This is a genomic window from Variovorax sp. J22P240 (assembly GCF_030316855.1).
Classification (GTDB): Bacteria; Pseudomonadota; Gammaproteobacteria; order Burkholderiales; family Burkholderiaceae_C; genus Variovorax.
Genome location: NZ_JASZYR010000003.1, coordinates 1 through 56,349 on the forward strand (window position 1 = coordinate 1; position 56,349 = coordinate 56,349).

Consider the following 56,349-nt stretch of genomic DNA (forward strand, 5'->3'; position numbering starts at 1 on the left):
CGCGATGGTCAGCAGGCCCAGCACGAGGTTGAGCATGTGCTGGCCCTTGAACTGCACCGGAGCGCCCTGGAACAGGCGGAACTTGTACTTGCCCGAGAGCTTGCCGAAGGCGATCACCGAGCCGCTGAAGGTGATCGCGCCGATGGCCGCCCCCAGGAACAGTTCGAGCCGGTTGCCCGCGGGAATGGCGTAGCGCAGGAAGCCGTCGATGACGGCCGCGCCTTCGGGCGTGTTGACGCCCACGGCGGCGGCCACCGGCGGCGGCGTGATGCCGAAGGCCCAGGGCTCGACCACGGCGGCCACGGCGATGAAGACCGCGGCCAGACCGATCATGCTGTGGAAGAACGCGACCAGTTCGGGCATCTGCGTCATCTCGACGGTCTTGGCGCGATAGGCGCCATAGCCGCCGCCGACCACCAGGCCCAGCAGCACCCAGGCCATGCCCATGGCCTTGCCGCCGGAGAGCTGCACGATCAGCGCCGCGGTGGTCAGGATGGCGATGGCCATGCCGACCATGCCGAAGAGGTTGCCCCGGATCGAGGTGGTCGGATGGGAGAGACCTTTGAGGGCCTGGATGAAGCAGACGGATGCGATGAGGTACAGCAGCGTGACGACATTCATGCTCATGCTGCATTCCCCTTGTCCGCAGCACCGGCCGCAGGCGCCTTCTTGTCCTTCTTTCTGAACATCTCCAGCATCCGCCGGGTGACCAGGAAGCCGCCGAAGACGTTCACTGCCGCGAGCGCCACGGCCAGCACGCCCATGGTCTTGCCCAGGCCCGACTCCGTGAGCGCCGCCGCCAGCATGGCGCCGACGATCACGATCGCCGAGATGGCGTTGGTGACCGCCATCAGCGGCGTGTGCAACGCCGGCGTGACGGTCCACACCACGTGGTAGCCGACGTAGATGGCCAGCACGAAGATGATGAGGTTGATGACGGTGTGTGAAACGGGATCCATGCTGCTTCTCCTCGCGGTTCGCTTATTTCTTGGTGACCTGGCCGTCTTGCGCCATGCGGCAGGCCGCCACGATGTCGTCTTCGAGGTCGATCTTCAGCGCGCCTTCCTTGGTCACGATGAGCTTCAGGAAGTCGAGCACGTTGCGCGCATAGAGCGAGGAGGCGTCCGCCGCGACCAGCGCCGGCAGATTGGTCTCGCCGACGATGGTCACACCGTGCTTCACGACCGTCTTGTCGGCCTCGGACAGCGGGCAGTTGCCTCCGACGCCCTCCGGGCCCTTGCCCGCGGCGATGTCGACGATCACCGAACCCGGCTTCATCGACTTGACCATCTCCTCGGTGATCAGGGTGGGCGCGGCGCGGCCCGGGATCAGCGCGGTGCTGATCACGATGTCGGCCAGCGCCACGCGCTTGGCGACCTCGACCTGCTGGCGCGCCAGCCAGCTCGGCGGCATCGGCTTGGCATAGCCGCCGACGCCAACGGCGGCTTCCTTTTCTTCCTCGGTGTCGTAGGACACTTCGATGAACTTGCCGCCCAGCGATTCGATCTGTTCCTTGACGCTCGGGCGCACGTCCGACGCCTCGATGACCGCGCCCAGCCGCTTGGCCGTGGCGATGGCCTGCAATCCCGCCACGCCGACGCCGAGGATCACGACACGTGCCGCTTTCACGGTGCCGGCAGCCGTCATCAGCATCGGGAAGAAGCGCTGGTACTTGTCGGCCGCGACCATCACGGCCTTGTAGCCGGCGATGTTGGCCTGCGAGGACAGCACGTCCATGCTCTGCGCGCGCGTGGTGCGCGGGGCCGCCTCGAGTGCGAAGGCGGTGAGGCCGGCCGTCGCGAGACGCTGCAAGCCAGCCGCATCGAAGGGATTGAGCATGCCGATGACGACGGTGCCCGGTTTCATGAGCGCGATTTCGTTGTCAAAGGGCGTGCGCACCTTGAGCACGAGGTCGGCGCCGAAGGCCCCGGCCTGGTCGGTGATCTCGGCACCGGCGGCCTCGTAGGCGGCATCGGTGACGCTGGCGGCAACGCCCGCGCCCGCCTGAACGCGGATGACATGACCCTGAGCCACGAGCTTTTTCGCAGTCTCCGGAGTGACGGCGACTCGGGATTCGCCTAGCGCAGTTTCGGCCGGCACGCCTATCAGCATGAACTTCTCCTCAGACAGCGTTGAAATTTCGCGCCGAGCTTACATGAAGACGTTCCCCTCAAGTTGTCCCTGGAGTGCACCTTCGAGCAGGTTGCCTGTGCGTCACCGCAACGCCTGCCGCTACCAAATTCTCAGCAGTATTGGGGTATGCACTCATTGATTGCGTGAACAAGTTGCGATGCCAAAACGGGCATGGATAGGTACACTCCCGGCACGTGACCGATCAAAGACTTCGGCACGCAATAACGAGATACAGGGAATGGAATGCGAATAGCAGCGCTTGACGATGAGGCGGTCCAGCTCGACTTGATCCGCCACACGATGGAGGGCATGGGTCACGAATGCCATGGCTTCAGCGATGGGAAGACGTTGCTGCGCGATCTCCGCCAGCAGACCTACGACCTGCTGATCCTCGACTGGACTCTCCCCGATGTACAGGGTCCCCGCGTGGTGCGATGGATCCGCGAGGATCTCAGCAGCCGGATCCCCATTCTTTTCGTGACCAACCGGCGCGAAGAGAAGGACATGGTCGAGGGGCTGGCGGCCGGCGCTGATGACTTCATGGTCAAGCCGATCCGCGTGGCCGAACTGCAGGCCCGCGTTCACGCATTGCTGCGCCGCTCCTATCCCGCCCAGCATGACGCCGACCTGATCTTCGGCGCCTACCACTTCGTCCCCGCGACCCGCAGCCTGCGGGTCCACGGAACGCTGGCCGAACTGAGCCACCGCGAATACGAGCTGGCCCTGTTCCTCTTCCAGAACCTCGGCCGACTGCTGTCGCGCGAACATTTGCGCGAAGCGGTATGGGGCGTGGGGGCTGAGTCGCCTTCGCGCTCGCTCGACACGCACGTCTCCCGCCTTCGGGTAAAGCTGGATCTGATGCCATCCAACGGGTTTCTGCTGTCGGCGGTCTACGGACTCGGCTACCGGCTGGAGTCCATCGACGCCAACCTGCTCAGCTCGCTCTACAACTCGACGAGCCAGCCGGAATGAGCTCCGGCAGTCCGCGGCGCACTGCGGACACAGCCCCCTCGGACCGCTGGCGCTGGGCGCAACGACGCGGCCCGTGGCTGCTCCTTGCGGTGGCGCTGGTATTGCTGGTCAGTGGCCTCAGCCTGACCCAGCCGATGCCGAGGGCTGACCGGCTGCTGCAGGACAGCGCGCGCGCCGCACTGGCGGCGCCGCCGTCGAACGACATCGTGATCGTGGCCATCGACGAAAAAAGCCTCGACGCGATCGGCCGCTGGCCGTGGCGCCGCGCGCAGCACGCCGAGTTGCTGCGCGCCATTTCCGCCCAGTCGCCGAAATGCATCGGCTTCGACGTACTGTCGGCCGAGCGCGACGCGAGCCATGCGGGCGACGACGCGGTGCTCGCCGACGCCATGCGCGACAGCGGCTGCGTCGTGCTCCCAACCGCCCTGCAAATCCTCGGGCAGCGCTCCCAGCAAGAGTTGCGGCCCTTGCCCGTACTGGCCGAGGCGGCCGCCGGCATCGGGCACGTCCACCTGTCGGTCGACCGGGATGGCCTTGCACGCAGCGCCTATGCCCGCGAAGGCTTTGCGGAAAGCATGCGACCGCACTTCGTGATCGCGCTACGCGACGCCGCGGCCGGAGCGGGCGCTAGCGCCCCCTCGGCACCGCTGCCCGACGCCGAGCCCGCTGCGCCGGCCTCCGACGGAGCGCAGCGCACCTGGTTGCGCCGCGACCTCGAGGCGATCATGTTCACGCGCGGACCCGCGCGCTTCAGGACCGTCTCCTATGTCGATGTGCTTCGCGGCAACGTCGATCCCGACGCGTTCCGCAACCGCTACGTGCTCGTTGGCACGACGGCTCCGGGACTCGGCGACGCCCATGCCAATTCGGCCCCGAACCAGCCCGGCCTCATGCCAGGGGTGGAGATCTTCGCCAACATGCTCCAGGCATTGCTCGCCGGGCAGCACGTGAAATTCGCCGCGCCCTGGCAGAACCTGCTCTTCAATCTCGGGCCACTGCTCGCGGCGCTTTTCGGCGTGCTGTGGCTGAGGCCGCTGGGCGTGACGGCGCTGATCGGCGCCATGCTGGCACTTCAACTCGGCATGCTGGGGCAGCCCTCGGTCAACGTGCTGTTCGCTCCCGCAGCCGGCGTCGCCGGTCTGCTGGCGCTGTACCCGCTCTGGAGCCATATGCGGCTCTCCGCGGCCATCCGCTATCTGCGCCGCGGTACCGATGAGCTGCTGCGCGATGTCGGCCGCCGGCCGACTTCCGCACAGCGTTACGTCGTCGGCGATTTTCTCGACCGCCAGATGGACGCCACCCGAGCCGCCGCGACACGTATGCGCGACGTGCACCGCTTCGTACGCGACGGCATCGACCATCTGCCCGACCCAACCCTGACCCTTAGCACCGAGGGCCGGGTGGTGCTGGCCAACGTCGCGGCGCAACGCTACTGGCAACACGACGCCAGCGAAATACACGGCCAGGATGCCCATGGGCTCCTGGCTGACATCCGCTCGCGCAACAACGGCGCGCGCATGATGCCGAAAGGCGCGCTGCTTGGCGAACTTCGAGCCATCGCGGGCGAGGGCGAAGACTCCATGGGGCGCGCCGTGCTCCTGCGCTGTGTTCCCTTCTTTGACGCAGGTGACGAACACGCTGGGTGGATGGTCTCCCTGGTAGACATCACGAAAATGCGCCGTGCGCAGAGCCAGCGCGACGAGGCGCTCCGCTTCATCTCCCACGATGCGCGCGAGCCCAGCGCGACGATCCTCACCATCATCGAACTCGCACGCGAGCGGCCTGAGACCTTCGCCGACGGATCGCTGCTCGAGCGCATCGAACGTCAGGCGCGCACAGGGCTCGAGTTGGCCGACGGATTCGTGAACCTCGCGCGCGCCGAGGCGGAGCCATTTCGCGCCGAACTGCTCGACCTGGTCGCATTGCTGCAGCAGACCATCGACGACAGCTGGGCACGCGCGCGCCGGCGCCAGGTGCGCATCGTCCTGGTCAAGGCGCTCGACGAAGCGCAGTGCATTGCCGACCGCAACCTGTTGATGCGTGCCCTGGCCAATGTGCTGAGCAACGCGCTCAAGTATTCCCCTTCGGGTGCCGACCTCGAATGCAGCGTGCAGGAAGACGAGCGAAATTGGCGGGTGGCGTTCCGGGACCACGGGCCCGGCATTCCGGTCGAGTTGCAGTCGCAGCTTTTCCAGCCCTTTCACCGCCTGAATCACGAGGCGCATCCCGAAGTCCACGGTGTCGGACTCGGGCTGCTGCTGGTGCGAACGGTCGTCCAGCGTCACGGTGGCTCGGTCGAAATCGACAGCGCGCAGGGTGCCGGCTGTATCGTCACGCTGGTGCTTCCAAAGCCGACGTCCGTCGAGCGCGAGGCACTGGGATCCCACGAGGAATCATGAATATGGCAGAGCGCTGGAAGCCCAACGTCACGGTGGCCGCAGTGATCGAGCAGGACGGGCGCTTCCTGCTCGTCGAGGAAGAAACCCCCGAGGGGCTCCTCCTCAACACACCGGCAGGCCATCTCGACCCCGGCGAATCCCCCGCCGAAGGGTGCGCCCGCGAAACACTGGAAGAAACAGCCCACCGCTTCACGCCCACCGCCCTCATCGGCATCTACATGGCGCGGACGCGGCGCGAAGAAGACATCACCTACCTCCGCTTCGCCTTCACCGGCACGCTGGGCGCACAGGAGCCAGGACGCCTCCTCGACCACGGCATCGTGCGCACACTGTGGATGACCGCAGACGAGATCCGCGCCAGCACCGCGCGCCACCGCAGCCCCCTGCTCCTGCAGTGCGTCGAAGACTATCTGGCAGGCAAACGCCACCCCCTCGACCTGATCCACGTAGACGACTCGGTATAGGAGCCGCCGTCCAAGAAACACCGCGGAACCGGCTCCGCCGGTCCGCTGGTGTTGCCCCCGGCAGGGGGTTAGCGAAGCGACACGGAGTGCGCGAAGCTTGGGGGCGAGCCTATGACCCCGCCCCCGAGGCACACCTCGCCGTCGTACAACACGGCCGACTGCCCCGGCGTCACCGCCCACTGAGGCTCCGCGAACTCCAGCCGGAAAGCGCCATTGGCGCCTTCACGCAGTTCGCACTTGGCATCGGCCTGGCGATAGCGCGACTTCGCGCCATAGGCGCCGGCCACCGGCGCGTCGCCCGCGACCCAACTGGCATCGTCGGCTTCCAGCGTCGGCGACAGCAGCCACGGGTGGTCATGCCCCTGCACCACCCAGAGCGTGTTGTTCGCGACATCCTTGCGCGCTACGAACCATGGCGAATGGTCGCCTGCACCCCGTTGCGCGCCCTTGGCCTTGATGCCGCCAATGCCGAGTCCCTGGCGCTGCCCGAGCGTGTAGAAACTCAGGCCCTGGTGCTCGCCGATCTGGCGGCCGCGCTCGTCGCGAATCGGGCCCGGCTCCTTCGAGATGTAGCGATTGAGGAACTCGCGGAACGGCCGCTCGCCGATGAAGCAGATGCCGGTCGAGTCTTTCTTCTTCGCGTTGGGCAGGCCGATCTCGTCGGCGATGCGGCGCACCTCGGTCTTGTGCAGCTCGCCGACCGGAAACAGGGTCTTCGACAACTGCCGCTGGTTCAAGCGGTGCAGGAAATAACTCTGGTCCTTGGCCGGGTCGAGGCCCTTGAGCAGTTCATGCCGGCCGGTGACGCCGTTGCGGCGGACACGGGCGTAGTGGCCGGTAGCGATCTTCTCCGCGCCGAGCCGCATCGCGTGGTCGAGGAAGGCCTTGAACTTGATCTCTGCGTTGCACAGCACGTCGGGATTGGGCGTGCGCCCGGCCTGGTATTCGCGCAGGAACTCGGCGAACACGCGGTCCTTGTAGTCGGCCGCGAAGTTGACGTGCTCGATCTCGATGCCCAGCACGTCGGCCACGCTGGCCGCGTCGATGAAGTCGATGTTCGACGAGCAGTACTCGCTGTCGTCGTCGTCTTCCCAGTTCTTCATGAAGATGCCGACCACCTCGTGGCCTTGCTGTTTCAGCAGGTGCGCCGTGACCGCGGAGTCGACTCCGCCGCTCAGGCCCACCACGATGCGCTGCTTTTCCATAGGGTCGGGATTGTCCCAGCACCGGCAAGCCGGTGCCCGCATCCGGGAAATCACCGAGAGGCGGACCCGCCCGCACCGCCGGCCGGCTCCCACAATGGACTGCCCAACCGGAGACAAATATGGTTTCTTCTCCCTCCAGCGCCACGCCCTGGACGAAGTCCTATCCGAGCGGCATGCGCTGGGATGCCGAACTCCCCACCCGGCCGGTGCAGCAGATGCTCGACGAGGCCGTGGCGCAATGGCCCGACCGGCCGGCCATCGAGTTCATGGGCCAGGTCATCACCTACCGCGAATTCGGCGACGCCGTCGAGCATGCGGCTGCAGGCCTGAAGGCGCTGGGCGTCCAGCCCGGAGTGCACGTCGGCCTCTTCCTGCCCAACACGCCGCACTACCCGATCGCATTCTTCGCGGTGCTGAAGGCCGGCGGGACGGTGGTGAACTACTCGCCGCTGGATGCCGAGCGGGTGCTGGCCCACAAGATCGAGGACAGCCGAACGGACATCCTCGTCACCCTCGACCTCGCCACGCTCTACCCGCAGATGGCGCGGCTGCTCGGCAACTCGCGCCTGAAGAAGTTGGTCGTGGGCAGCCTCACGGACTATGGCGCGGCCCGGGATGCGGTGCGTGCACACCTGCAGGCCGCGGGCCAGCTCGCCGCCGTTTCGACGGACGATCGGCACATGTCCTTCACCCAACTCCTCGCGAACGACGGCCGCTACCAGCAGCATGACGTCAGCTCCGTCGACGACGAGATCGTGGTGCTGCAATACACCGGCGGCACCACCGGACTGCCGAAGGGCGCGATGCTCACGCACGCCAACCTGTCGTCGGCCTGCGCGCAGTACCTCGAATCGACTGGCGGCGATCCGCCGATCCTCGACCCGGGCAGGGAGCGGGTGCTGGTCGTGCTGCCGCTGTTCCATATCTATTCGCTGAGCGTGAACATGATGCTGGGCATCCGGCTGGGCGCTCACCTGGTGCTCCACACGCGCTTCGATCTCGATGCCGTGATGAACGACCTCGCGGCCAAGAAGATCACGGTGTTCCCCGGCGTGCCGACGATGTTCACCGCCATCATCAACCACCCGAAGGCCAGCGAGACCGACCTGCGCTCGCTGAAGTTCTGCGGCTCGGGCGGCGCGCCATTGCCGGTCGAAGTGGAGAACCGCTTCTTCTCGCTCACCGGCTGCCACCTCAACGAAGGCTGGGGCATGACGGAGACGTCGCCGACCGGCACCTTCACGCCCGCGCGCGGCATCCGCAAGGCCGGCTCCTGCGGCATGCCGCTGCCGGGCATCCGCCTCAAGCTCCTGAGCCTGGACGACCCGTCGAAGGAAGCCGCCATCGGCGAGCCGGGCGAGCTGTGCATCCGGGGCCCCAACGTGATGAAGGGCTACTGGAACAACGAGGCCGCCACGGCGGCTTCGATGACACCCGACGGCTACTTCAAGAGCGGCGACGTCGCGAAGATGGATGCCGACGGCTTCTTCTACATCGTCGACCGCACCAAGGACATGCTGCTGTGCGGCGGCTACAACGTCTACCCGCGCGTGCTGGAGGAGGCGATGTACGAACACCCGAGCATTGCCGAGGTGTGCGTGATCGGCATCCCCGACGAATACCGCGGCCAGTCACCCAAGGCCTTCATCAAGTTGAAGGAAGGCGCGCCGGCCTTCACGCTCGACGAGTTCAAGCTGTTCCTGAAGGACCGTCTGGGCAAGCACGAGATGGTGGGCGCGATCGAGATCCGCGACGAGCTGCCCAAGACCGCCGTGGGCAAGCTGTCGAAGAAGGAATTGGTCGATGAGGAAGAGCGCAGGCGGAGCGAGGCGGCTTCCGCAAGGAGCACGTCATGATTCATCTCAGCGGCATGGACGCATCGTTCCTGCACCTCGAAACCCCCGAGTCACCGATGCACGTCGGCAGCCTGCAGCTGCTCGACCTCCCCGCGGACTACGAAGGCGACTTCGCAGAGGACGCCAAGAAGTACCTGAGCGGCCGCCTGCACCTCGCATCGGTGTTCGTGCGCAAGCTGGCGATGATGCCATTCGACCTCGCCAACCCCGTCTGGGTGGACGATGACGACCTGGATCTCGAGCACCACATCCATCACGTGATCATGCCGAGGCCGGGCACGATGGCGCAGCTCGAACGCCTGGTTGGTCGGCTGCATTCGTCGCTGCTCGACCGCAGCCGACCCTTGTGGGAGATCCACATCATCGAGGGCCTGCAGACGGGCCAGGTGGCGCTCTACAGCAAGATGCACCATGCGGCCATCGACGGCCAGGCCGGCGTCGCCGTGGCGAAGGCACTGTTCGACATCTCGGAGACGCCATCGGTGGTCAAGGCGCCACGCGCCACGCGCCGGCGTGATTCATCCCAACTCGGCATGGCCGAGCTGGCCAGCGCGGCGCTCAGCAACACGGTGCAGCAGTACGTCAAGCTCATCCAGTCGATTCCGACCACCGCGAAGGCCATCTCCAGCGTGCTGATGCCGGTGTCCGAGGCCACCGGCAAGCGGACCTTCGAGTTGCCCAAAGGGGTGAAGACCGCGCCGAAGACGCCGCTCAATGTGTCGATCACCAACCAGCGTTCGTTCGCAGGCCGGTCCGTGCCGCTGGCCGAGATCAAGCAGATGGCGAAGGCCGCCAACGTCAGCCTCAACGACGTCGTGCTGGCGATTTGCGCTGGCGCGCTCAAGCGCTATCTGGCGGACTACGGCTGCAGGCCCGACAAGCCGCTGATGGCGGCGGTGCCGGTGTCGCTGCGCAGCGAGGGCAACACCGACCTCAACAATCAGGTGTCGACGATGCTGGTGAGCCTGGCCACCGATATCTCGGACCCGCTCGAAAGGCTCGCGGCCATCCACGAATCGTCTAGCGAAGGCAAGAAGCTCACAGGCAACGTCAAGGCAGCCATACCGATGGACTTTCCATCGCTGGGCATGCCCACGATCGTGTCGGGGCTTGCATCACTCTATGGGCGCTCGGGCCTGGCCGACAAGCTGCCGCCGATCGCCAACGTGGCGATCTCGAACGTGCCGGGGCCTTCCTTCCCGCTCTACTTCGCGGGGGCCAGGCTGGCGACCTACTTCCCGGTGTCGATCCCTGGGCACGGGCTGGCGCTCAACATGACGGTGCAGAGCTACAACGGCTCGCTCGAATTCGGCCTCACGGCCTGCCGGCGCGCCGTGCCGGACGTGGCGGACCTTGCCGACTACGTCGTGGCGGAACACAAGAAGCTGTTATCGCTGACCCTTCGACACCACAGCGGCGCGCAGCCAGAGGTCGAGGAGCAAAAGACAGCGCCGCCAGTTGCAACAGCCCCCTTGAAGCCGCCAGCGAAGCGCAAGCCCGCGGCTAAGAAGCGGGTTGCACCTGCGAAGACAGCTCCGCCAAGATCTCGTAAGACCGCAAGCGGGCTTGGTGGTCGAACACCTGCGAGGTGATCATCAGTTCGTCCGCACCGGTCCGCTCCACGAATTCCCGGACCTTGGCCTGCACCGTGTCGCGCGAGCCGACGGCCGAACAGGACAGCACCGAGTCCAGCAACGCGTTTTCGGCAGGGCCCACGCGCTCGCGATAGCCTTCGACCGGCGGCGGCAGGCGTCCGGGCCGTCCACTGCGCAGGTTCACGAAGGCCTGCTGCCAGGAGGTCGCACGGAACGCGGCCTCTTCATCCGTCTCGGCGGCGAACACATTGAAGCCGAGCATCACGTAGGGCTTGGCCAGCTGCGCCGAGGGCTTGAAGGTCTCTCGGTAGATCCGGATCGCCTGCATCAACTGCTGCGGCGCGAAGTGCGAGGCAAAGGCATAGGGCAGGCCCAGGTGGGCTGCGAGCTGCGCCCCGAAGGTGCTCGAACCGAGAACCCAAACGGGCACCTCGAGTCCCATGCCCGGCACGGCGCGCACCGGCTGCCGGGGCTCCTTCGACATGAAGTCCATCAGCTCGATGACGTCCTGCGGAAACCGGTCGGCATCGGACTGCAGGTCGCGCCTGAGCGCCTGCGCGGTGCGCTGGTCGGAGCCCGGGGCGCGGCCGAGGCCGAGGTCGATGCGGCCCGGATAGAGCGACTCCAACGTGCCGAACTGTTCGGCGATGACCAGGGGCGAGTGATTGGGCAGCATCACGCCGCCAGCACCGATGCGGATGGTCGACGTGCCGGCACCAATGTAGGCCAGCAGCACGGCCGTGGCCGCGCTCGCGATGCCGGGCATGCCGTGGTGCTCGGCCAGCCAGTAGCGGCGATAGCCCAGCTTCTCGCCATGCTGCGCCAGGCTGAGCGAATTGCGGAAGGATTGCGCGGCGTCGCCGCCTTCAGTGATGGGGGAAAGATCGAGGATCGAAAACGGAGTCATGGCGCTATCTTGGCTCGGATCGCGTCGCTTCAAGCCGCGAAGGGCTATTCGCCCGGCTGCGGGTAGTCTTGGCACATGGCACTGCGTTCTTTCAGGCTCCTGGCGGCTCTCTTCATGCTTGCGTTGGTCGGTTGTGGCTCACTTCCCGGCGACGTCCATCGACCGGTCTCGTACAGCCTGCTGCCCTCACCCGACGAGAGCCCTATCGCGCGGCTTGCGGCGGACCAGTTGCCGGCCGGGGCCCAGTCCGGGTTCAGGCTGCTGCCGCTGGGCTCGTACGCGCTCGACGCACGGCTGGCGCTGATCCGTCACGCCTCGCGCACGCTCGACCTGCAGTACTACATCTGGGACAACGACGAATCGGGCCGCGCGGTCTTCGGCGCCTTGAAGGACGCAGCCGAGCGCGGTGTCCGCGTGCGGCTGCTGCTGGACGACCTGAACACCACGAGCGTCGATAAGCTGCTGCAGGCCCTCTCCAGCGTACCGAACATGGAGATCCGCCTGTTCAACCCCTTCTGTTGTGCGCGCGCGAGCCTGGCGGGACGCATCGCGACGTCGCTGGGCGAACTTCCCCGGCTCGACCGTCGCATGCACAACAAGCTGTTGATCGCTGACGGCGCGCTTGCGATGATCGGCGGCCGCAACATTTCGGACGAATACTTTGCGCGAAACCCGGTCGCCAACTTCATCGACCTCGACGCCATCGCGGCGGGGCGCGTGGTGCCGCAACTGGCCATGCACTTCGATCGCTACTGGAACAGCGACGAGTCCTTTCCCGTGTCGTACTTTTCGAGTTCGCGCGACCCCGGAGTCAATTCCGGCTTGCTGCAGAAGCTGTTGCCGCCGAGCACGGGTCGTATGGAGCTCGAGCTTCCCGAGAAGGATCTCCTCGAGTTGGAACCCGTCAGCAAGGAACTCCAGGCCAACCAACTGACCCTGGTGGCCGGCCTCGCTTACGCCGTGGCCGATCGCCCTTCCAAGCGCTTCCTGCCCCCCGAGGAACTGGAGTCCAGCAGCCTGATGACTGGCGCATTGAGCCAGATGCTCGGTGCCCGCACGGAGCTGGTGGTGACGTCACCCTATCTCGTCCCGGGCAAGCCCGGCATGAGCGTGCTGCAGAGCCTGCAGCAGAAGGGCGTGCGCATGACACTCGTCACCAATTCGCTACCCGCCACCGATTCGGCCTTCGTCTATTTCGGCTATGCGCGCTACCGACCCCGCATTGCGAACGCAGGCGTCGAGATCTACGAGGTCAGCGCGAGCACGCCGCATGGCAACAAGGCCGTGTTCGGCGGCGGCTCCTCGCGCGGCCGCCTGCATGCGAAGCTGGCGGTCATCGACGAGGAAGTCGTGCTGCTGGGATCGCTCAACCTCGACCCGCGCTCCGCGCGCAGGAACACGGAACTGGGCGTTGCCGTCGACAGCCCCGAACTGGCGAAGCAGGCGCTGCGCATCGTCGAGGCCATGAAGGCGGAGGCCTATCGCGTGCGGCCGGAGCCCGAAGGCGGTTCGCTGGCGTGGGTTCCGCCCAACGAGGAAGACGATCAGGCGTTCAATGAAGAGCCGGGCGTGTCCGCATTGAACGCACTGCAAAGGCTCCTGCTGAATCCGCTCGTGCCCGAAGACCTTCTGTGAGACATGCGCGGTTGCAGAGTCAGGCCAGGGCCTTGGCCTTCAGCTTCGCGAACTCGTCCTGACTGATCGTTCCGGCATCCAGCAGGGCCTTGGCGTCGGTAATCTGTTCGGCGGGCGACTTGCCGGCCACCTGACGGATGTACGCATCGGTGTCGGACTTGGCTCGCTGCATGCTGGCGCGCTGCCGCTCGGCCATGCCCCTGCCGCGCGCGACGATATAGACGATGGCGGTCAGCCCCGGAAGAAAGATCAACCCGACGAGCCACAGCACCTTGGATCCGCCGCCCAGATCCGGATCTCGAAACATGTCGACAACGATCTGAAAGAGGACAAAGAGGTATGCCACCATCACGAAGGTCGACAGCATCAGCAGAATCAGATCCCAGAAATTGCTCATTTCACATCCTCTCGTAGTTGTCTTGATTGAACCTACACAGTGAGCGCGCCGGTCGCGAGCGCGTACAGCGCGACGATCGCCGCGATGGCGAATACGGCGAAGACGATCGTCTCGGGAAAGGTGAAGAGTTGCTTTTTCTGCTCGCGCCGGGCCAGAAAATAGAGGAAGGTTCCGGGCGCGTAGAGCACCGCCGACAACAGCAGGTACTTCGCCCCGCCTGCGTACAGCATGCCTGCGGCATAGACGACGGCGATCGCGCCGCGCACCCGATCGACCGAGCGACTTCGCTCATCGGGCGCGTAGGTCTCGCCGGTCCATGCGAGCTTGAAGCCGTACGCCGCGACAAGCAGATATGGAATGAGCGTCATCGAGCTGGTCATCTTCAGCGCCAGCGTGAAGGCGTACTCGGCAAACCAGGTGACGAGCAGGAAGACCTGGATGACTATGTTCGTCAGCCACAGCGCGGCTGCGGGGGTTCCGTTCTTGTTTTCGCCGGCGAGAAAGCTCGGCATCGTCTTGTTCTTGGCCGCCGAGTGCAGGACCTCCGCAGCCAGCAGAGACCAGGAAAGGTAGTTGCCGAGGATCGAGATGAGCAGCCCGATACTGATGAACACCAGGCCCCAGGGTCCGACGATGGACGCCATCACGCCGGCCATCGCCGGGGTGGGGAGCGCCGCGAGATCGGGACGCAGCAGCACGCCGTAGGAGAGCATGGTGACCATGATCAGCAGGCACAGCACACCCAGGAAGCCGAGCACGGTGGCAATGCCCACGTCCTCCCGCTTCTTCGCATAGCGCGAGTAGACGCTGGCCCCTTCGATGCCGACGAACACGAACACCGTGACCAGCATCGTGTTGCGGACCTGGCCGGCGAGGCTCGACAGGGTCTGCTCTTCGCCGCCCCAGAAGTTCATCGCGAAGATGTCCGCCTTGAATCCGGCGATGGCGAAGAAGATGAAGACAGCGATCGGCACGATCTTCGCGACGGTGGCGATGGTGTTCAGCGCAGCCGCCTCCTTCACGCCGCGCAGGATCAGGACGTGCACCGCCCACAGCAGGACCGATGCGGACACGATCGCCACAGCGGTCGTCCCGTCGCCGAAGACCGGGAAGAACTGGCCCAGCGTCGCCTTGATCAGCACGAGGCAGGCGACATCGGCGAGGCAGCAGCCGATCCAGTAGCCCACCGCCGACGCAAAGCCGAGATAGTTGCCGAAACCTTCCTTGGCGTAGGCATAGATGCCCGTGTCGAGATCGGGCCGTCGCCGGGACAGGGTCTGGAACACGAACGCCAGCATCAGCATGCCGGTGCCGGCAATGGCCCAGGCGATCAACGCACCCAGGCCGCCGGTCGAACGCCCGAAGGCCGACGGCACGGCAAAGATGCCTGAACCGATCATCGAGCCGACGACAAGGGCCGTGAGTGCGCCGCGCGAGAGTTGCTGGTCCTGGGGGGTGGTCATGCCGGGTCAGTGGCTTTTGCATCTGTCGCCATAAGGGTCTCCTGTGTCGATGTCCCTTGGACAGGCGCGACTTAGCATCATTGGCGTTCGTCTCTTTGTCAAGCCAGCAACCGAGCGAACCAACGCACGGCCGGCGCAGTTGTCGTTGCTGGATTTTTTGCCTGGCTGCGCAGATGATCGAGTCCCTCGCACCTTGCAAAGGACCTCCCATGGAATCAATCAAGGGTTGCTGCGCGACGGCGCATGCCCAGAACAACGGTCGGCGCGCATGGTTGAAGGCAGGAATGAGTGCAGGCGCCGTCGCACTCGTCGCAGGCACGGGATCCAACGCCCATGCTGCCTCCTGGACCCAGGCCGAGCGGGATGCGCTGACGCCCGACAGAGTGATCGAGATGATGAAGAGGGGGAACGGACGCTTTCGTTCCGGCAAGATGCATGCGCAGGACTTTCTTGCACAGAAGCGAGCCAGTGCCCCGGGCCAGTTTCCTGCAGCGGTCATCCTCAGTTGCATCGACTCTCGCTCACCCGCCGAGATTATTTTCGACATGGGGATCGGGGACACCTTCAACGCGCGCATCGCAGGCAACATCGCCAACAACGACCTGATCGGCAGCCTGGAGTTCGCATGCGCGGCTGCGGGCGCGAAGGTGGTCCTGGTGATGGGACACACCGCCTGCGGCGCGATCAAGGGCGCCATCGACAACGTGCAACTGGGCAACCTGACGGGGCTGCTGGAGACCATCAAGCCAGCGGTCGCGGCAACTTCCTACACGGGCGACCGGTCCAGCAAGAACGATGCGTTCGTCGATGCGGTGGCGCGTACCAACGTGCAGCAGACCATCGACACGATACGCCGCGTCAGCCCCATCCTGGTGGACCTGGAGAAAAAGGGCCGGATCAAGATCGTCGGGTCGATGTACGACCTGCGCAACGGCGCGGTGACCTTTCTGGGCTAGCGATGTTCATCGCGATGCCCGAAAGGGCAAATGTTGCTGCACCTTCGGGCAATCGCCATGCATGCATCCGGTGCCATGATTTTCGAACCTGATGAAAGAGATCGACCCATGACAACGACGACGCAACTTCTTTCCCGCTTCGCGGCCTTCGCACTGGCCCTCTTGCTTGCAGCCTGTGCTTCACCGGGTTCGCAGTCGGGTTCGATGGCTGTGCGGCAAGGCGTGATCGAGCAGATCACTCCGACACAGATCCGAAGCTCGCATCACACGGGCGTCGGGGCGGTCCTCGGCGGCCTCACGGGCGTCGGCCTCGGCAGCCTGATCGGCGGAGGCACTGGGCGCGATGTAGCCATGGTCGTCGGCGCCATCGGCGGCACGATGGCCGGGGCCGAGGTCGCAAGAAGGTATGACCAGCCCGTGGCCGGCCAGGAGATCTTCGTCCGCACGACCAGCGGCGTTCTGGTCGAAGTGACGCAGCCAGCCACGCCGGGCCTTCGCGTGGGGCAGCGCGTCTACATCGAAGGTCAGGGCGACGCCGCTCGCGTCATCCCGCAGGCGCAATGACTTGATCGCGCGCCGGAGCGCATCGGGCACATCAAGACCGCCATGAAGCACGCCAGAATCCGCAAAAGCATCGCGTCCCCGGTGCCATGAGCGGAAACGGGTCCGAGCCATGACCTACCAGCTCGGCGTGGTGCTGGCCCTTCTCGCCGGCGCGATCACGATGTTTGCGATCAACCGGCCACGCACCGACGTGGTCGCGCTCATCATGATGGCCGCATTGCCGTTCACCGGAGTGGTTAGCATGCAGGAGGTACTGGCCGGCTTTGCGGACCCCAACGTCGTGCTGATCGCGTTGTTGTTCGTGATCGGCCAGGGCCTCGTGCGTACCGGCGTGGCGCGGCGCCTGGGCGACCTGCTGGTGGTCCGTGCAGGGCCGAACGAGACACGGCTCATCGCACTGCTGATGGTGATCGTCGCCGGCGTAGGCTCGGTGATGAGCTCGACGGCAGTGGTCGCGATCTTCGTTCCCATCGTGCTGCGCATCGCGAGCAACACCGGCATCGCAGCACGGCGACTGATGATGCCGCTCAGCGTCGCCGCACTGATCAGCGGCACGCTGACGCTGGTCGCGACAACGCCCAACCTGTTGATTCATGGCGAGCTCGTGCGCGAGGGATTCAACGGCTTTCACTTCTTCAGCTTCACGCCTTTCGGTTTGCCGTTGCTGGTGATGGCCATCACCTACATGCTGCTCACGCGACGCTGGCTGGCGGGGCCGGAAGGCCCGGCGATTCCGCCCAGCAGGCGGACCGGGCTCGGCCACTGGATCGAGGAATACGCATTGGCCGGGCGGGAGTATCGCTTTCGGGTCGCCCCGCACTCGCCCGCCGTGGGCCAGATGCTCGACGAGCTCGAACTGGAGGATGTGCCCGGCGTCAACGTGCTCGCGATCGAACGCAGCGTTCGCTTCACCCGCAGCCTGCTGTCGCCGGGCACGCGGCTCGAGGCGGGCGACGTGCTGTTCGTCGACGTATCCAATCCGGCCGCGAACATCGACGACCTGAGCCGTCGGCTCGCGCTGGAAAGAGTTCCGCTGGCCGGTGCCTACTTCTCGGAGCATGCGCAGGACATCGGCATGGCCGAAGTGCTGGTGCCGCCCGGCTCCAATCTGATCGGCAAGACAGTGGTCGAGTCGCGCCTGCGCGCCACCCACGATGTGTCCGTCATCGGACTGAAGCGCGGCAGCGAGCCTGTGGCCGCGGACCGTGTTCTTTCCGTTCCGCTGAAGGCTGGCGACACCCTGCTGGTGGTCGGCATCTGGAAGGCCATCCGCAAGCTCAAGTCGGACATGGATCTCGTCATCTTCAACCTGCCGGCGGAATTCGACGAGATCGCGCCGGCGGCGGCACGCGCGCCTTTCGCGCTGTTCTCGCTTGCGCTGGTCGTGGCCTTCATGGTCACCGGCGTCTTGCCGAACGTGCAGGCCGCGCTCATAGGCTGCCTGCTGATGGGGCTGTTCGGCTGCATGGATCTTTCCACCGCCTACCGCTCCATCTACTGGCAGAGCCTTCTGCTGATCGTCGGCATGCTGCCCTTTTCGCTTGCATTGCAGCGGACCGGCGGGGTCGACCTGGCGGCACAGATGCTGCTGGAACTGGTCGGCGAAGCCAGCCCACGCGCAGTGCTGGCGTCCATCTTCGTGGTCACCTCGGTGCTGGGCATGTTCATTTCCAACACGGCCACGGCCGTGCTGATGGCGCCGGTCGCCCTGGCTGTCGCCAAGCATCTGCAGGCGTCACCCTACCCCTTCGCCATGATGGTGGCACTGGCGGCTTCGGCCGCCTTCATGACGCCGGTGTCGTCGCCCGTCAATACGCTCGTGGTGGGACCGGGCGACTACAGCTTCATGGACTTCGTGCGCATCGGCGTGCCGCTCGTCCTTCTGACGCTGATCGTGAGCGTGCTGCTCGTCCCGTGGCTGCTGCCCCTGTAGCAGCTCGCGCAAATCAGAACGGAATGTCGTCGTCCATGTCGTCGAAACCTGACGACGACTTGGCCGGTGCCTGGCGTGGCGCGGGAGCAGGTGCGCGGGGTGCCGCTGCAGGCGGGCGCGAATAGCCGCCACCTTGCGAGTAGCCGCCGTCATCATCACCGCCCGATGGGCCGCCCTGGCCCTGGCGGCTGCCGAGCATCTGCATCTGGTCGACGCGGATATCGGTCGCGTACTTCTCGACGCCGTCCTTGTCCGTGTACTTCCGCGTGCGGATCTGGCCTTCGACGTAGATCTGCGAACCCTTGCGCAGGTACTGCGCGGCGATTTCGGCGAGGCGGCCGTTGAACACGAGGCGGTGCCACTCGGTGGCCTCGCGCATTTCGCCGCTTTGCTTGTCCTTCCACTTGTCGGTGGTGGCCAGGGTCGCGTTGCACACCTGATCTCCGCTCGGGAACGTGCGTGTTTCCGGATCGCGTCCGAGGTTGCCGACGAGGATGACTTTATTGACCGATGCCATATGCGCTGCCCCTGAAATATCAGAAGTCCAAGAAAACGAAGGATTGAACCAACAAGTCTACCTCGCCGAGCCGGCACGACGTATAGGCATCGTCCACCCCGACTGGATCAGGGAGCCCCGCTCAGCGCTTCGTCTCGATCTCGGGCGGGTCGGCGTCCGCGAGCCAGGCGTCGATCAGCGTATAGGACACGGCCAGCATGACCGGGCCCACGAAGATACCGACCAACCCGAAGCCGAGCAGGCCGCCGATGACGCCGGCAAAGATCAGGAGCAATGGCAGGTCGGCGCCACGCTTGATGAGCATCGGGCGCAGGAAGTTGTCCATGGTGCCGACGATCAGCGTCCACACCCCCAGGAAGATGCCCCAGCCGGTCGAGCCGTGCCAGAAGACCCAGATCGCGGCCGGCGCGAGCACCAGAGTCGGTCCGATCTGGATGATGCACATCATGAACATCACCGCCGTCAGCAGGGCGGCGAATGGCACGCCGGCAATGGCGAGGCCGATGCCGCCCACCACCGCCTGGACGATGGCCGTCACGCCCACGCCCAACGCCACACCGCGGATCGCCTTGCCGGCCAAGACGACTGCACCTTCTCCGCGCGGCCCGCCCAGTCGCCGACCGAAGCGCAGGGCCTCGGCCGCGGCCGATTCACCCTGGGCGTACATCACGCCCGCGATGACCACGGTCAGCAGGAACTGCAGCGTCAGCGCACCCACGACGCCGGCCTGCGAAAAGAGCCAGCCCGTGACTTGCTTCGCATAGGGCGTGACCTTGGCCTCGACGCCGGCCACGCCGGAAGCGACAAGTTCGTCCCAGGCCAGCGTCAGCTTGGGTCCGACGAATGGCAGGCCACCGACCCATGCGGGAAGTTGGGGCGGGCCCTCGCTGATCTGCAGCCTGAACCAGTCGGCGACCTCGTCCGCGTTGGCTGCAATGGTCGAAATGGCCAGCGTCAGCGGCAGCACGAACAGCAGCAGCAGGATCAGCACCATCACCAGCACCGCGAGGCTGCGACGCCGCCACAGCCGGGCCTCGAACCACAGCAGTGCCGGCCAGGTGGCCACCACGACCATGACCGCCCAGATCGTCGCGCCCAGGAAGGGGCGAAGAATCCAGAGGGACGAGCCGATGAGCAGCACGATGCTCAGGACGCCAAAGGTGATCTTGGCAAGATCGGAGCGAGGATCGGTCATGAGGGTCACCAGTTTCTTGGACAACCCGCAGTTTGCTTGAGCCCGGGCTTGCCGTTAAGCCTTCAGTGCCTCGGCCCGGCTGGAAATCGCGCGTTCCAACAGCTCGAAGCGCAACCCGATCGTTGCCTCGACCTGCTCGACGCGTGCGAGCAGCGAGGCATGGCGCTCGGCATTGCGCTCCATGTGGGCGTTCTCCTGCGACTCCAGGAAGTTGCGCAGCTCAGTGAACCGCGAAGCCTCAGCCTTGTCAGCGAGCGTGCGCTGGGCCTGCATTTCCTTCGATTGCCGGCGCGCGTCGAGCAGCATCGAGCTCTGCAGATACACCACGTAGGTCGCAAAGACGACACCCAACAGCACCGTCAGCGCCAGCATGACCAGGCCCAGCGGCGCCGTGACGTGCATGAATCCGACCGACATGACGACCGGCGCGGACAGGGTGCCCCAGTTCAGGGCGGCGAGTGCCGCGATCAGCATCATGACGATGAGCAACACGCCTGTTCTTACTCCCATTGCATTCCTTCTTCAGTTTCTTCCGTCGTAGAGGGCGGGCCCTGTGAACAGTCCAGCGGTCTGACTTTATGAACTCCGCCCCTGCGCGTCCATGAGACGGTTCTGGCACTGCGATCGATCTTTCGAGCAGCCACCATGGAAGGTTCAGGTAACCAGACAATGCGCACGCGAGAAATCTACGAGTTCCACGAGCGTGGAGATGCTCAGTTTTTCAAAGATTCGCGTCTTGTAGCCGCTGATCGTCTTGTTGCTGATGAGCAGCGTCTCGGCGATTTCCTTGTTGCTCAGACCGCGGGCCAGGTATTGCAATACAGTCAATTCACGATCGGAAAGACTCTCGATCAAAGTCCCGGGCTTTCCGTCTCCCAAGCTGGCGTGGTCCTTCAGGACGGAAGTCGCAAAAATGCTGTAGCCGGACAACACGGTGTAGGAGGCCTGGACCACGCGCTCCAGGTCTGCCGTCTTGCTGATGAAGGCGTTGGCGCCGGCTTTCACGGCACGGGCGCCAAAAATCGACTCCTGCTGGCCCGACAGGACGATCAATTTGGTTTGGCGCTGAAGATTTCTCACGCGCTCGATCACGTCGAGCCCGTTCAAACGCGGCAGGTCGACATCCAGAATCACCAGGTCGGGATGGTGTTCGCGGATGGTGGCCAGCGCCGACGGTCCATCGCCCGCCTCGGCGACTACGTTGAATTTGCCGGTGGCCTCCAAGGCTGACCGGACGGCCAGCCGAATGGCCGGATGATCATCGACTAGAACGACTGAGTGCATTTTTATCCCCTGTGCTGAAAAAGAACCGCGCCTTGCGTCCCACAAAGGTGACCGGTTCGATTTCCGAACCTTCTGGCTGGCCCTTTGACATGAGCGTCGCCTCTGTGTGGGTGCAAGACATGGCTCGCAGCGCCGAAGCATAGCGGCGAGCTCGCCTGGCCGACCGTATCGGGAACCCTTTGCAGGTTTTTCCGAGGAAGATTTCAAGAATATTCCTCGATTCGAGAATGAATCTCAGCGTCGCAGCCGGTCCTGCTCTGCGTTGCCGGTGAGCCCGGAGGACACACCGACCCCGACGATTCCTCCCGCGGGCCCCGAGAACGCCGGGGACTTATCATGTCCGGTTGCCCAGGACCGACCGCCCGTGAATTTCCCCTCCGATGACGCCTACCTCGGCGCCGTGCTCGCGCAGCAACGCATCAGCATTCGCGGCGCGCGCACGCACAACCTCAAGAACGTCGATCTCGACATTCCGCGCAACAAGCTGGTGGTGATCACCGGCCTGTCGGGCTCGGGCAAGTCGAGCCTGGCCTTCGACACGCTCTATGCCGAAGGCCAGCGCCGCTACGTCGAGAGCCTCTCGGCCTATGCGCGGCAGTTCCTGCAGCTGATGGACAAGCCGGACGTCGATGTGATCGAGGGCCTGTCGCCCGCGATCAGCATCGAGCAGAAGGCCACCAGCCACAACCCGCGCTCGACCGTGGGCACGGTGACGGAGATCCACGACTACCTGCGGCTGCTCTACGCCCGTGCCGGCACGCCCTACTGCCCCGACCACCACCTGCCCCTGCAAGCGCAGACCGTCAGCCAGATGGTCGACGCCGCCCTCGCGATCCCGAACGAGCCGCGCCTCATGATCCTGGCGCCGGTGGCGCGCGAGAAGAAGGGCGAGTTCCTCGAGCTCTTCGCCGAGATGCAGGCGCAGGGCTACATCCGCTTCCGCGTCGACGGGCAGACCTACGAATACAACGACCTGCCCAAGCTCAAGAAAACCGAGAAGCACGACATCGACGTGGTCATCGACCGCCTGCGCGCACGTCCCGACATGCAGCAGCGGCTGGCCGAGAGCTTCGAGGCGGCGCTGCGGCTGGCCGACGGCCGCGCGATCGCACTCGAGATGGACGCCCCCGCCGGCGAGCCCGAATCGGCGCCCGCGCCGAAGCCGGCACACGAGCACCTCTTCAACGCCAAGTTCGCCTGTCCGATCTGCCACTACTCGCTGGCCGAACTGGAGCCGCGCCTCTTTTCCTTCAACTCGCCCGTGGGCGCATGTCCGAGTTGCGACGGCCTGGGCCATCGCGAGTTCTTCGACCCGGCACGCGTGGTCGCATTTCCGTCGCTGAGCCTCGCGAGCGGCGCCGTCAAGGGATGGGACCGGCGCAACGGCTACTACTTCAGCATGCTGGAGAGCGTGGCGAAGCACTACAAGTTCGACATCGACCAGCCCTTCGAGGAACTGCCTGCCTCCGTCCAGCAGACCGTGCTGCACGGCTCGGCGCAGGAAGAGATCAAGTTCACCTACGTGATGGACAGCGGCCAGCAGGCGGGCAAGAAGCTGGTGCGCAAGCATCCCTTCGAGGGGATCATCCCGAACATGGCGCGGCGCTATCGCGAAACCGACTCGACGATGGTGCGCGAGGACCTCTCGCGCTTTCGCAACATGCAGCCTTGCCCCGACTGCGAAGGCACACGCCTGCGCCGCGAGGCGCGCAACGTGTTCCTGGTCGACGACACCGGCCCTGAGCAGCAGCGCATGGCGATCTACGAGATCAGCCGCGCTACGCTGCGCGAGAGCTTTGCGTACTTCCAGAAGCTGCACCTGCGCGGCGCGAAGGCGGAGATCGCCGACAAGGTCGTGCGCGAGATCGGACTTCGACTCAAGTTCCTGAACGACGTCGGCCTCAACTACCTGAGTCTGGACCGCAGCGCCGAGACCCTGTCCGGCGGCGAGGCGCAGCGAATTCGCCTCGCCTCCCAGATCGGCTCCGGCCTCACGGGCGTGATGTACGTGCTCGACGAGCCCAGCATCGGCCTGCACCAGCGCGACAACGACCGACTCATCGGCACGCTCAAGCATCTGCGCGACATCGGCAATAGCGTGATCGTGGTCGAGCATGACGAGGACATGATCCACGCGGCCGATCACGTGATCGACATGGGCCCCGGCGCCGGTGTGCATGGCGGCCGCGTGATGGCGCAGGGCACCTACGAACACGTCGCCGCCAGTCCCGATTCGCTGACCGGGCAATACCTCTCGGGCGTCAAGAAGATCGCGGTGCCTGCACGCCGCACGCCCTGGCTGCCGGTGGTCGCCAAGCCGGCGTTCAACGAGGGCAAGAAGGCATCGCGCTTTCCGCAGAGTCCCGCCGCGGAACGGCGCGCGGCACGGGAGGCCGCGCACCTGGCGTCGCAGTCGGATCTGCAGGAGATCCGCGTCATCGGCGCATCGGGCAACAACCTCAAGGACGTGAATGTGGCCTTCCCGGTCGGCCTCCTGACCTGCGTGACCGGCGTTTCGGGATCGGGCAAGTCCACGCTGGTCAACGACACGCTCTACGCCGCGGTGGCACGCACGCTCTATCGCGCGCACGAGGAGCCCGCCGCGCATGAGGCGATCGAAGGCATCGAATACTTCGACAAGGTCATCAACGTCGACCAGTCACCGATCGGCCGGACGCCGCGCAGCAACCCCGCGACCTACACCGGACTCTTCACGCCGATCCGCGAACTGATGGCCGAGACCAACACGGCACGCGAGCGCGGCTACGGCCCGGGCCGCTTCAGCTTCAACGTCGCAGGCGGACGCTGCGAAGCCTGTCAGGGCGACGGCGTCGTGAAGGTCGAGATGCACTTCCTGCCCGATGTGTACGTGCCCTGTGAGGTGTGCCACGGCCAGCGCTACAACCGCGAGACGCTGGAGGTGCAATACAAGGGCCGCAACATCGCGCAGATCCTCGACATGACGGTCGAGACCGCGCACGACTTCCTCAAGGCCGTGCCGACCATCGAGCGCAAGCTGCGCACCCTGCTCGACGTCGGCCTCAGCTACATCAAGCTGGGCCAGGCTGCGACCACGCTGTCGGGCGGCGAAGCGCAGCGTGTGAAGCTCGCGCTCGAACTCAGCAAGCGCGACACAGGCCGCACGCTCTACATCCTCGACGAGCCGACCACCGGCCTGCACTTCGCGGACATCGAGCTTCTGCTGAAGGTGCTGCACCAGTTGCGCGATGCGGGCAACACCATCGTGGTGATCGAGCACAACCTCGATGTGATCAAGACCGCCGACTGGCTGATCGACATGGGGCCGGAAGGCGGCGCCGGCGGCGGAACGGTGGTGGGCGTCGGTACGCCCGAGGACATCGCGGCGAACGAGGCGAGCCACACCGGGCGTTACCTGAAGCGGCTGCTGCCGGGCTGAGACGGCGGCGGTGCTTCACCGCCATGACCTGCGAGGTCATCGACGCCGCGCACGTGCTCGACGACATTGGATGCAAGCCGGCGCCAGGGTGGCGCCGGCAGCAACCGGGCCGAACATCCCAGGCCACGAAAGAGCACCATGACCTCAGGTTTCGACATCCTCCCCCTCGCCGTCGCGCTTCTCATCGGCATTGCCGCCGTGGGCTCATGCATTGGCGTCGGCATCGTCGGGTCGAAGCTTCTCGAAGGCACGGCTCGGCAGCCGGAACTCAAGGACACGCTGCAGACGCTGTTCTTCCTGATCGCGGGGGTGACGGACAGCGCCTTCATCATCGCGACCGGCATCGGTCTTTGGTTTGCCACGGCCAATCCCTTCCGCGGGTGAGAAGCGGCGCTCAGGCGGCTCTGAGGAGGCGTTCGTGGTGGGCAACCGGCGCGATGGAGGTCTTTCGAGCCATCCCCTCGCTGCGCAGCGCCTGCCACAGCGCGGCATCACCGGCACGGCGCGCTGCTTCGGTCGCCGTCAGGTGGATGAGACTGCGCTGCGCCTGGCTGCCCCCGAAGCCATGCGTGTCGGGCAGCAGTGGCAAGAGCAACTCCGCGCAGTGTGCGTACCGGCCTTCGCCGAATGCGGTCACTGCCTCGCACAGGCTGCCCGCTTCGCTCCACCATGGCGCGGGCGCCGTCGGCGGCACGGCCTCCACGGCGCGGCGTGCGGCCGCGACCTTTGCGGCGTCGCCATCGCCCACCAACGCTACCAGCGCATGTACGTCATTGAAGACCGACCACCCCCAGACGGCCTGCTCGCGCCAGCGTGAAGCCAGCACAGTCCACCGCGAAGCCACGTCGACGCCGCGCAGACCGAGCCGCCACAGCAGCGCGCTCGCATCGACCAGGTCCATGGCCATCGACGCAGCGCCCGGAGCGATCGCACGGTCATAGAGCGCCAGCGCGGATGCGGGGTCTTCGTTCGACAGATGCATCAGCGCGAGATGCCAGTGGTTGTGCACCGCGAGCGCGTTGTCCTGCTGCCAGTGCGCCGTGCCGGTGGTGAGCCAGCGGATGCCTTCATCCACCCGCCCCTGCATCTCGTACACATGCGCCACCGCATGCACGGCCCAGGTGTCGTGCGCATGGAGGTCCAGCGCGTGCCTGCCCAGCGATTCGGCACGCGTGTACTCGTTGCACTCTTCGAGGCCGAAGGCGTGCATGCCGAGGACGTAGCCATAGCCCGCATCGCCCTCCTTCCACTGGCAGAGTGCGCGGCCGACGCGGTCGCGCAGCATCGTGGTCTGGCCGAGCACAAGATCGCTCATGTGGGTGAGTTGCAGCGCGAAAAGGTCGCGCGGGTGGTCGATCACATGGCGGCCGAGCAAGCGATTGGCGCGGCCCAGGTCGCCATCCGCCCAAAGCTGCAGCGCGGCCTGGAAGGAACGCTCGCGCACGTTCGGCCGAAGGTGGCTGGCGGAAGCAGCCTCCAGGCTCGCGCGCGCCGCGGGCAGCAGTTGCCCATCGAAGGCACTGAGCATGAACCCAGCCATCATCAGGTGCCCCGAGATGAAGTCCGGGTCCGCCTCCAGTGCCGGCTGCAGCACCGTGACGGGGTCGAGCCGCAAGCTGTTGAAGAGGTCGAGCGCCTGCTCGTAGGCGGCCACCGAGGCCAGCTGCTCGGTGGAGAGCGCTTCGCCTCGCGCGTCGTAGTGGTTCATCGCTGCTCCTTGAATCAATGACGGCACAAGCGTAAGTTCGGACCGCGCGATCGCCCGCAGCGATTCCCGCAACAAGCCTGACGATTCCGCCAACTGCCGACGATGTCCGCCGACAACCATCTGCCGCAGATCGCCATCCTGGTCACGCCCGAGAGCGCGGCCTCGGTGGTCTACGGGATGTTCGATTTCTTCAAGAGCGCGGGCCGCGACTGGCCGATGGTGGTCTGCGGCGAACCCGGCCCCGCGCTCCTCGATCCGGTGATCGTCAGCAGGCAGGCCGGTGTGGTGCATGTCGCCAATGGCGTGCCGATCGAAGCGCACTACGGCTTCGACAAGGTCAGCGCGCCCGCGGTGGTCTGCGTGCCGGAACTCCTGATCGCGCCGCACGGTCCGCTCGACGGACTCTTCGACCCCGAGGTGGATTGGGTGCGGCGCTGCCACGCCGGCGGCGCGCTCATCGCCACGGCCTGCTCCGGCGCCATGCTGCTGGGCGAGGCCGGTCTGCTCGACGACGAGGACGCCACCACGCACTGGGCCTTCTGCGATGTGATGCAGCGCCGCTACCCGCGCGCGCGCGTGCGGCCGCAGCGCGCGCTGGTTGCCTCGGGCGAAGGGCAACGCCTGGTGATGGCTGGCGGCGGAAGTTCATGGATGGACCTCGCGCTCTACCTGATCGCGCGCTGCGTCGGCATCGAGGCCGCGATGCAGGTCGCCCGGATCAACCTGATCGACTGGCATCACGTGGGCCAGCAGCCCTTTGCCCGCGTAGCGAGCACACGCCAGGTGGACGACGCGGTGATCGGACGCTGCCAGGCCTGGATTGCCGAACACTATGCCCACCCCGCGCCGGTCGCCGCGATGACGGGGCGCAGCGGACTGGCGGAGCGATCGTTTCAGCGCCGCTTCAAGCTCGCGACCGGCATGACGCCGATGGAATACGTGCAGACGCTGCGCATCGAGGAAGCCAAGCATCTGCTGGAAACCACGGTCGACGGGATCGAGGCCATCGCCGAGGAGGTGGGCTATGACGACGCGGCCTTCTTCGGCCGACTCTTCCGGCGCAGCGTGAACCTCACGCCGGCGCAGTACCGCCGGCGCTTCGGCGGCATGCGCGCGGCGCTGTCAGGCTCCGCCTGAGCCGCTCAGCGCTGCCCGATGCGGGTGTCGCCGAACAGGGCCTTCAACTCGCGCGGCTGAGAACGCCAGTATTGCTGCGGTGCTTCGACCTGCGCACCCAGTTCCGCAGCAGCGCGCCACGGCCAGTGCGGCTCGAACAGGATCGCACGGGCCAGCGCGACCAAATCGGCTTGTCCTGCCGAAACGATGGTCTCTGCCTGTGCAGGCTCGGTGACGAGTCCCACCGCGATGGTCGGCAGGCCCACCGCCGCCTTGACGCGCTCCGCCAGCGGCACCTGGTAGCCCGGCGACAACGGGATCTTCTGCAGCGGCGAAACGCCACCCGAGGACACGTGCATGAAGCTGCAGCCACGCTGCGAGAGCGTCTTCGCGAACTCGATGCTCTGCTCGACATCCCATCCATCAGCGACCCAGTCGGTGGCCGAGATGCGCACACCGACGGGCATGCGCTGCGGCACGGCGGCACGCACCGCATCGAACACTTCCAGCGGAAAGCGCATGCGGTTCTCGGGCGAGCCGCCGTAGCGGTCGTCGCGCTGGTTCGAGATCGGCGAGAGAAACTGATGCAGCAGGTAGCCGTGCGCCGCATGCAGTTCGATCGCGTCGATGCCGAGTGCGTCCGCTCGCTGTGCCGCGCGAACGAAGGCGGCCTTCACGCGGAGAAGTCCTTCGGCATCGAGGGCAACGGGCGGCGGCTCTCCAGGCGCATGCGGGATGGCGGACGGCGCCACGGTCTGCCAGGCGCCTTCGTCCGGCGAGAGGCACTGGCCACCTTCCCACGGTGCATGGCTCGACGCCTTGCGACCCGCATGCCCGAGCTGGATCGCAACCGGGATGCGCGAATAACGACGGATGGCCGCCAGCACGCGCGCCAGCGCGGCCTCGTTGTCGTCGGAGTAGAGGCCGAGATCACCGGGGGTGATGCGCCCCATCTCCTCCACTGCCGTCGCCTCGATGATCAGCAACCCGGCGCCGGAGAGCGCGAGTTGCCCGAGATGGATCATGTGCCAGTCGCCCGCGTTGCCGTTCTCCGCCGAGTACTGGCACATCGGCGCGATGACGATGCGGTTGCGAAGCTGCAGCGGGCCCAAGGCGTAAGGCGAGAAGAGGACACTCATGGGGAGACCCGGTGGGATGGAGCCGTCCGTTATATCGGCGCGGCGCCTCCGGTGCTCGACGAGGGGCTTCCCTCGCGCAGGATCCGCAGCATGCCTTCCTGCGCGGTGGACGCCACGAGCCGACCATCGCGCGTGAAGATGCTGCCACGGCACAACCCGCGGGCGCCGCTCGCGCTCGGCGAATCCAGGCTGTAGAGCAGCCAGTCGTCCATGCGGAAATCGCGATGGAACCACATCGCGTGGTCGAGGCTGGCGGGACGCACCTTGCCGCTCATGAAGCTCAGGCCGTGCGGGAGCATCGCGGCGCGCAGCAGGCCGTGGTCGGAGGCGTAGGCCAGCAGCGCCCGGTGCACGTTGGGATCGTCCGGCAGCGGCGCGATGGCGCGCATCCAGATCGCGCTTTCCGAGGGGCGCGGCTCCGGCGTGAGCAGATCGTCGGGGTCGACGCGGCGGTATTCGATGCCATGCGGCACCAGACCCTTGACGCGCCAGCGCTCGGGCAGGCGCTCGCCGAGGGCGATGCGCTGGTCCAATTCGCTGGGCAGGCCGTCGGGGCCGGCGGCCTCCGGCATCGGAAGCTGATGGTCCATGCCGTCGTCCACCGTCTGGAAGGACGCCGACATCTCGAAGATGATGCGCTCACCCTGCCGCGCCACGACGTGGCGCGTGGTGAAGCTGCGGCCGTCCCGCACGCGATCCACCGCGTATTCGATGGGCGCGTGTTCACCGGGCAGCAGGAAGTAGGCGTGCATCGAGTGCGCCGGGCGGTCCGTGGCGACGGTCTGGCTGGCCGCCATCAGTGCCTGTCCCAGTACCTGGCCGCCGAACACGGCCGGCGTGCCGATGTCCTCGCTCTGGGCCAGGAAGCGGTCATTGCCCAGCGGTTCAAGGCGCATCAGTTCGACGAGTTCGTCGACGAGGCGGGCGGCGGTGGCGGAATCAGTCATCGGGGGAAAACGGTCGCAGGCAGCTGGGAAGAGCCCGCAACGATATCAAAGACACAGCCGCAGCGCTGTCCCGCGGCTGTCACCCGGCCGCCTTCAGCGGTCGAGGTCGGCGCCGTCGGCGGCCAGCTTTTGCTGGAGCCTCGGCACTTCGACAGCCGCGAAACTGCCGCTGCCCAGCGCCGCCGCGGCAGTGCCCGCGGCCTGGCCCATCACGAAGCAGCCACCGCTGGCGCGTGCCGCGGACTGGCCTTCATGCGTCATCGACGCACAGCGCCCGGCCACCAGCAGGTTGTCGACGCCGCGCGGCACCAGCATGCGCCAGGGCAGCTGGTTGTAGGTGCGGTTGTCGTCGCGCGGGAACGCCCATTCGATCTTGCCCGCGGCATGCATTTCCATTGGCCAGGCGTTGATGCCGATGCTGTCGTCGAAACGCGCGGACGAGAGGATGTCCTCGCCCGTCAACGCATAGAGCCCTTCGATGCGCCGCGTCTCGCGAATGCCCACCTGGGGTGCAATCTCGACGATCGCCGATTGCTCGAAGCCCGGCACCTCGGCCTTGAGAAAGCGGAAGTACTCGCCGATCTGCCGGCGGCCTTCGACCTCGCCGTCGCTGAGCTGTCGCGCGTCGACGCCGTTCATTGCGCCGCCCTCTGCATTGCGGATCTGCGTGACATTGGCGCGCCATTCGCGAGGGTCGATCTGCGGCCGCAGGATCGCGCCTTCGCGCGGGAAGCGGTACGCATCCGGGTCACGCTCGCGTGCCTTCGCCATGAGATCGTTGATGGCCTTGAATTCGCCGACGGCCGCCAGCGCGCGTGGCGCATCGACGTGACCGACGCGAAACATCGTCGATGGGAAGAGCCCGCTGCCTTGCCCGTCGCCGACGGCGAAAGGCACGCCCGCGAAGGCCGCGACGTCGGCATCGCCGCTGCCGTCGATGAAAGCGTTGGCGAGGATCGCTTGCCGTCCCGATTTGGTCTCCATCACCACGGCCGCGATGCGGCTGCCGTCCATCACGACGGTCGCGGCCCACGCATGGAACAGCAGGTCCACGCCTGCATCCAGCAGCAACTGGTCGGCCGCGCACTTGTAGATCGAGGTGTCGTAGGACCGCACGCGGATGCGCCCCTGCATGCCATCCTGCGGCTTGTTCAAGCCGCCCATCGCGTCGATGCGCGCAAGCAGGTCGTCGGCGACGCCGTGGACGAGCTGCGTCATCTCGCCGTTGCGCTTGCCATAGAGGCCAGCGAAATTGGTCACGCCGCCGGCCGTGCCCATGCCGCCGAGGAAACCGTAGCGCTCGACCAGCAAGGTCCGCGCGCCATGGCGCGCAGCACTCACGCTGGCCGCGATGCCGGCGGGCCCGCCGCCGACCACGACGACGTCGTACTCGCCGAAGACCGGCAAGCTTCGTTGCGGCTCGATGACTGTTCGCGCGGTCACTGGAGCTTGATGCCGTTCGTAGTGATGATGCGGCTCATGATGGCCGCCTCTTCCTTGACGCGTGCACGCATGCCATCCGGCGACGTACCGACCGCCTGCCAGCCCTGCTCGAACAGCTTCTGGCGCACTTCCGGCGACTTCATGATGACCGCGAGTTCCTTCGAGATGCGGTCCTGCGCGGTCTTCGAGAGGTTCGCGGGGCCGAGCAGCGCCGTCCACACCTCGAGATTGAAATCGCGCACGCCGGCATCCGACAGCGGCGAAACGTCCGGCGCCAGCGTGCTGCGGCCGCTCGTGAGGCCGACAGCCTTCACCTTGCCGGCCTTGATCTGCGGCAACGCGACGCCCGGCGGAATCAGCGCCATCTGGATCTGGTTGCCGATCAGATCGGTCATCACCTGCGGATTGCCTTGATAGGGCACGTGCTCGGCCTTGAGCCCCGGCACCTTGCTCTTGAGCAGTTCCATGCCCAGATGGCCCACCGAGCCGACGCCCACGGAGCCATAGCTCCACTTGTCGCCGCCCTTGCGTGCGGCGTCGAAGAAGGCCGCGCCGGCAGGCAGGCTGCTTTGCGACACCAGCACCAGCGGCGCCGTGGCGATCAGCGACAGGTACGTGAAGTCCTTCCCCGGGTCGTAAGGCAGCTTGGGATACAGCATCTTCGACGAGGTGAGGTTGCCATTGATCACGATGCCGATCGTGTGATCGTCCGTCGCCTTGGCCACCTGGTCGGCCGCGATGTTGCCGGACGCGCCGGGCTTGTTGTCGACCACCACCGGCTGACCGAGGGCCTTGGCGAGCGGCTCGGCGATGGTGCGCGCAGCGATGTCGGGCGTCGATCCGCCGGGGAAGCCGACGATGAGCCGAACGGGTTTGGTGGGCCACGGGGCGCCTTGCGCCGAAGCGGCCAATGGCAACGCGCCCGCGGCCAGGCCGCAGGCAGCAATCAGGAAGGCTCTCTTGGATGCGTGCATAGAAAGTGAAGCGAGGGGAAGGGACATGAGGGAACGAAGGATAAGCCCCTCACGTAACAAGACGTCAGAAAATCATTCGAGGCTGATGTTGCCCCGACGCACCAGCTCCCCGTAGATCTTCGACTTGACCTCGGCGTTGCGCTGGATCTCTTCCGGGGACCAAGCCAGCGGCTCGAATGCAAAGGTGTCGAACCGCGCGCGGATCTCGGGGTCGGCGATGACCTTGGCGACGTCGGCGTTGATCCGGGCCTTGATGGCGGGCGACACGCCCTTGGGCGTCAGCAGCGACACGAAGGAATTGACCTCCAGGCTCGCCGGCCCGCCGGCCTCGGCCATGGTGGGCACGTCCGGCATCTGCGGGATGCGCTTGGGCGCCGCGATGGCGATGTAGCGCAGCTTGCCGGCCTTGTAGATGCCCTGGCTGGACGGAATGCTCGCGAAGCTCCACTGCACCTCGCCCGAACCGACGTTGGCAAACAGCTGCGACACCTCGCGATAGGGCACGTGCTGCATCTGCGTGCCGGTCAACGCTTCGAGCTGTTGCCCGCCGAGATGGCCCGGACTGCCGACGCCCCACGAGCCGTAACTGACCTGACCCGGCTTCTCCTTCGCCGAGGCGATGAGGTCCGCCATGTTCTTCCACTTGGAATCGGTCGGCACCGCCACGAAGAAAGGCGTGCGGAACAGCGACGCCACCGGATCGAAGTGCTGCAGCGTCACGAAATTGCGCGATTTGTACAGGTGCGGCAGTGCCGCGATGTGCTCGCTGTCGAGCTGCAGCAGCGTGTAGCCATCCGGCGCCGCGCGGCGCACTTGCTCGATGGCGATGAAGCCGCCGCCACCCGGCTTGTTGTCCACCAGCACGCGCTGATTCCACAGCCGGCCGAGCTTGTCCGAGATCAGGCGCAGCACCGCATCGGGTCCGCTGCCGGCGGCGAAGGGTGTGACGATGGTGACGGGCTTGCTCGGGAAGTCGGCGGCCGGCGATTGCGCGGAAGCAGTCGCCGCCAGCAGTGCCGCGGCGGTGCCGGCAATCAGCGAGAGGATGGATTTCATGAAGGGTTTGTCTCCGGGTGGTTGAGCAAGGCTGCGAAGTATCAGGCGGCGGCCAGGCGCGCGTCGGCCAGGCACTGTTCGGGGTTCCACGCATAGAGCCACTCGACCGCGTCGTAGAAGCGCTCCGGCGTCCGGCCGGTCCACAGGCTGTTGCGGACCAGCCGCTCGACGCCCTTGGCGTGATAGATACGGCCCATCTCGCGCACCGACAGCACGACCCGCGCGGTGCGGGGAATGCGCGCCGCGGCATACAGGCGGAAGGCGGCCGGCAAGTCGAAGTCGCAGGCCTCGACAGCCTTGCCCAGCGTCACCGCATCCTCCAGCGCCATGCAGGCGCCTTGCGCGAGGTACTGCATCATCGGGTGCGCCGCGTCGCCCAGCAGCGTGGCGGGGCCTTCGCTCCAGTTCGCCACCGGGTCGCGGTCGGCGGTGCTCCAGCGGCGCCACGAAGTGGGCCGGTCCAGCAACTGGCGCGGTCGTGCGTGCACGCCCTCGAAGTACGACAGCACTTCCTTCTTGCTGCCATCACTCACGCCCCACTCTTCGCGATCGCGGCTGTGGAAGGTCACGACCAGGTTGTATTGCTCGCCGTGCCGCAATGGGTAGTGCACGAGATGGCAGTTGGGTCCGGCCCAGACCACGGGCGCGTTCCAGCGCAGGTCCTCGGGCATGTCGGCGGCCGGCACCACGGCACGGTACACGACGTGGCCCGACACGCGCGGCGCGTCGCCGATGAGCTTCGATCGGACCACCGACTTGACCCCATCGCAACCGACGATGGCATCCGCGCTGAAGCGCCGGCCGTCGCGCGTGACGGCGGTCACGCCGCGAACACCGATGTCCAGCGCCTCGACCTGCGCGGAGGTGTGGAAGCGGATCAGCGGATGATCCTTGACCGCCTCGTGGATCGCGCCATGCAGGTCGGCGCGATGGCTCACGGCATAGGGATTGCGAAAGCGCGCGCGGAAAGCCTCGCCAACGGGCACCGAAGCGACCTCGCTGCAATCGACGGCATCCATCATCACGAGCCGGTCGGTGAAAACGGACCCGCGCCGCACCGCGTCGCCGACGCCCAGCGCATCCAGCGCCGCGAAGGCGTTGGGCCCGAGCTGCAAGCCGGCGCCGATCTCGCCGATCGTGGCGCTCTGCTCCAGCAGATCGACCGAGATGCCGAGCCGTGCGAGCGACAGCGCCGCGGCCATGCCGCCGATGCCGCCGCCCACCAACAGGACGGTGGGTTTTGCGTTGGAAGTCGTGCCCATGATGTGTGCCTCCGGTGGAGAAATGTCAGTCGACGCGCACGGAAATGGGCTCCAGCCCGTCGATGCGCACGCTCATCGTCTGGCCGCTCTTCACCGCGCCGACGCCTTCGGGCGTGCCGGTGAAGATCAAATCGCCGGGCTGCAGCGCGAACAGCGTCGACAGGTTGGCAATCACCTCGCTCACCGACCAGATCAGGTTGCGGATGTTGCTCTTCTGACGGACTTCGCCGTCGACTTCCAGAACGATCTCGCCGTCCGTCATTTCGCCCATCGCCATGCGCGGGCGCACCACGCCGACCGGCGCGGAGAAGTCGAAGGCCTTGCCGATCTCCCACGGCCGGCCCTGCTCGCGCATCTTCATTTGCAGGTCGCGGCGGGTCATGTCCAGGCCGACGGCGTAGCCGTAGATGTGGTTCACGGCGTCATCGACGGATATGTCGCGGCCGCCCTTGCCGATCAGCACGACCAGTTCCGCCTCGTAGTGGTAGTTGGCGGTCTGGCCCGGGTAGGGAATGCTCGCGGCCTTGCCCGCGGGCACCGGCACGATCGAGGCGTCGTCGTTCGGCTTGCAGAAGAAGAAGGGCGGTTCGCGATCGGGATCGAAGCCCATTTCACGGGCATGTGCCGCGTAGTTGCGGCCGACGCAGTAGACGCGCCGCACGGGGAACAGGTCGGCCGAGCCGGCCACGGGAAGGCCGACGACGGCCGGAGGGGAAACGACGAAAGACATGAGTACTCCTGCCGCGGCATGCGGCACATCGATCAAGGAAAAGGCCGGGAGACAGGGCCGCAAGCGGCGGCCACCGTTCAACCCTCGTTGAGAAAGGCTTCGCGCAGCACGCCCATGGCCTGTTGCACCGGGCGGTCCGAGAAACTGAACAGAACCGTCTCTTCGCTCGCCGAAAGGCGCAGCGGCGCCCATGACGGGACGACGAAGGTGTCGCGCGGGCCGAAGTCAAAGCGCTGGCCGCCGATTTCCGCGACGCCTCGGCCTTCGACCACGCTGTAGATGGCGCCATCGGTTGCCCGGTGGGTCTTGCCGGCGAAACCGGCGGGAAGAAGTTGGAGGTGGGTCCCGATGGTCGGCATCGGCGAGCCGCCCGTCAGCGGGTTGATGTAGCGCAGCTTGTGGCCGAGCCAGGCGTCGGCCGCCTCCTGTTTCTGCAACAGGGCCAGTGCCTCGCGGCTGCGCGCATAGGGGTAGTTGAAGATCGGCGAGGTCGGCGCGCAGTGGTCGTGCCGCACAGGGACCATGTTGTGGCCGAAGCGCGCCAGACTGTGGCCTTCGGGGCGCGCGACGTGCTGCACCTTGGCGTCGTCGTTCTCGGCGAAGCCGGCGTCGAAGAAGCGCAGCATCGGGATGTCGAGGCCGTCGAGCCACACCACCGGTTCGCTCACGCCCTCGATGCCCTCGTTGCCATGGTCATGCCAGGCCCAGGACGGCGTGATGATGAAGTCGCCCGGATACATGGTGGTGCGCTCGCCTGCCACCGTGGTGTAGGCGCCCTTGCCGTCGACGATGAAGCGCAGCGCGGACTGCACGTGGCGGTGCGAGGGCGCCACTTCCCCCGGCATGATGAGCTGCAGCCCGGCGTAGAGCGACTGCGTGATCGACGATCGGCCCGGGATGGCCGGGTTCTCCAGCACCAGCACGCGGCGCACGGCCTCCTCGGCGGTGATGAGTTCGGCCGACTCCATCAGCAGCGGGCGGATCTCGTCGTAGCGCCACAGCGCGGGCACGCACGGCGTCTGGGGCTCGCGCGGCACCAGGGCGTGCAGCGACTCCCACAGCGGGGTGAGATTCAGCGGGCGAATGCGCTCGTAGTAGGCACGGCGTTCGGCGGCGTCGGTGCGCGCGGCTTGCGGGGCGGTGTTCATTGGGTCTTGTCTCCTGACGGTGGGCCGCCAATAGACAGATTGTTGGACGCCCCCACTATTTATTCAAGACCTGCATCCAATACCTGGAATATCGTTTTTCGATAATGGGGCCTGCTGCATTCCCAGGAAAAGTCCCGATGTCCAAGCTCGATCTCGAATGGCTCGCCGTGTTCGACGAGGTCTACAAGACCGCCAGCGTCTCCAAGGCCGCCGACCGCCTGGGCATGGCGCAGGCGGCGGCCAGCACCATGCTGAACAAGCTGCGCGCCCACTTCGACGACCGGCTGTTCGCCCGCACCGCGCAGGGGATGCAGCCGACGCCCTACGCCCAGCGGCTCGTCGTCCACGTGCGCGAAGTGCTGTCGCAACTCGATCAGGCGCGCGGCAGCCGCGCCGGCTTCGATCCCGGCGAAGCGCGGCGCAACTTCCGCATCTGCATGACCGACATCAGCGAGGTGGTGCTGCTGCCGGGCCTGCTCGACCACCTGCGGCGCGTGGCGCCGGGTGTGCGCATCGAGACCGAGATCATCTCGACCGATAGCGGCCGCCGGCTGGAAGACGGCGAGGTCGACCTGGCGGTGGGCTTCATGCCGCAGCTCGACGCCGGCTTCTACCAGCAGACGCTTTTCATGCAGAACTTCGTCTGCCTGGTGGCGCAGAACCACCCCCGCATCGGCACCCGGCTCACGCGCAAGCGCTTCGAGGCCGAGGCGCATGCGGTGATCTCGTCCTCGGGCACCGGCCACGCCATCGTCGACAAGACGATCACGCGCCTGGGGATCGAGCGCAACGTGGTGGCCCGGCTGTCGAGCTTCCTGAGCGTGGCGCGCATCGTGGCGCACACGGAGTTGATCGTGATCGTCCCGCGCATCCTCGGCGAAGTGCTGGCGACGCAGGAACCGGTGCGGCTCCTGGATACGCCCTTCGTGCTGCCTCCCTACGCGGTCAAGCAGCACTGGCACGAGCGCTTCCACGCGGACGCCGGCAACGCCTGGCTGCGGCGCACGGTGGCGCAACTCTTTGGGCCAAAGACCGCCGCGGCGCTCGCATAATTGGCACGGGCGCCTTCCGATCAACTCAACGCCCAGGCACCTCATGTCCTCTATCACCTTGCGCTTTCTTGCCGAACCCAGCACCGTCAACTTCGGGGGCAAGGTCCACGGCGGCACCGTCATGAAGTGGATCGACGAAGCCGGTTACGCCTGCGCGACCAGCTGGTCCAAGCGCTACTGCGTGACGGTCTTCATCGGCAGCATCCGCTTTCACCGCCCGATCATGATCGGCGACCTGGTCGAGGTCGAGGCCCGGCTGGCCTACACCGGCAACAGCAGCATGAACATCTCCGTCGAAGTGCGCAGCGGCGACATGAAGGGCGGCGAGATGCAAAAGACGACCGAATGCCTGGTCGTCTTCGTCTCGGTCGATTCGCACGGGCGTTCGCTGCCGGTCGATGCCTTCACGCCCGGCACGCCGGGGGAAATGGCGCTGGCCGAGCGGGCGCGCCAGCACCTCGAGGCTTCGCGGGCGGCCGCTGGGACGTAGCAGCGGGGGTCGGGCAGTGGAACACGCCCGATTCGCGCACCGAATCAGGCTTGAGCCGGCACAGGCACGGCGAGCGACTCCGCGAGGCGCGACAGCGAGTTCCAGATCGCCGGCGCGATCTCCAGATGGGTCGCGTTGCGTTCCCTGTGCTGCGCTTCGAATTCGCCGGGATACTGCACGCGATCGAAGCCGGGCGAAGTCGGTGTTTCGTGCAGGTAGTTGAGGAAGCCCTCGACCTCCGCGCTTTTCCATTCCTGCCCGAACTCCAGCCCAGGATCGATCAGCACCGCGAACATGTTGTTGACGGCCATGCCATCGCGCGGGTTGTCGGGCTGGATCGTGCCGCCGCCCGAGAGCACGCCGGCGAGCAATTCCGCGACGACGCCCAGCGCGTAGCCCTTGTGCCCGCCGAAAGGCAGCAATGCGCCGGGCGGGTCGGCGAACATCACGGAGGGATCGGTGGTCGGCAAGCCGTCGGCGTCGATGATGCATCCCTCCGGCAGCGGCTCGCCCTTTTCGGCCGCCACGCGCGTCTTGTTGAAGGCGACGGCGCTGGTCGCGATGTCGACCACCAGCGGAGGACGGCCGTTGGGCATCGGGCCGGCAAAGCACAGCGGGTTGGTGGTCAGGCGCGCCACCTTGCCGCCGTAGGGCGCGACCATCGGGGGGCGGTTGATGACGTTGGTGAAGCTCAGCAACACGAATCCCGCCGCTGCCGCCATTTCTCCGTAGTGGCCCATCCGGCCGAGATGATGGGATCGCCTGAGCGTGAGGATGCAGTGGCCGGTCTGCCGCACGCGCTCGATGCCCGCCTGCATCACGGTCTTGCCTACGTGCTGCCCAAACCCCGAATGACCATCGAACACCAGCAGTCCGCCGCGATCGGAGATGCACTCGGCACGCGAGGCGGCCTGCAGGTGGCCGCGCTGGAGCGAGTTGCGGTAACTGGGCAGGATCGACAGCCCGTGGCTCGTATAGCCGCAGCGGTCCGATTCGACGAGGTGCTCGGCCACATCCGCGGCGATGTCGTCCGGCACACCCTGCGCCGCGAGCAGTTGCGCACCCAGCGAACGGGCGCCTTCCAGCGTGATCTTCATGACGACTCCTTCAGGTCCAGCCGAGCCAGCGCCAATAGGTCACCGCGAACACCAGCATCAGCAGGTATCCGACCACCGTGACGGGAACGCCCACGCGCGCAAACTGCTTGCCATTGAATGTCTCGGTGCCCAGGCACACCATGTTCTGCGGGGCATTGATCGGCAGGATGAAGCCGAAACTGACGGTAAAGCCGAGCAACATCGTCATGCCGACCTTGTTGAAGTCGCCGGGCAGTGTCTGCAGCACGGAAATCAAGATGGGCAGGAGCGCCGCAGTGAGCGCGGTCGCGCTGGCGAAGCCCAGGTGGATCAGGATCAGGAACGCGGCCAGCACGGCGAACACCGCCACCGGCCCCTGCGTGGCCAAGCCGGAGTGCGCAACGACGAAGGCGCCCAGCCACTGGCCGGCTTGCGTCGTGAGCAACGCGGTCCCGAGGCTGATGCCCACGCCGAAGACGATCAGCGTGCCCCAGGGGATGCGCCCCTGGAGCGTCTTCCAGTCCATCACGCCGAGCCGCGGCAGCATGAGCACCACGAGGCCGACGTAAGTGATGGTGGCCGTGTCGATGTCGTGCAGCTTGCCCTCGGTGGACCAGAACAGCAGCAGGGCGATCGACACCGCGGCCAACCGCTTCTGCGGACCGGTCATCGGACCCAGCGCGCTCAGTTCGCGCTGCACCGCTTCCTTGCCGCCGGCGATCGCTTCCGCCTCGGGCGGCAGCAGCCAGCGCACGAGGAAGTACAGCACGATCGACATCACGACGGCCCAGGGCGCGCCGGCGATCAGCCACTGGATCCAGCTGACGCGCTCGCCCAGCAGTTTGTCCATGAAGCCCACGGTCAGGAGGTTCTGCGCGGCGGCGGTCTGTATGCCGACGTTCCAGACGCTGGTGGCCATCGCCACGGTGATCATGATGCCAGCGGCGATGTTCGAGCGGCGATCGACGCCGAAAGCCAGGATGACGCCCATCATGATCGGGACCACGCAGGCGCTGCGTGCTGTCGCGCTCGGCACCACGAGCGACAGGACGATCGTGACCGCGATGCTGCCGATCAGGATGCGCCGCGTGCTGGTGCCGATGGTGGAGAGCGTGACCAGCGCGATGCGCCGGTCGAGCCCGGTGATGGTCATGGCGGCGGCGATGCACAGCGCGGCCCCCACCAGCGCCAGCGCCGTGCTGGAGAACCCGGCAAGCGCCATGCCCAGGGCCGCCCCCGTGCCGTAGGTGGCGGAGGGGTCGCTCACCTTGGGCGCAAGTCCGATCAGCGCGGCGATCAGCGAAGTGATCATGATGGCGCTGGCCTCGTAGCTCACCGCTTCGCTGATCCAGACGATCACTGCGAAGACGAGGATGGCCAGCATGCGATGCCCGGCGACCGGCAGGCCCTCGGGGAGGGGCAGGGCCAGCACCCCGAGCATCGCCGCCGCGGCGATGTAGAGGCCCCACGGAACGGGCTTGCGTGGCGCCTCGACAGCCTTGGCTTGCGGGAGCGCAGGTTCGTTCGTACCAAGGCTCATGGAGTGCCTTCCGTTGGTGCAAGGCATCCAACCTAAGGTCAAATCGCCAGGCCGTCAAATGGCCGTAGGGGCACTGCCTTGCGCCCCCTCCCTCACCGCGGCATCAACTGATAGAAATCAAACCCGTTGCTGCGCCCGCCCAGGCAACCCGCCAGCGTGTCCTCCACTTCCCGCCACAGCGCCAGCCGGTTGCGCCACTTGCGCACGCTGTGGCCCTCGTCCGCGAAAGTCATGTACTGCACGGGCCGGCCGAGGCGCCGCAGCTCGGCCACCACGTCGTCGGAATCCTGGCGCAGCACGCGGACGTCGTTGCTGCCGTGGATGACCAGCAGCGGCGCCGTGATGCGGTCGATCTGCGAGATCGGCGAGTTGGCGAGCATCTCCGCGCGCTCGGCGGGCTTCTCCACGTCGCCGAAGGTCATCGCGAAGTAGTGCCGGTTGCGCCAGAACGGCGGCCAGTTCTCGATCACGCGGGGCCAGTTGGCGACACCCACCACATCGATGCCGCAGCGGTAGTCGTGCCGCTTCTGGATCAACTGCGCCAGCACCGAGAAGCCGCCGAAGCTGGCACCGAAGACGGCCATGCGCTTCGGGTCGGCAATGCCCTGGTCGATGGCCCATTGCGCGGCCTCGGCGATGTCGCTCTGCATGCGCCGGTTGTATTCATGCGCGCCCGCCAGCATGAAGGCGCGGCCGTAGCCGGTCGAACCGCGGTAGTTGACGTGGAGCACCGCGTAGCCGCGATTGGCGAGCATCTGCGTGTTCGTGAAGCCGGCCGCCTGCCAGCGGTCGCGCCCCCATGGGCCGCCATGGATGTCGATGACCAGTGGCGCCGGCCCCTTCACGCCGCGCGGACGCACCACGTAGCCGTGCACCGTGAGCCCGTCCGACGCCTTGAAGGAGAACGGTTCCACAGGCGAGAAGAGGCCGGGGTCGGGCTTGCGCGGAGGGGTCAGACGGCTGAGTTGCTGCGTGTCGCGGTCGAGCAGCATCTCGACGCCTTCGTCCCCGGTCACGGCGCGCAGCACCATCCGCCGCGAATCCTCGGCCACGCTCGAAGGCCGGGTGAGCACGGGCTCGCTGTCGAGCCAGCCACGGCCGCGCGCGGTCTGCACCGCCTGGGCCACGTCGGCGCCGAGCGCGGCATCGAGGTAGACGAAGCGCGGCAGGCCCGGCTCGATGCCGTAGGCGTAGGGAGCGCCCTGCCTCGGCGGGTAGTGCGCTGAGTCGAGATCGACCTCGCCGTCCTCGGCCAGCACGCGCTCGCTGCCGCCGGCCAGGTCGATCTCCACCAGCGCGGCCTTGTCACGGCCGATGTTGGTCATGGCCCAGACCTTGCCGCTGCCCAGGTCGATGCGGTGCGGCCAGAAGAAATCGAAGGCCTTCACGGTCCGCAGCAGGCGCCAGCTGCCGTCGGGATTCTTCAGCTCGATCGCCACGTCGGAACCGTCGGCGCTGCCGAGCTGGCGCGTGCGGCCGGCGAGTTGGTCGTCGGTGCCGATCATCCAGGCCAGCACGCGACCGTCACCCTCGCTGCGCGCAACTTCGCGCACGGTGCGCGTCGCGGCGTCACCCTCGAACAGGTCCATGCTCGCGCGGTCGCGCCGGTTGGTCGTGAAGAAGAAGCGCGTGCTGCCCGCCGCCCCTCGCGCGACGTAAGTCGAACGCACGCCGGGCCAGGGCGTCACCGCCCAGGGCCTGGCGTCCGGCTGTTCGCTGTCGACCACGAAGAGCTGGGTGTTCTCGTCGCCGCTGAAGTCCTTGATGTAGGCAACATGCCGGCTGTCCGCCAGCCATGAATAGGTGGGGCCGGACACGAAGGGGCGTGCGAGGGTGCCGGTCGCGAAGGTCTTGACGCCACGGCCGGCGGTGTCGGCAGCGTCAGCCGTGGGGCGTACCCCGAGCCCGATGTCGGTGCCCACGACCTGCACCCAGAGCAGTTTCTTCGCATCGGGCGACAGCGCATGGCCGTCGACGTAGTCCACGTTCGCGACGAAGCGCCGCAGCGGCACCAGGGGCGGCAATGCGCCCTCCTTCTGCGCCGCGACCAGCGCGGGATCGGTGGGGGCCGTGGCACAGGCGCCAAGCGCCAGCACAGCCGACAAGGCCGCCGCAGCGGCCATCCAACGCGATGCCAAGCGCATGACTGTCTCCCTCTTCAAGTCGGTGTTGTTCCGGAAATTGTGAGGGAGGCAACCTTGGGCAAAGCCAAAGGTTGGCCATGCACAATCGCCGCGTGCACATTCTGCTGATCGAAGACGACCTCGACTTGGGCCGCGCCTTGCAGGCCGCGCTGAAGGTCGACGGGCTCAGCAGCGAATGGCGCCGACGGGCCGCCGACGCTCCACGCGTGCTCGACGGCAGCGTGTTCGATTGCGTGCTGCTCGACCTCTCCTTGCCAGACGGCAGCGGGTTCGACCTGTTGAAGCGCTGGCGGCGCGAGGGGTCGCTGCTGCCAGTGATCGTGATCACCGCACGCTCCGCGGTCGAGGACCGGCTGGCCGGGCTCGATGGCGGCGCCGACGATTTCGTCATCAAGCCCTTTGCCACGGTGGAGCTGATCTCGCGCATCCGCGCCGTGCTGCGCCGGTCCGCGCGGCAGGCCAGCGAAATCTGGAGCCTCGGCGCGCTGGCGATCGAGCCGCGGCGGCACCGGGCCTCGCTCCACGGCGCGCCGCTGGAGCTGTCGCCGCGCGAATTCCGCCTGCTGCTGGAACTGGCACGCGAGCCGGGCGCGGTGGTCGCCAAGGGCGTGCTGGCGAAGAAGCTCGAACCCCTCGGCGAGCCGCTGGACTTTGCCGCGATCGAGGTACATGTGTCGAACCTGCGCCGCAAGATCGGCGGCGAGCGGGTGCACACGGTGCGCGGCGTGGGCTACATGCTCGCGTCATGAAAGAGATGCCGCACCAGCCGATCGACATCGTCCCCTTCGACCCCCATCACGCGACGGCCGCGCAATGGGCGGCGTACCACGCGTACCGGAGGATCCGCGCCGAGGAGGACATCCCCGGTGAGCCGATCCTGGGCGACGCCGATTTCGAGCATCAGCTGCGCCGACGTCGGCCGACGGACGAATCGCGCAGGGTGATCGCGCTGCACGGCGACCGGGTGGTCGGCAACCTGCTGCTCGAATTCCGCCGCGCAGGAACGCCCGACTACGAAAGCTTCGCGCCCTTCGTCTTCGCCGGTGGGGGCGTGATGCAAGCGTACCGCCGACAGGGCATCGCCACTGCCTTGCTCGGCGCGTTGCTGGCCTTCATGCAGGAGCACGGCAAGACCACGGCGACACTCGGTGCCCCTGCCCCTGAAGCCAACGCATTCCTGCAGGCGATGGGTGCCACGGAAAAGCACCGGGCGGTCGAGAATCGCCTCCCGCTCGACGGACTGGACTGGGACGCGCTCGACCGCTGGCAGGCCGACGCGACCTCAGCGTCGGGCGCGCGCCTGCGCTGGGAGATCCACGCCGGGCGAGTACCGCTCGACCGCCTCGAGAGCCTGATGGCGCCGTTCACCGTGCTCATCGGCGACATGCCGTTGGGCGCGCTCGACCTGCCGGCCATCCGCTACGAACTGCCGGCACATAGGAGCTGGTACGAGGAAATGGATCGCAGCGGTGGAGAGCATCTGGTGGTGATGCTGCTCGACGGCGATGAAGTGGCTGCCGTCTGCAATGCCCACTGGGAGAAGCGCTTTCCGGACCGCGTGTTCCAGGCCCTCACTGCCGTGGCGCGCCCCTGGCGTGGCAAGGGTCTCGCCAAGGGCGTGAAGGCTGCGATGCTGAAGCTGGTGCGCGAGCGTCATCCGGAGGTCCGGATGATCGTGACGCACAACGCCGAAGTGAATGCGCCGATGCTGTCGATCAACCACCGGCTCGGCTTCGCGGTCTACCGCCAGACCGTCAGCTACCAGATCGACCGCGAGAGCCTGCGGACGCGGCTCGGCGAGCCGCGCGGGGTCAGGCTGCCGCCAGCACCGTCCCGCTGACTTCCCCCAGGCCGATGCGCACGGCGCCTGCGCGTTCGCAGTAGCCGCGCAGGCTCAGGGTGTCGCCGTCTTCGAGGAAGGTGCGGCGCTCGCCGTTGGGCAGCGTGATCGGGTGCTTGCCGCCCAGGGTGAGTTCGAGCAGCGAGCCGGCTTCGTCGGGTTTCGGGCCCGACAGGGTGCCGGAACCGAGCAGGTCGCCCGGCTGCAGATTGCAGCCGTTCACGGTGTGGTGCGTGACGAGTTGCGCGGCGGTCCAGTAGGCGGCTTGCGTGGTGTTGCCGCGCGTGAGCCGCACGGCGCCCTCGCCGGCTTCGCGCATCTTCGCGGTCTGCAGCCAGACTTCCAACGTGATGTCGAGCGCGCCTGCTTCGCTGTTGGCGGGCGAGTCGAGGTAGGGCAGGGGCCGGGGGTCGCCGGCCGGTCGCTCGAACCCCGCGCGGAAGGGCGCGAGCGCTTCCATCGTCACGATCCAGGGCGACAGCGTGCTCGCGAAGCTCTTCGACAGGAAGGGTCCGAGCGGCTGGTACTCCCAGGCCTGCAAGTCGCGCGCGGACCAGTCATTGAGCAGCGTCACGCCGAACAGGTGCTGTTCGGCGTTGGCGATGGCGATCGGCTCTCCGAGCGCATTGCCCTGGCCGACGACGAAGCCCAGCTCCAGCTCATAGTCGAGCCGCTTGGAAGGGCCGAAGCTCGGCGCCTCCGCATCGGGCGCCTTGGTCTGGCCCTGCGGGCGCTTGAAGCGCTGGCCGCTCACGCGGATCGACGACGCACGGCCGTGATAGCCGATGGGCACCCACTTGTAGTTGGGCATCAGCGGCTGGTCCGGGCGGAACAGCTTGCCGACCGTGGTGGCGTGGTGGATGCCGGTGTAGAAGTCGGTGTAGTCGCCGATGCGGCAGGGCACAGTGAGCTCGACGGCCGACTGCGCGAGCAGGGCCTTGCTCCACGCCGCCTGCTTCGCGCTGCCTTCACGCAGGCCTTCGGAAAGGGCAGCGCGCAGTGCCTGCCGCTCGGTGGCGTCTTGCGCCAGCAGCACGTTCATGTCATCGGTGTCCACGAGCCCCGCGGCCTTCAGGTCGAGCACCTGGTCGCCGATCGCGACACCGATGCGGAAGCCTTCGCTGCTTCGGGCCGGCCGGAAGCGCCCGAACGGCAGGTTCTGGATCGGAAAGTCGCAGCCGGCCTCGTTGGCCGAGGCCACCCAGCTGCGCAGCTTCGGGTCGTGGGTTGCGTTCAATGTGTTCATGGCTTGTATTGATCCTTGAGGCCGGCCCAGCAGTCGGCGTAGTCCTGGTCGAGCGCGGGGCTTTGCATCGCGAACTCGGTGGGAATGAAGCGGTAGCGGCTCTCGAACATGAAGGCCAGCGTGTTGTCGAGCTTCTGCGGCTTGAGGTCGCTGTGGCTCGCTCTCTCGAAGGCTTCCTCGTCGGGGCCGTGCGGCACCATGCAGTTGTGCAGGCTCGCGCCGCCCGGCTTGAAGCCGCCGGGCTTGGCGTCGTACTCGCCGTAGACCAGGCCCATGAACTCGCTCATGAGGTTGCGGTGGTACCAGGGCGGACGGAAGGTGTCCTCCATCACCAGCCAGCGCGGCGGGAAGATCACGAAGTCGCAGTTGGCCGTGCCGGGCGTGTCGCTCGGCGAGGTGAGCACGGTGAAGATCGACGGGTCCGGATGGTCGAAGCTGATCGATCCGATGGTCATGAAGTGCGCCGTGTCGTACTTCACCGGCGAGAGGTTGCCGTGCCATGCGACGACGTTGAAGGGCGATTGCCTCGTCGGCGCGGACCAGAAGCGCCCGCCCGATTTCTTGACCAGTTCGTAGCCGACGCTCGCATCCTCGAAGGCGGCGACCGGGGCCTGGAAATCACGCGCGTTGGCGAGGCCGTTCGAGCCGATCGGGCCCAACTCGGGCAGACGGAACTGCGCGCCGTAGTTCTCGCAGAGGTAGCCGCGCGACAAGCCGTCGGGCAGCGCGACCTTGAACACAACGCCACGCGGCACCAGCGCGATCTCGCCGGGCTTGACTTCGAGCACGCCCATCTCGGTGGTGATGACCAGCCGGCCTTGCTGCGGCACGAAGAGCATCTCGCCATCGGCATTGACGAGGGCGCGGCGCTCCATCGAGCGGCTCGCGAGATAGACGTGCGCGGCGATCCCGGTTTGCGCTTCGGCATCGCCATTGGCGGCCAGCGTGTGGACGCCGTCGATGAAATCGACGTCCGCCTTGTCCAGCGGAATCGGTGCCCAGCGCAGCGGCTCGGGCGGCAGCGCGATCTCGCGGTTCGCGCCCGTCGTCCATTGCGCCTGCGCGTACGGCTTGTAGCGGCCGGACACCACGGAGGGCTGGCGGCGGTACATCCACGTGCGCCGGTTCTCGTGACGCGGCGCGGTGAAGGCGGTGCCCGAGATCAGTTCCGGATACAGGTCGAAGGGCGCGCGCTGCGGGCTGTTGCGGCCCTGCGGCAAGGCGCCGGGGACGGCCTCGGTGGCGTATTCGTTGCCGAAGCCGCTCTGGTAGCGGAGATCGGCGGATGCTTGGGTCATGGTGTCCTCTGCCTTGAAATTCAGCGGGATGGCGCGGAGGCCTCGAAGGCCTGACGCAGAACGGCGGTCGAGCCGATGTGATTGGCCAGCACGAGCACGAGGCGCGCGTTGAAGGCGTGGCTCTCTTCGGTCGACAGGCCCTGGTGTGCTTCGATCAGCGCCTCGTAGAAGTCATCGGGCGCGTCCAGGTTCGGTGTGGTGATCAGTTCCATGGCTCTATGCCTTTGCCATCGCACGGTCACGCGCCGCGCGCACGGCCTGGGGGGTGGGGTTCCGCCAGCGTGCGCACACGTGCTGGTCGGGGCGCAGCAGATAGACGGTGCCGGGTTGCGCGTCGTAACGGTGCGCCGCCAGTTCGCCCTCGCCGGTGGCCGCCACTCGCACGATGTGCAGGGGCAGGTCGGCTTGCGCGAGCACACGCAGGCTTTGTTCCGTCACCTCGCCTTCGCCGAAGACAAGCGCCGTGAAGCGCGTTCTGGCCTCGGAGGGCGACGCGGGACACAGCTCGCGCAGCAGCCAGCCCGTGCCGCCATCGGCGCACACGATCGGCGCATCGGCGGCCGGCGCGCCGGGCACCATCGGCCCGACGAAGGCATCGACGTCGGGCGTGTTCAGCGGCGAGCCGCGCAGGGTGGTCGGAACCGACAAGCGCCCGCTGTTCACCAGCGCGCGCGCAAAGGCATGGCGCTTGGAAAGCTCCAGCACCGCATCGCGGAACAACCGGCTGACCTCGCTCTTGGGCGTGATGAAGTCGGTCGCGCGGGTCGAGTTGCGGATGTTCTCGTCGGCCGCGTATTCACGCTCGCTCGCGTAGCTGTCGAGCAGCGCGTCGGGCGCTTCGCGCTGGAGCACCGCGGCGACCTTCCATGCCAGGTTGTCGGCGTCCTGCACGCCGGAGTTCGCGCCGCGCGCGCCGAAGGGCGAGACGCCGTGCGCGGAGTCGCCCGCGAACAGCACACGCCCGTGGCGGAAATGCTCCATGCGCTGGCAGGCGAAGGTGTAGACGCTGGCCCAGCCGATCTGGAACTGGACCTTCTCGTGGCCGATGCTGTCGAGCAGCGCACGCACGCGCGGGATGATGTTCTCGTGCTTGCGCTCCTCCACCGGGTCGGCATCCCAGCCGAGCTGGAAGTCGACACGCCACATGCCGTCGGCCTGCTTGTGAAGCAGCACACTCTGGCCGGGATGGAAAGGCGGATCGAACCAAAAGCGGCGCTCGGTCGGCAGGTCGGCGTCCATGTTCACGTCGGCGATCAGGAAGCGGTCGCGGAACACGCGGCCCTTGGCCTCCTGTCCGAGCAGCTGACGCAGGTTGGAGCGCGAGCCGTCACAGGCAGCGACGTACTCGCCGGCCAACTGATAGTTGCCTTCCGGCGTTTCGATGGTCAGTAGCGCGTGGTCCGTGGCCTGTTCGACGCCGATGACCTTGTTGTTCCAGCGCAGGTCGATCAGCGGCAGTTCCGCCGCGCGCTCCGACAGATAGCCTTCGACGTAGTACTGCTGCAGGTTGATGAAGGCCGGCCGCTCGTGCCCGGCCTCGGGCAGCAGGTCGAAGCGGTAGACCTGCTCGTCCTTGAAGAACACCTTGCCCACGTGCCACGACACGCCTTTGTCGACCATGCGGTCGGCGCAGCCAAGGCGGTCGAAGACCTCCAGCGTGCGCTTGGCGAAGCAGATGGCGCGCGAGCCGGTCGAGAGCGTGCAGTCGTTGTCGAGCAGCACGACGGGGATCTGCCGCTGCGCGAGGTCGATCGCAAGGGCGAGCCCCACGGGGCCCGCGCCGACGACCACGACGGGATGGCGGGCTGGCGATGCGGCGTCCTGGTCCGCGTGCCGGCGGTAGTCGAAGCGCAGCGACTGGTAGTCGATCGGTGCTTCGGCGGTCGTTGCAGAGGCCCCCATGGCTTCAGCCTTCGAGCGTTTTCCACATTTCGATGTCGCGCTCTGCGGTCCAGATGCGCGGGTCGGCATGGCCCGACGCTTCGTCGTAGGCGCGGCTCACGTCGAAGGGCATGCAGTGGTCGAAGATGACCCACTGGCTGTACTTGGGCTTGAGCCTGGCGTAGGTGTCCTTGTAGACCGCATTCAGGTCGCGGCCCGCCTTCACGCCTTCCTGCACGCTGCTGTAGACATCGGCGATGAAGCTGCGCGTGCCGGCCAAACCCTTGGCCACTTCCTCGGGCGTGGTGAGCGCCGCGCCGCGACCGGGCACCAGCGCCTTGGGCTGCAGGGCGGTGATGTTGTCCAGCGTCTGCGGCCAGTCCTGGAAGTAGGCGTCGCCGGCGTAGGGCGTGGCGTCGAACTCGACGAGGTCGCCCGAGAGCAGCGTGCGCTCCTGCGGCAGCCAGACGACGGTGTCGCCCTTGGTGTGGCCGCGGCCGAGCTGAATCAGCTGCACTTCGAGTTGGCCGAGCCACAGCGTCATCTTGCCGGTGAAGGTCATGGTGGGCCAGGTGAGCCCCGGCGGAACGGTCTCGACGTTCTGGAAGAGGCGCGGGAAGCGGCCGATCTCGCTGGCCTTGTCCTGCTCGCCGCGCTCGACGATGAGGTCGCGCGTGTCCTGGCTTGAAATGATGTGCTCGGGCTTGTAGCCGGCGGCGCCCAGCACGCGCACGGCGTGGTAGTGCGTGAGCACCACGTACTTGATGGGCTTGTCGGTCACTTCGCGGATGCGGCGCACCACGTCGGCCGCCATGGCGGGCGTGGCCTGGGTGTCGGCCACGAGCACGCAGTCGTCGCCGATCACGATGCCGGTGTTGGGGTCGCCCTCGGCCGTGTAGGCCCAGGCATGTTCCGAAATCTGGCTGAAGGTGATCTTCTTTTCTTCCAGGTCGGCCTGACTGGCGAACTTCTTGGTCTCTGACATCGTGGGTCTCCTTGATTTGTCTAAAGTGAACGAATTCGCATGGGACGAATGAACGGAGTGTAATTCGAGGATTGGATAATGTCTAATGTCTTCTGCATGAACGAACGACGAGCAAGGCCATGAACTCAGACAGCGACCGCGCGCAACGCGGCATCCAGAGCATCGAGGTGGGCGGCCAGCTGCTGCGCGCCCTGGTGCACCACGGCCGGCCGATGGCCCTGAAGGACCTGGCGCGCGAGGCCGAGATGTCCCCCGCCAAGGCGCATCCCTACATGGTCAGCTTTGGCCGCCTCGGGCTGATCGAGCAGGACCGCACCAGCGGCCACTATCTGCTTGGACCGCTCGCCTTGCAACTGGGTTTGATCAGCCTGCAGCAAGCCAATCCCGTGCACATCGCGACGCCGCTGATCGCCGAACTGGCGCAGCAGATCGGCCAGACGGTGGCCATCGCCGTCTGGGGCGACCGCGGCGCGACCATCGTGCGCATCGCCGAATCGCCGGCGCCGCTGCACGTGAACATGCGGCACGGCACGGTGTTCTCGCTGACCAATACCGCGTCCGGCCGGCTCTTCGGCGCCTATCTGGATGCTTCCGTGGTGAGGCGGTTGCTGGATGAAGAGCGGCAGCGCGAGCAGAAAGGCGCCGCCGCCATCGCGCTGCAACGGGGCATGCCGCCCGTGCAGCCGCTACCAGGCTGGAAGGCCTTCGAGGCGCAATTGCACGAGGTGCGCTCCCATGGGCTGAGCCGCTCCGAGGGCGAGATCCTGCCGGGCGTGAGCGCGATGTCGGCGCCCGCCTTCGATCACACGGGCGCCATCGTGCTGGCCATCACCGCGATCGGACCGGCCGCCATCTTCGACACGCGATGGGACGGCGACATCGCGAGCGCCCTCAAGGCTTGTGCGGACCAGGTGTCGGAGCGGCTGGGGGCCGTCCCTTCAAGGCCTTGAGCCGCTCGATGCTCTCGGCCGGCCAGTAGTCGGACCGGCTGTAGTACTCCTCCACCACCGGCGTGCCGGGGGGCAGCACCACCCACGGCTGCTTCGTCGTCGTGAAGATGTGAATATCGGGCGGCAGCGCGTCGGGCGTGTCCAGCGTGCCGACGCGCACGAACTTCACCGCTTCGCCGGCGCCCGCATAGTGGCTCCAGAGCGCGATATGGCAACGAGGGCAGCGCGCGATCTTCTGGCCCTTCCCGCTCAGCGACGGCGTATTCACCAATTCGATCTCGCCTTGCAGCAGTTCGACGCGGTCGCTCTCGATCATCGCGTTGAGCGCGAACGACGCGCCCGTTTCGCGCTGGCACCAGCGGCAATGGCAGCAGTTCACGAAGAGCGGTTCCGTCGCCATCCGATAGCGCACCGCGCGGCAGGTGCACCCTCCTTCGAGCGGGAACATCAGCGAGACCGTCCGTCGAAGTGCTTCACCGGCACCGCATCGAGATCGATGCCTTCGAGGCAGCGGATATTGACGGCGATGGTCGGTACGCCCTTCGGATCGGTGGCCTCGGCAAAAGGGTGGATGCCGCAGGTCTTGCAGAAGCGATGGTGGATGGCGTGCTTGTTGAAGAGATAGGCCCCCACGTTGTCGTCCTCGGGCGTGAGCAGCGTGAACTGCGTGCGTGGCACGAACCACAGCAGCGAGCCCTTTCTCTGGCACATGGAGCAGTTGCAGGCCAGCGCGCCCTGGATTTCGCCCTCGACCTCGAAAGCGATCTTGCCGCAGTGGCAGCTACCCTTGTATTTCATCGCAGGTCTCCTTTCATGCGCGATGGGCCGAAGCCAGGAGTCGAAGTCCCAATGACACCATGACGGCGCCGGCCACCCTGTCGGCCCACGCCTTGTACCGAAGATAGGTTTTCTGCGGCCCCTTGGCGGACAGGGCCAGCGCCACCAGCGCGTACCAGCTGGTTTCGAGCACGAAGACCACCGCCACGATGCCCAGCCCGAACGCCAGCGATGGCGAAGCCGGCATGAAGGCCGCGAACACGCTGGCGTAGACGATGGCCGTCTTGGGATTGCTCAGCTGCGTGGCCAGGCCAAGGAGGAACGAGCGGCCCGCATGGCGACGCGCGCCGGCCTCGCCGCTCTCTCCGGACTGCGACGACGCCATCGACAGCGGCTGGCGCGCGCCGAGCCAGATCCGTACGCCGAGGTAGGCCAGGTAGAGCCCCCCGGCGACTTTGAGGACGATGAAGAGCGTGGGGACGGCCAGCAGCAGCGCCTGCAATCCGGCCAGCGCCGCGAGCGCGAAACATGCGCCACCCGCACCCATGCCGAAGGCCGCGGCGACGCCTTCCAGGCGCGAAAGCGACACTGCCGTGCGCGCGACCATCACGAAGCTCGGGCCGGGGCTCACTACGCCGACGGCCAGCGCGCCGGCGATACCCAGCAAAGGGAGTAACTGGTTCAATTTCGTCTCCTAGCCCTGGACCGGGGCTCGGAGATTACTCCAACGGCCTCAGGCCATGAAACCGACGTTCTTGGGATAGTCGATGCCGTTGGCGTTGCCGCCGAAGTTCTTGAGGTTCGGCAGGATGCCCGGCAAGTCGGCCTCCGGCACGCCGAACCACCTGGCGAGCGTGGCGCCGTACTGGTCCACCGAGGTCGTCGGGATCAGCCGGCCCTGGCCCACATGGCCTTCGTAGCCGGCGAGCTTCGCGTCGTTGTTGATGCTGACCACCTGCGGCGTGCCGTAGAACTGCTTGCCGTTGACCGCGCCGCCGACGACGAAGTGGTGGCTGCCCCAGCCGTGGTCGGAGCCATTGCCGTTGCTGGCCAGCGTGCGGCCGAAGTCCGATGCCGTGAAGGCAGTGACCTTGTCGGCAATGCCCAGCGCGGCCGTCTGGCGGTAGAAGGCGGTCATCGCATCGCTCAACTGCTGCATCAGCCCGGGCTGATTGGCAATCAGGTTGTCGTGCAGGTCGAAGCCGCCCATCGACACGAAGAACACCTGCCGCTTGACGCCCAGCGCGGTGCGGCCATGAATGAGCCGGGCCACCATCTTCAGCTGGCGCGAGAGGTTCGTGTTCAGCGCGCCGAAGGAATCGACCGGGAGCGCGGCCGAGAGCGCACCGGTCACGGTCGTCTCGGCTTCCACCGCGCGCTTGGTCACGCGGTTGTATTCGTTCTCCAGCATGTGGCTGCGTGCTTCCTGCACCAGCTGCGCCATCGCGGAGCGCACCGAGGCCGACACATAGCCGCTCGTGCCCTTGACGCTGTTGATGCCGACGGCGCCGCTGGTGCTCACCTGGTATTGCAGCGCCTGGTCGCCCGAGAGGAACACCGCGTTGCCCGAGACGGACATGCAGGTGAAGAGCGAGTTGGTGTTCTGCGACAGCGCCAGGTCGCCGAGGTTGCCGCCCCAGCCCACCGTCGAACCTTCCGGCGACGACGACTGCCAGGTCGACTGCTGGTCGTTGTGCGAGAACAGCTTGGGCGGCTGCGGGTAGAGCTTCTTGTTGCTGTTGTTGTACTGCGCACGATTGAGCGGCACCACCAGCGGCCCGACGTTGAGCTGCACCGCGACCTTGCCGTCGACGTTGAAGAGGTCCGCGAGTTGGGTCATCGCCGGGTGCAACGCGTACTGGCGAGCGCCCGCCAATGGCGTGGTGGGCGTCAACAGCGTCTTCGCGACATCCATGTCGTTCTTGGCGATGGCGATGCCGCCCGAGGCTTGCGGAACGCGAATGGCGCTGTAGGCGGTGTAGCTGGGGTCGTCGTAGGTGATGACGGTGTTGGCGTAGTCGTTGCCGCCGAAGAGGAACACGCACACCAGCGCCTTGTAGTCATCGCCGGGCGCGGCCTGCGCGGCGGCTTCGCCCATGGCGGCCAGGTTGAGCGCGAAGGGCAAGGCGGTGCCGGCCATCGCCAGCTGGCCGGTGCGGCGCAGGAAGGCGCGACGGCTGTGAGCGGCAGGATCGATCAGGTACATCGCGCGGTCCCTTATTTCTGGATCAGGTAGGAGGGCGAAGCCATCACCATCAGCACGGCGGCATACACGCGGTTGAGCTTGACGGCATCGGTGCTGCTGGCGGTCACGGCGGGCGTACCGAGGGCGTTGGCGATCAGCGCCTGGGTGGCGTCCGACAGCTGGTTGCCCGTGAGCAGCAGGTTCAGGCGGCGCACGAGGCCCGCGGGGTCCAGCACCAGTGCGAGTTCGCCCGCATAGGTCGCGTTCACGTCCTTGCTGTTCCTCGGCAGCGCGTCCTTCATGTAGTTGAGGTAGCCGCCGACGCTGGTTTCATTGACCACCTGGAATTCGGGCGCGACCATCTTCGCGCTGGCGATCGCCGTCGAAGGCGGCACGTAGCCGGGGCGGAAGAAGTTGAAGACCGAGGGCGAGCGCAGCGGGCTCTGGCCGAGCTGGCTGTTCGGCTGGGAGAGGTCGCCGATCTTCCAATTGCCGGTGGTCGACACGGCGCCGAAGGTACGCGCCCATTGCACGAAGCGCAGCATGGGCTCGCGCAGTCGGCCGAAGGTCGGCTCGCTCAGGCCCGCAGGGCTGCGCGCCTCGTTGTCGAGCAGCACGGCCGCGAAGACGCTCTTCATGTCGCCGCGCACGCCGGAGCCGTTGTCCGCGAAGACGTCCGACACGCGCTTGACGTAGGCCGGGCTCGGGTTGCTGGTCACCAGGCGCTGGATCAACTGCTTGCCGATGAAGGGGCCGACGTTCGGATGGTTGAACAGCGTGTCGAGCGCGATCTTGAGCGCGGCCTTGCCCTCGGTGCCCGCCGGCACCGTGGCGCCGAGGAACTTCGCTTCGAGCGTTGAATGTCGCGAGGCCGTCAGCGCCATCGGCCGCGTGGTCCACAGGTTGCTTTCGGCGGTGGAGCCGTCGGGACGGGTGAAGCCGCCCGCGGTGCCGCCCTTCTCGTCGGTGCGGATGTCCAGGTCGTAGCCCGTGAAGACGCGCGCCAGGTTGGTCACGTCGTCGAGGGTGTAGGTGTCGAGCGGCGCGCCGTCGGCGCCGGGTTTGAGGGTGCCGTCGGCGTTGAGCTGGTAGAGCCCGATGCTCATGAGCTGCATGACCTCGCGCGCATAGTTCTCGTCCGGCTGCCGGCCCTGGGCGTTTTCCTTCTGGTTGCCTTTGGTGTTGAGGTAGTAGCCCATCGCGGGGTTGAGCGTCACGTCCTCCAGCAGCTTGCGGAAGTTGCCGGTGACGCCCGCGACCAGGGTGTCCCAGTACTGGGCCATCAGATGGCTGGACCAGTTGGAGCCGATGTCGGTGGACGACACGACGAAGATCTCGGTCAACGCGAGCGCCATGCGCTTGCGGAAGCCGTCCGGCGCCGTCATGAGCTGGTTCCAGATCATGTCGTCGGTGTTGACGCTGCCGTAGGGCTTGCCCGCGATCCACTCCCAGCCGGTCTGCGTGCCGGGACGGTCGGCCTCCTCGCCCAGCCAGACCAGGTAGCCCTTGCTGCGCACGGCGGCGATCCCCGCCTCGGAGGCGGAGAACTGCGACTGGAGGAGGAAGCGCGCGGCCTCGTCGTCGGTCTTCGCTTCCCGATAGACGTAGGTCTGGGCGGTCGGCGTGCTGGCCAGCGCGGTCAGGGAACCGGCCTGAACGCCTGTGCCGGCGCCCGGCGCGGCAAACCCGCCGCCTCCGCTGCCACCCCCACCACCTCCGCATGCCGCGAGGGCGGCGGCGGCGGCCAGTGCGGCCGCGAGCGGCAGCGGGCTGTGCGACTCCGCTGCGGGGGCCGGCATGGATGTCTGGTCCGCGCGCGCCGAATCATCGGTCGCCTCAGCGCGGCCGGTTGCGATGTTTTCCACCATGGAACTCCTCACTCCTCGGCGCTGGGGCGCCGCTTTTTCCAGGCAAGTGCCATGCCCAACTCTCGCCACGGCCAGAGGGCTTCAGGAGGAGGTCAAGGGGACATTATTTGTTAAGAAGTGTGACTTTTTCGTCACTTCGCCGCCAGCAACGGCTTGGAGCGGCGCGGAATGTCGCTTCAGGACTTCGCGGCTTCGAGCCCGTCGCGGGTGCGGATCGCTTCGCGCCGGGCGGCCTCGGCAAAGTCGTCGCCCGAGGAGGCGTAGCAGATGGCGCGGGAGGAATTGACCACGATCGGCGCATCCGGGCGCCAACCAGCCCGCACGGTGGCGACCGCATCGCCGCCCTGTGCGCCCACGCCAGGGATCAGCAAGGGAACCGTGGGTGCGAGGGCCCTCACCCGTTCGATCTCGGCCGGGTAGGTGGCGCCGACCACCAGGCCCAACTGCCCGTTCAGGTTCCATGGACCCTGCGCAAGCCGGGCCACGTGTTCGTAGAGAAAAGGCTCGCCTTCCACGCCCGCAAGGCGCTGACCCTGCAGATCGGCGCCGCCCGGATTGCTGGTCCGGCACAGCAGGAAAGCACCCTTGCCATGGTGGCGCA

The 56,349-nt window shown here is 66.7% G+C and carries 51 protein-coding genes (1 of these 51 only partly in view); 17 read left to right on the forward strand and 34 right to left on the reverse strand.

Annotation, left to right across the window (positions count from 1 at the left end):
• The 3 genes from QTI24_RS09945 to QTI24_RS09955 all read right to left on the reverse strand — a co-directional run.
• The coding region (locus QTI24_RS09945; RefSeq protein WP_286600090.1) for an NAD(P)(+) transhydrogenase (Re/Si-specific) subunit beta at positions 1–627 on the reverse strand (627 nt) is incomplete at its 3' end.
• A complete protein-coding gene (locus QTI24_RS09950) occupies positions 624–959 on the reverse strand; it encodes an NAD(P) transhydrogenase subunit alpha part 2 (RefSeq protein ID WP_286600092.1) in 336 nt (111 codons plus the stop codon). The genes QTI24_RS09950 and QTI24_RS09945, both read right to left, overlap by 4 nt.
• 22 nt (positions 960–981) lie before the next feature.
• The gene (locus QTI24_RS09955) at positions 982–2,112 is read right to left on the reverse strand and encodes a Re/Si-specific NAD(P)(+) transhydrogenase subunit alpha (protein ID WP_286600093.1); all 1,131 of its coding nucleotides are present in this window, start codon (positions 2,110–2,112) and stop codon (positions 982–984) included.
• A gap of 264 nt (positions 2,113–2,376) precedes the next feature.
• Here QTI24_RS09955 and QTI24_RS09960 point away from each other — a divergent pair, with 264 nt between their 5' ends.
• The 3 genes from QTI24_RS09960 to QTI24_RS09970 are packed head-to-tail and all read left to right on the forward strand — an operon-like array spanning position 2,377 to position 5,968.
• Complete coding sequence (locus QTI24_RS09960) at positions 2,377–3,105, forward strand: response regulator transcription factor (RefSeq protein ID WP_286600094.1); 729 nt, start codon at positions 2,377–2,379, stop codon at positions 3,103–3,105.
• Positions 3,102–5,504, forward strand: coding sequence for a CHASE2 domain-containing protein (locus QTI24_RS09965; RefSeq protein WP_286600096.1), 2,403 nt, complete (start codon positions 3,102–3,104; stop codon positions 5,502–5,504). The genes QTI24_RS09960 and QTI24_RS09965 overlap by 4 nt, the downstream gene beginning before the upstream one ends.
• Positions 5,505–5,506: 2 nt before the next feature.
• Positions 5,507–5,968, forward strand: coding sequence for an NUDIX hydrolase (locus QTI24_RS09970; protein WP_286600098.1), 462 nt, complete (start codon positions 5,507–5,509; stop codon positions 5,966–5,968).
• Positions 5,969–6,036: 68 nt separating this feature from the next.
• On the opposite strand, the gene mnmA is transcribed toward QTI24_RS09970, so the two are convergent.
• Positions 6,037–7,173: a tRNA 2-thiouridine(34) synthase MnmA gene (gene mnmA / locus QTI24_RS09975; protein ID WP_286600100.1), complete on the reverse strand. Its 1,137-nt coding sequence runs from the start codon at positions 7,171–7,173 to the stop codon at positions 6,037–6,039.
• 119 nt (positions 7,174–7,292) lie between these two features.
• On the opposite strand from mnmA, the gene QTI24_RS09980 reads away from it, so the two are divergent.
• Together QTI24_RS09980 and QTI24_RS09985 are read left to right on the forward strand one after the other, a co-directional pair.
• Positions 7,293–9,029 (forward strand): long-chain-fatty-acid--CoA ligase, encoded by a 1,737-nt coding sequence (locus QTI24_RS09980; protein ID WP_286600101.1) that lies wholly within the window; start codon positions 7,293–7,295, stop codon positions 9,027–9,029.
• A complete protein-coding gene (locus QTI24_RS09985) occupies positions 9,026–10,621 on the forward strand; it encodes a WS/DGAT/MGAT family O-acyltransferase (RefSeq protein WP_286600102.1) in 1,596 nt (531 codons plus the stop codon). The genes QTI24_RS09980 and QTI24_RS09985 overlap by 4 nt, the downstream gene beginning before the upstream one ends.
• Here the strand turns inward: QTI24_RS09985 and QTI24_RS09990 are convergent.
• Entirely contained in the window at positions 10,533–11,531 is a 999-nt protein-coding gene (locus QTI24_RS09990) for an LLM class flavin-dependent oxidoreductase (protein WP_286600103.1), read from the reverse strand. The two genes, QTI24_RS09985 and QTI24_RS09990, sit on opposite strands and share 89 nt — an antisense overlap.
• 75 nt (positions 11,532–11,606) lie before the next feature.
• Here QTI24_RS09990 and QTI24_RS09995 point away from each other — a divergent pair, with 75 nt between their 5' ends.
• Positions 11,607–13,166: a phospholipase D-like domain-containing protein gene (locus QTI24_RS09995; RefSeq protein WP_286600105.1), complete on the forward strand. Its 1,560-nt coding sequence runs from the start codon at positions 11,607–11,609 to the stop codon at positions 13,164–13,166.
• Positions 13,167–13,185: 19 nt separating this feature from the next.
• Here QTI24_RS09995 and QTI24_RS10000 read toward each other — a convergent pair whose 3' ends face one another.
• Positions 13,186–13,563: an SHOCT domain-containing protein gene (locus QTI24_RS10000; RefSeq protein WP_286600107.1), complete on the reverse strand. Its 378-nt coding sequence runs from the start codon at positions 13,561–13,563 to the stop codon at positions 13,186–13,188.
• A gap of 32 nt (positions 13,564–13,595) precedes the next feature.
• Complete coding sequence (locus tag QTI24_RS10005; protein WP_286600109.1) at positions 13,596–15,026, reverse strand: basic amino acid/polyamine antiporter; 1,431 nt, start codon at positions 15,024–15,026, stop codon at positions 13,596–13,598.
• A 209-nt stretch (positions 15,027–15,235) separates the two neighbouring features.
• Between QTI24_RS10005 and QTI24_RS10010 the strand changes: the two genes are divergently transcribed.
• The 3 genes from QTI24_RS10010 (at position 15,236) to QTI24_RS10020 (ending at position 18,479) form a co-directional block, all read left to right on the forward strand.
• Positions 15,236–15,982, forward strand: a complete 747-nt coding sequence (locus QTI24_RS10010) for a carbonic anhydrase family protein (protein ID WP_286600110.1) — start codon at positions 15,236–15,238, stop codon at positions 15,980–15,982.
• Between the two features lie 108 nt (positions 15,983–16,090).
• The gene (locus QTI24_RS10015; RefSeq protein ID WP_286600111.1) at positions 16,091–16,546 is read left to right on the forward strand and encodes an outer membrane lipoprotein; all 456 of its coding nucleotides are present in this window, start codon (positions 16,091–16,093) and stop codon (positions 16,544–16,546) included.
• Between the two features lie 109 nt (positions 16,547–16,655).
• Positions 16,656–18,479, forward strand: a complete 1,824-nt coding sequence (locus tag QTI24_RS10020; RefSeq protein ID WP_286600112.1) for an SLC13 family permease — start codon at positions 16,656–16,658, stop codon at positions 18,477–18,479.
• A 13-nt stretch (positions 18,480–18,492) separates the two neighbouring features.
• Here QTI24_RS10020 and ssb read toward each other — a convergent pair whose 3' ends face one another.
• The 4 genes from ssb to QTI24_RS10040 all read right to left on the reverse strand — a co-directional run bounded on the left by ssb (position 18,493) and on the right by QTI24_RS10040 (position 21,475).
• The gene (gene ssb, locus QTI24_RS10025) at positions 18,493–18,996 is read right to left on the reverse strand and encodes a single-stranded DNA-binding protein (protein WP_286600114.1); all 504 of its coding nucleotides are present in this window, start codon (positions 18,994–18,996) and stop codon (positions 18,493–18,495) included.
• A 121-nt stretch (positions 18,997–19,117) separates the two neighbouring features.
• Complete coding sequence (gene ydiK, locus QTI24_RS10030; protein ID WP_286600117.1) at positions 19,118–20,191, reverse strand: AI-2E family transporter YdiK; 1,074 nt, start codon at positions 20,189–20,191, stop codon at positions 19,118–19,120.
• Between the two features lie 54 nt (positions 20,192–20,245).
• Positions 20,246–20,701, reverse strand: a complete 456-nt coding sequence (locus QTI24_RS10035) for a LapA family protein (protein ID WP_286600118.1) — start codon at positions 20,699–20,701, stop codon at positions 20,246–20,248.
• A gap of 144 nt (positions 20,702–20,845) precedes the next feature.
• Positions 20,846–21,475, reverse strand: a complete 630-nt coding sequence (locus QTI24_RS10040; RefSeq protein WP_286600119.1) for a response regulator — start codon at positions 21,473–21,475, stop codon at positions 20,846–20,848.
• A 364-nt stretch (positions 21,476–21,839) separates the two neighbouring features.
• On the opposite strand from QTI24_RS10040, the gene uvrA reads away from it, so the two are divergent.
• Positions 21,840–24,893 carry an excinuclease ABC subunit UvrA gene (gene uvrA / locus QTI24_RS10045; RefSeq protein ID WP_286600121.1) on the forward strand — a complete coding sequence of 1,018 codons (3,054 nt, stop codon included), beginning with the start codon at positions 21,840–21,842 and terminating at the stop codon, positions 24,891–24,893.
• Positions 24,894–25,031: 138 nt separating this feature from the next.
• A complete protein-coding gene (atpE, locus tag QTI24_RS10050; protein WP_286600122.1) occupies positions 25,032–25,277 on the forward strand; it encodes a F0F1 ATP synthase subunit C in 246 nt (81 codons plus the stop codon).
• Between the two features lie 10 nt (positions 25,278–25,287).
• Here the strand turns inward: atpE and QTI24_RS10055 are convergent, their stop codons facing one another.
• The gene (locus QTI24_RS10055) at positions 25,288–26,601 is read right to left on the reverse strand and encodes a tetratricopeptide repeat protein (RefSeq protein ID WP_286600123.1); all 1,314 of its coding nucleotides are present in this window, start codon (positions 26,599–26,601) and stop codon (positions 25,288–25,290) included.
• 102 nt (positions 26,602–26,703) lie between these two features.
• Between QTI24_RS10055 and QTI24_RS10060 the strand changes: the two genes are divergently transcribed.
• Positions 26,704–27,738 carry a GlxA family transcriptional regulator gene (locus QTI24_RS10060; protein ID WP_286600124.1) on the forward strand — a complete coding sequence of 345 codons (1,035 nt, stop codon included), beginning with the start codon at positions 26,704–26,706 and terminating at the stop codon, positions 27,736–27,738.
• Between the two features lie 5 nt (positions 27,739–27,743).
• On the opposite strand, the gene QTI24_RS10065 is transcribed toward QTI24_RS10060, so the two are convergent.
• From QTI24_RS10065 to gtdA, 8 genes are all read right to left on the reverse strand, one after another.
• Positions 27,744–28,856: an NADH:flavin oxidoreductase/NADH oxidase gene (locus tag QTI24_RS10065; protein ID WP_286600125.1), complete on the reverse strand. Its 1,113-nt coding sequence runs from the start codon at positions 28,854–28,856 to the stop codon at positions 27,744–27,746.
• 29 nt (positions 28,857–28,885) lie between these two features.
• Positions 28,886–29,803 (reverse strand): acyl-CoA thioesterase, encoded by a 918-nt coding sequence (locus QTI24_RS10070; RefSeq protein WP_286600126.1) that lies wholly within the window; start codon positions 29,801–29,803, stop codon positions 28,886–28,888.
• A gap of 93 nt (positions 29,804–29,896) precedes the next feature.
• On the reverse strand, positions 29,897–31,246 hold the full coding sequence (locus tag QTI24_RS10075) for an FAD-dependent oxidoreductase (protein WP_286600127.1): 1,350 nt from the start codon (positions 31,244–31,246) through the stop codon (positions 29,897–29,899).
• Positions 31,243–32,220: a Bug family tripartite tricarboxylate transporter substrate binding protein gene (locus QTI24_RS10080; protein WP_286600128.1), complete on the reverse strand. Its 978-nt coding sequence runs from the start codon at positions 32,218–32,220 to the stop codon at positions 31,243–31,245. The genes QTI24_RS10075 and QTI24_RS10080 overlap by 4 nt, the downstream gene beginning before the upstream one ends.
• A 72-nt stretch (positions 32,221–32,292) precedes the next feature.
• The gene (locus tag QTI24_RS10085; protein WP_286600129.1) at positions 32,293–33,276 is read right to left on the reverse strand and encodes a Bug family tripartite tricarboxylate transporter substrate binding protein; all 984 of its coding nucleotides are present in this window, start codon (positions 33,274–33,276) and stop codon (positions 32,293–32,295) included.
• Between the two features lie 41 nt (positions 33,277–33,317).
• Complete coding sequence (locus QTI24_RS10090; protein WP_286600131.1) at positions 33,318–34,538, reverse strand: 3-hydroxybenzoate 6-monooxygenase; 1,221 nt, start codon at positions 34,536–34,538, stop codon at positions 33,318–33,320.
• A gap of 25 nt (positions 34,539–34,563) precedes the next feature.
• Positions 34,564–35,268 carry a fumarylacetoacetate hydrolase family protein gene (locus QTI24_RS10095; protein WP_286600132.1) on the reverse strand — a complete coding sequence of 235 codons (705 nt, stop codon included), beginning with the start codon at positions 35,266–35,268 and terminating at the stop codon, positions 34,564–34,566.
• Positions 35,269–35,345: 77 nt separating this feature from the next.
• Entirely contained in the window at positions 35,346–36,416 is a 1,071-nt protein-coding gene (gene gtdA / locus QTI24_RS10100) for a gentisate 1,2-dioxygenase (protein WP_286600133.1), read from the reverse strand.
• Between the two features lie 137 nt (positions 36,417–36,553).
• On the opposite strand from gtdA, the gene QTI24_RS10105 reads away from it, so the two are divergent.
• Together QTI24_RS10105 and QTI24_RS10110 are read left to right on the forward strand one after the other, a co-directional pair.
• Positions 36,554–37,468, forward strand: coding sequence for a LysR family transcriptional regulator (locus QTI24_RS10105; RefSeq protein WP_286600134.1), 915 nt, complete (start codon positions 36,554–36,556; stop codon positions 37,466–37,468).
• 43 nt (positions 37,469–37,511) lie between these two features.
• Positions 37,512–37,958 carry an acyl-CoA thioesterase gene (locus QTI24_RS10110; RefSeq protein WP_286600135.1) on the forward strand — a complete coding sequence of 149 codons (447 nt, stop codon included), beginning with the start codon at positions 37,512–37,514 and terminating at the stop codon, positions 37,956–37,958.
• A gap of 44 nt (positions 37,959–38,002) precedes the next feature.
• Here QTI24_RS10110 and QTI24_RS10115 read toward each other — a convergent pair whose 3' ends face one another.
• The 3 genes from QTI24_RS10115 to QTI24_RS10125 all read right to left on the reverse strand — a co-directional run bounded on the left by QTI24_RS10115 (position 38,003) and on the right by QTI24_RS10125 (position 42,718).
• Positions 38,003–39,055 carry an Ldh family oxidoreductase gene (locus QTI24_RS10115; protein ID WP_286600136.1) on the reverse strand — a complete coding sequence of 351 codons (1,053 nt, stop codon included), beginning with the start codon at positions 39,053–39,055 and terminating at the stop codon, positions 38,003–38,005.
• A gap of 10 nt (positions 39,056–39,065) precedes the next feature.
• Positions 39,066–40,574, reverse strand: coding sequence for a DASS family sodium-coupled anion symporter (locus QTI24_RS10120; RefSeq protein WP_286600138.1), 1,509 nt, complete (start codon positions 40,572–40,574; stop codon positions 39,066–39,068).
• Between the two features lie 92 nt (positions 40,575–40,666).
• Positions 40,667–42,718, reverse strand: a complete 2,052-nt coding sequence (locus QTI24_RS10125; RefSeq protein ID WP_286600140.1) for an alpha/beta hydrolase family protein — start codon at positions 42,716–42,718, stop codon at positions 40,667–40,669.
• 92 nt (positions 42,719–42,810) lie between these two features.
• Between QTI24_RS10125 and QTI24_RS10130 the strand changes: the two genes are divergently transcribed.
• Positions 42,811–43,467 carry a response regulator gene (locus QTI24_RS10130; RefSeq protein WP_286600788.1) on the forward strand — a complete coding sequence of 219 codons (657 nt, stop codon included), beginning with the start codon at positions 42,811–42,813 and terminating at the stop codon, positions 43,465–43,467.
• Positions 43,464–44,558 carry a GNAT family N-acetyltransferase gene (locus QTI24_RS10135; protein ID WP_286600141.1) on the forward strand — a complete coding sequence of 365 codons (1,095 nt, stop codon included), beginning with the start codon at positions 43,464–43,466 and terminating at the stop codon, positions 44,556–44,558. The genes QTI24_RS10130 and QTI24_RS10135 overlap by 4 nt, the downstream gene beginning before the upstream one ends.
• Here QTI24_RS10135 and fahA read toward each other — a convergent pair.
• From fahA to QTI24_RS10160, 5 genes are read right to left on the reverse strand one after another with little or no spacing between them, the layout of a single operon-like run.
• Positions 44,530–45,804, reverse strand: coding sequence for a fumarylacetoacetase (fahA, locus tag QTI24_RS10140; protein WP_286600143.1), 1,275 nt, complete (start codon positions 45,802–45,804; stop codon positions 44,530–44,532). The two genes, QTI24_RS10135 and fahA, sit on opposite strands and share 29 nt — an antisense overlap.
• Positions 45,801–47,102 carry a homogentisate 1,2-dioxygenase gene (gene hmgA, locus QTI24_RS10145; RefSeq protein ID WP_286600144.1) on the reverse strand — a complete coding sequence of 434 codons (1,302 nt, stop codon included), beginning with the start codon at positions 47,100–47,102 and terminating at the stop codon, positions 45,801–45,803. The genes fahA and hmgA overlap by 4 nt, the downstream gene beginning before the upstream one ends.
• A gap of 20 nt (positions 47,103–47,122) precedes the next feature.
• Positions 47,123–47,314 (reverse strand): DUF2783 domain-containing protein, encoded by a 192-nt coding sequence (locus tag QTI24_RS10150; RefSeq protein WP_286600146.1) that lies wholly within the window; start codon positions 47,312–47,314, stop codon positions 47,123–47,125.
• A 4-nt stretch (positions 47,315–47,318) separates the two neighbouring features.
• Positions 47,319–49,004 carry an FAD-dependent oxidoreductase gene (locus QTI24_RS10155; protein ID WP_286600149.1) on the reverse strand — a complete coding sequence of 562 codons (1,686 nt, stop codon included), beginning with the start codon at positions 49,002–49,004 and terminating at the stop codon, positions 47,319–47,321.
• A gap of 4 nt (positions 49,005–49,008) precedes the next feature.
• Complete coding sequence (locus QTI24_RS10160; protein WP_286600150.1) at positions 49,009–49,968, reverse strand: MBL fold metallo-hydrolase; 960 nt, start codon at positions 49,966–49,968, stop codon at positions 49,009–49,011.
• A gap of 119 nt (positions 49,969–50,087) precedes the next feature.
• Here QTI24_RS10160 and QTI24_RS10165 point away from each other — a divergent pair, with 119 nt between their 5' ends.
• On the forward strand, positions 50,088–50,918 hold the full coding sequence (locus QTI24_RS10165; RefSeq protein WP_286600151.1) for an IclR family transcriptional regulator: 831 nt from the start codon (positions 50,088–50,090) through the stop codon (positions 50,916–50,918).
• On the opposite strand, the gene QTI24_RS10170 is transcribed toward QTI24_RS10165, so the two are convergent.
• From QTI24_RS10170 to pyrF, 6 genes are all read right to left on the reverse strand, one after another.
• Positions 50,860–51,366, reverse strand: a complete 507-nt coding sequence (locus QTI24_RS10170) for a GFA family protein (RefSeq protein ID WP_286600152.1) — start codon at positions 51,364–51,366, stop codon at positions 50,860–50,862. The two genes, QTI24_RS10165 and QTI24_RS10170, sit on opposite strands and share 59 nt — an antisense overlap.
• On the reverse strand, positions 51,366–51,716 hold the full coding sequence (locus QTI24_RS10175; protein WP_286600154.1) for a GFA family protein: 351 nt from the start codon (positions 51,714–51,716) through the stop codon (positions 51,366–51,368). Before QTI24_RS10175 ends, QTI24_RS10170 begins: the two co-directional genes overlap by 1 nt.
• Positions 51,717–51,729: 13 nt before the next feature.
• Entirely contained in the window at positions 51,730–52,380 is a 651-nt protein-coding gene (locus QTI24_RS10180) for a LysE family translocator (RefSeq protein ID WP_286600156.1), read from the reverse strand.
• 48 nt (positions 52,381–52,428) lie between these two features.
• The gene (locus QTI24_RS10185; protein WP_286600158.1) at positions 52,429–53,901 is read right to left on the reverse strand and encodes a DUF1501 domain-containing protein; all 1,473 of its coding nucleotides are present in this window, start codon (positions 53,899–53,901) and stop codon (positions 52,429–52,431) included.
• An 11-nt stretch (positions 53,902–53,912) separates the two neighbouring features.
• On the reverse strand, positions 53,913–55,748 hold the full coding sequence (locus tag QTI24_RS10190) for a DUF1800 domain-containing protein (RefSeq protein WP_503011240.1): 1,836 nt from the start codon (positions 55,746–55,748) through the stop codon (positions 53,913–53,915).
• Positions 55,749–55,924: 176 nt separating this feature from the next.
• On the reverse strand, positions 55,925–56,349 hold the 3' portion of the coding sequence (gene pyrF, locus QTI24_RS10195) for an orotidine-5'-phosphate decarboxylase (protein ID WP_286600159.1). Its footprint extends 400 nt past the window's final position; 425 of the gene's 825 nt are visible here — the last part of the coding sequence; the start codon falls outside the window, past its right edge; its stop codon occupies positions 55,925–55,927.

Bases quoted from the DNA above. Each gene is read 5' to 3' on its own strand.
- QTI24_RS10160 (WP_286600150.1), bottom strand. From the start codon at position 49,968: ATGTCAGAGACCAAGAAGTTCGCCAGTCAGGCCGACCTGGAAGAAAAG.
- QTI24_RS10060 (WP_286600124.1), top strand. From the start codon at position 26,704: ATGTCCGCCGACAACCATCTGCCGCAGATCGCCATCCTGGTCACGCCC.
- gtdA (WP_286600133.1), bottom strand. From the start codon at position 36,416: ATGAACACCGCCCCGCAAGCCGCGCGCACCGACGCCGCCGAACGCCGT.
- QTI24_RS09980 (WP_286600101.1), top strand. From the start codon at position 7,293: ATGGTTTCTTCTCCCTCCAGCGCCACGCCCTGGACGAAGTCCTATCCG.
- QTI24_RS10015 (WP_286600111.1), top strand. From the start codon at position 16,091: ATGACAACGACGACGCAACTTCTTTCCCGCTTCGCGGCCTTCGCACTG.
- ssb (WP_286600114.1), bottom strand. From the start codon at position 18,996: ATGGCATCGGTCAATAAAGTCATCCTCGTCGGCAACCTCGGACGCGAT.
- QTI24_RS10165 (WP_286600151.1), top strand. From the start codon at position 50,088: ATGAACTCAGACAGCGACCGCGCGCAACGCGGCATCCAGAGCATCGAG.
- QTI24_RS10125 (WP_286600140.1), bottom strand. From the start codon at position 42,718: ATGCGCTTGGCATCGCGTTGGATGGCCGCTGCGGCGGCCTTGTCGGCT.
- QTI24_RS10035 (WP_286600118.1), bottom strand. From the start codon at position 20,701: ATGGGAGTAAGAACAGGCGTGTTGCTCATCGTCATGATGCTGATCGCG.
- QTI24_RS10175 (WP_286600154.1), bottom strand. From the start codon at position 51,716: ATGAAATACAAGGGTAGCTGCCACTGCGGCAAGATCGCTTTCGAGGTC.
- QTI24_RS10070 (WP_286600126.1), bottom strand. From the start codon at position 29,803: ATGACTGATTCCGCCACCGCCGCCCGCCTCGTCGACGAACTCGTCGAA.
- atpE (WP_286600122.1), top strand. From the start codon at position 25,032: ATGACCTCAGGTTTCGACATCCTCCCCCTCGCCGTCGCGCTTCTCATC.
- QTI24_RS10010 (WP_286600110.1), top strand. From the start codon at position 15,236: ATGGAATCAATCAAGGGTTGCTGCGCGACGGCGCATGCCCAGAACAAC.
- mnmA (WP_286600100.1), bottom strand. From the start codon at position 7,173: ATGGAAAAGCAGCGCATCGTGGTGGGCCTGAGCGGCGGAGTCGACTCC.
- QTI24_RS10000 (WP_286600107.1), bottom strand. From the start codon at position 13,563: ATGAGCAATTTCTGGGATCTGATTCTGCTGATGCTGTCGACCTTCGTG.
- QTI24_RS10065 (WP_286600125.1), bottom strand. From the start codon at position 28,856: ATGAGTGTCCTCTTCTCGCCTTACGCCTTGGGCCCGCTGCAGCTTCGC.
- QTI24_RS10115 (WP_286600136.1), bottom strand. From the start codon at position 39,055: ATGAAGATCACGCTGGAAGGCGCCCGTTCGCTGGGTGCGCAACTGCTC.
- ydiK (WP_286600117.1), bottom strand. From the start codon at position 20,191: ATGACCGATCCTCGCTCCGATCTTGCCAAGATCACCTTTGGCGTCCTG.
- QTI24_RS10135 (WP_286600141.1), top strand. From the start codon at position 43,464: ATGAAAGAGATGCCGCACCAGCCGATCGACATCGTCCCCTTCGACCCC.
- QTI24_RS10095 (WP_286600132.1), bottom strand. From the start codon at position 35,268: ATGTCTTTCGTCGTTTCCCCTCCGGCCGTCGTCGGCCTTCCCGTGGCC.
- QTI24_RS10090 (WP_286600131.1), bottom strand. From the start codon at position 34,538: ATGGGCACGACTTCCAACGCAAAACCCACCGTCCTGTTGGTGGGCGGC.
- QTI24_RS09955 (WP_286600093.1), bottom strand. From the start codon at position 2,112: ATGCTGATAGGCGTGCCGGCCGAAACTGCGCTAGGCGAATCCCGAGTC.
- QTI24_RS10085 (WP_286600129.1), bottom strand. From the start codon at position 33,276: ATGAAATCCATCCTCTCGCTGATTGCCGGCACCGCCGCGGCACTGCTG.
- QTI24_RS09995 (WP_286600105.1), top strand. From the start codon at position 11,607: ATGGCACTGCGTTCTTTCAGGCTCCTGGCGGCTCTCTTCATGCTTGCG.
- QTI24_RS10040 (WP_286600119.1), bottom strand. From the start codon at position 21,475: ATGCACTCAGTCGTTCTAGTCGATGATCATCCGGCCATTCGGCTGGCC.
- QTI24_RS10005 (WP_286600109.1), bottom strand. From the start codon at position 15,026: ATGACCACCCCCCAGGACCAGCAACTCTCGCGCGGCGCACTCACGGCC.
- QTI24_RS09970 (WP_286600098.1), top strand. From the start codon at position 5,507: ATGGCAGAGCGCTGGAAGCCCAACGTCACGGTGGCCGCAGTGATCGAG.
- QTI24_RS10110 (WP_286600135.1), top strand. From the start codon at position 37,512: ATGTCCTCTATCACCTTGCGCTTTCTTGCCGAACCCAGCACCGTCAAC.
- QTI24_RS09960 (WP_286600094.1), top strand. From the start codon at position 2,377: ATGCGAATAGCAGCGCTTGACGATGAGGCGGTCCAGCTCGACTTGATC.
- QTI24_RS09950 (WP_286600092.1), bottom strand. From the start codon at position 959: ATGGATCCCGTTTCACACACCGTCATCAACCTCATCATCTTCGTGCTG.
- QTI24_RS10155 (WP_286600149.1), bottom strand. From the start codon at position 49,004: ATGGGGGCCTCTGCAACGACCGCCGAAGCACCGATCGACTACCAGTCG.
- QTI24_RS10120 (WP_286600138.1), bottom strand. From the start codon at position 40,574: ATGAGCCTTGGTACGAACGAACCTGCGCTCCCGCAAGCCAAGGCTGTC.
- QTI24_RS10105 (WP_286600134.1), top strand. From the start codon at position 36,554: ATGTCCAAGCTCGATCTCGAATGGCTCGCCGTGTTCGACGAGGTCTAC.
- QTI24_RS10150 (WP_286600146.1), bottom strand. From the start codon at position 47,314: ATGGAACTGATCACCACACCGAACCTGGACGCGCCCGATGACTTCTAC.
- QTI24_RS10080 (WP_286600128.1), bottom strand. From the start codon at position 32,220: ATGCACGCATCCAAGAGAGCCTTCCTGATTGCTGCCTGCGGCCTGGCC.
- QTI24_RS10185 (WP_286600158.1), bottom strand. From the start codon at position 53,901: ATGTACCTGATCGATCCTGCCGCTCACAGCCGTCGCGCCTTCCTGCGC.
- QTI24_RS09965 (WP_286600096.1), top strand. From the start codon at position 3,102: ATGAGCTCCGGCAGTCCGCGGCGCACTGCGGACACAGCCCCCTCGGAC.
- QTI24_RS09990 (WP_286600103.1), bottom strand. From the start codon at position 11,531: ATGACTCCGTTTTCGATCCTCGATCTTTCCCCCATCACTGAAGGCGGC.
- QTI24_RS09985 (WP_286600102.1), top strand. From the start codon at position 9,026: ATGATTCATCTCAGCGGCATGGACGCATCGTTCCTGCACCTCGAAACC.
- QTI24_RS10055 (WP_286600123.1), bottom strand. From the start codon at position 26,601: ATGAACCACTACGACGCGCGAGGCGAAGCGCTCTCCACCGAGCAGCTG.
- QTI24_RS10020 (WP_286600112.1), top strand. From the start codon at position 16,656: ATGACCTACCAGCTCGGCGTGGTGCTGGCCCTTCTCGCCGGCGCGATC.
- QTI24_RS10190 (WP_503011240.1), bottom strand. From the start codon at position 55,748: ATGGTGGAAAACATCGCAACCGGCCGCGCTGAGGCGACCGATGATTCG.
- hmgA (WP_286600144.1), bottom strand. From the start codon at position 47,102: ATGACCCAAGCATCCGCCGATCTCCGCTACCAGAGCGGCTTCGGCAAC.
- QTI24_RS10170 (WP_286600152.1), bottom strand. From the start codon at position 51,366: ATGTTCCCGCTCGAAGGAGGGTGCACCTGCCGCGCGGTGCGCTATCGG.
- fahA (WP_286600143.1), bottom strand. From the start codon at position 45,804: ATGAACACATTGAACGCAACCCACGACCCGAAGCTGCGCAGCTGGGTG.